This window comes from Streptococcus sp. 517s, assembly GCF_054445985.1.
On the sequence record NZ_CM136847.1, the window covers coordinates 1129397 to 1184934 of the forward strand.

65 protein-coding genes, 1 tRNA gene, 2 pseudogenes and 2 other annotated features (1 of these 70 cut by a window edge) are annotated in these 55538 nt (G+C 41.2%); of the genes and pseudogenes, 17 read left to right on the forward strand and 51 right to left on the reverse strand.

The window, feature by feature from the left end:
- Positions 1-40: 40 nt before the first annotated feature.
- From ACVX3R_RS05745 to ACVX3R_RS05785, 9 genes are all read right to left on the reverse strand, one after another.
- Positions 41-1027 carry a dihydroorotate dehydrogenase gene (locus ACVX3R_RS05745; RefSeq protein WP_458794524.1) on the reverse strand — a complete coding sequence of 329 codons (987 nt, stop codon included), beginning with the start codon at positions 1025-1027 and terminating at the stop codon, positions 41-43.
- Positions 990-1790, reverse strand: a complete 801-nt coding sequence (locus ACVX3R_RS05750) for a dihydroorotate dehydrogenase electron transfer subunit (protein WP_057488996.1) — start codon at positions 1788-1790, stop codon at positions 990-992. Before ACVX3R_RS05750 ends, ACVX3R_RS05745 begins: the two co-directional genes overlap by 38 nt.
- 246 nt (positions 1791-2036) lie before the next feature.
- Positions 2037-2417, reverse strand: a complete 381-nt coding sequence (gene gloA, locus ACVX3R_RS05755) for a lactoylglutathione lyase (RefSeq protein ID WP_000157147.1) — start codon at positions 2415-2417, stop codon at positions 2037-2039.
- 57 nt (positions 2418-2474) lie between these two features.
- Entirely contained in the window at positions 2475-2834 is a 360-nt protein-coding gene (gene rplT, locus ACVX3R_RS05760; RefSeq protein ID WP_000124830.1) for a 50S ribosomal protein L20, read from the reverse strand.
- A gap of 51 nt (positions 2835-2885) precedes the next feature.
- A complete protein-coding gene (rpmI, locus tag ACVX3R_RS05765; RefSeq protein ID WP_001125942.1) occupies positions 2886-3086 on the reverse strand; it encodes a 50S ribosomal protein L35 in 201 nt (66 codons plus the stop codon).
- A gap of 32 nt (positions 3087-3118) precedes the next feature.
- On the reverse strand, positions 3119-3649 hold the full coding sequence (infC, locus tag ACVX3R_RS05770; RefSeq protein ID WP_000848184.1) for a translation initiation factor IF-3: 531 nt from the start codon (positions 3647-3649) through the stop codon (positions 3119-3121).
- Positions 3650-3664: 15 nt separating this feature from the next.
- Positions 3665-3796 (reverse strand) — a sequence feature (ribosomal protein L20 leader region).
- 72 nt (positions 3797-3868) lie between these two features.
- Positions 3869-6109, reverse strand: a complete 2241-nt coding sequence (locus ACVX3R_RS05775; RefSeq protein WP_458794525.1) for a DNA internalization-related competence protein ComEC/Rec2 — start codon at positions 6107-6109, stop codon at positions 3869-3871.
- Complete coding sequence (locus ACVX3R_RS05780) at positions 6093-6743, reverse strand: helix-hairpin-helix domain-containing protein (RefSeq protein ID WP_458794526.1); 651 nt, start codon at positions 6741-6743, stop codon at positions 6093-6095. Before ACVX3R_RS05780 ends, ACVX3R_RS05775 begins: the two co-directional genes overlap by 17 nt.
- A 66-nt stretch (positions 6744-6809) precedes the next feature.
- Positions 6810-7379, reverse strand: coding sequence for a GNAT family N-acetyltransferase (locus ACVX3R_RS05785; protein WP_458794527.1), 570 nt, complete (start codon positions 7377-7379; stop codon positions 6810-6812).
- A gap of 176 nt (positions 7380-7555) precedes the next feature.
- On the opposite strand from ACVX3R_RS05785, the gene ald reads away from it, so the two are divergent.
- Complete coding sequence (gene ald / locus ACVX3R_RS05790; protein ID WP_458794528.1) at positions 7556-8671, forward strand: alanine dehydrogenase; 1116 nt, start codon at positions 7556-7558, stop codon at positions 8669-8671.
- 56 nt (positions 8672-8727) lie between these two features.
- Here ald and ACVX3R_RS05795 read toward each other — a convergent pair whose 3' ends face one another.
- From ACVX3R_RS05795 to ACVX3R_RS05875, 17 genes are all read right to left on the reverse strand, one after another.
- Positions 8728-9714 carry a PhoH family protein gene (locus tag ACVX3R_RS05795; RefSeq protein WP_000658168.1) on the reverse strand — a complete coding sequence of 329 codons (987 nt, stop codon included), beginning with the start codon at positions 9712-9714 and terminating at the stop codon, positions 8728-8730.
- Positions 9715-9794: 80 nt separating this feature from the next.
- Entirely contained in the window at positions 9795-10010 is a 216-nt protein-coding gene (locus ACVX3R_RS05800) for a YozE family protein (RefSeq protein WP_001232084.1), read from the reverse strand.
- On the reverse strand, positions 10007-10612 hold the full coding sequence (locus ACVX3R_RS05805) for a GrpB family protein (protein ID WP_458794529.1): 606 nt from the start codon (positions 10610-10612) through the stop codon (positions 10007-10009). Before ACVX3R_RS05805 ends, ACVX3R_RS05800 begins: the two co-directional genes overlap by 4 nt.
- Before the next feature lie 11 nt (positions 10613-10623).
- Positions 10624-11478, reverse strand: coding sequence for an RNA-binding virulence regulatory protein CvfB (gene cvfB, locus ACVX3R_RS05810; RefSeq protein WP_125388746.1), 855 nt, complete (start codon positions 11476-11478; stop codon positions 10624-10626).
- A gap of 59 nt (positions 11479-11537) precedes the next feature.
- Positions 11538-12095, reverse strand: coding sequence for a ribosome recycling factor (frr, locus tag ACVX3R_RS05815; protein WP_001262236.1), 558 nt, complete (start codon positions 12093-12095; stop codon positions 11538-11540).
- 7 nt (positions 12096-12102) lie between these two features.
- Complete coding sequence (pyrH, locus tag ACVX3R_RS05820; protein WP_000002996.1) at positions 12103-12840, reverse strand: UMP kinase; 738 nt, start codon at positions 12838-12840, stop codon at positions 12103-12105.
- Positions 12841-12923: 83 nt separating this feature from the next.
- Positions 12924-14258: a methylenetetrahydrofolate--tRNA-(uracil(54)-C(5))-methyltransferase (FADH(2)-oxidizing) TrmFO gene (gene trmFO / locus ACVX3R_RS05825; RefSeq protein WP_084936747.1), complete on the reverse strand. Its 1335-nt coding sequence runs from the start codon at positions 14256-14258 to the stop codon at positions 12924-12926.
- A gap of 239 nt (positions 14259-14497) precedes the next feature.
- Positions 14498-15367 carry a 16S rRNA (cytidine(1402)-2'-O)-methyltransferase gene (gene rsmI, locus ACVX3R_RS05830; protein WP_458794530.1) on the reverse strand — a complete coding sequence of 290 codons (870 nt, stop codon included), beginning with the start codon at positions 15365-15367 and terminating at the stop codon, positions 14498-14500.
- Between the two features lie 2 nt (positions 15368-15369).
- Positions 15370-15687 (reverse strand): DNA replication initiation control protein YabA, encoded by a 318-nt coding sequence (yabA, locus tag ACVX3R_RS05835; protein WP_458794531.1) that lies wholly within the window; start codon positions 15685-15687, stop codon positions 15370-15372.
- Between the two features lie 36 nt (positions 15688-15723).
- The gene (locus ACVX3R_RS05840) at positions 15724-16614 is read right to left on the reverse strand and encodes a DNA polymerase III subunit delta' (protein WP_458794532.1); all 891 of its coding nucleotides are present in this window, start codon (positions 16612-16614) and stop codon (positions 15724-15726) included.
- Positions 16611-17249 carry a dTMP kinase gene (tmk, locus tag ACVX3R_RS05845; protein ID WP_458794533.1) on the reverse strand — a complete coding sequence of 213 codons (639 nt, stop codon included), beginning with the start codon at positions 17247-17249 and terminating at the stop codon, positions 16611-16613. Before tmk ends, ACVX3R_RS05840 begins: the two co-directional genes overlap by 4 nt.
- A gap of 113 nt (positions 17250-17362) precedes the next feature.
- Entirely contained in the window at positions 17363-18160 is a 798-nt protein-coding gene (gene proC / locus ACVX3R_RS05850; protein WP_458794534.1) for a pyrroline-5-carboxylate reductase, read from the reverse strand.
- Between the two features lie 2 nt (positions 18161-18162).
- Entirely contained in the window at positions 18163-19425 is a 1263-nt protein-coding gene (locus tag ACVX3R_RS05855) for a glutamate-5-semialdehyde dehydrogenase (RefSeq protein WP_458794535.1), read from the reverse strand.
- Positions 19426-19434: 9 nt separating this feature from the next.
- Positions 19435-20544 (reverse strand): glutamate 5-kinase, encoded by a 1110-nt coding sequence (gene proB, locus ACVX3R_RS05860; protein WP_458794536.1) that lies wholly within the window; start codon positions 20542-20544, stop codon positions 19435-19437.
- 101 nt (positions 20545-20645) lie between these two features.
- Positions 20646-21545, reverse strand: a complete 900-nt coding sequence (locus tag ACVX3R_RS05865) for an RluA family pseudouridine synthase (protein WP_458794537.1) — start codon at positions 21543-21545, stop codon at positions 20646-20648.
- Complete coding sequence (lspA, locus tag ACVX3R_RS05870) at positions 21529-21996, reverse strand: signal peptidase II (RefSeq protein WP_458794538.1); 468 nt, start codon at positions 21994-21996, stop codon at positions 21529-21531. Before lspA ends, ACVX3R_RS05865 begins: the two co-directional genes overlap by 17 nt.
- A complete protein-coding gene (locus tag ACVX3R_RS05875; RefSeq protein ID WP_049479174.1) occupies positions 21993-22901 on the reverse strand; it encodes a LysR family transcriptional regulator in 909 nt (302 codons plus the stop codon). Before ACVX3R_RS05875 ends, lspA begins: the two co-directional genes overlap by 4 nt.
- Here ACVX3R_RS05875 and ACVX3R_RS05880 point away from each other — a divergent pair.
- Positions 22894-22989 (forward strand): annotated as a pseudogene (locus ACVX3R_RS05880) (AraC family transcriptional regulator); the annotation flags it as partial. The gene ACVX3R_RS05875 and the pseudogene ACVX3R_RS05880 sit on opposite strands and share 8 nt — an antisense overlap.
- Before the next feature lie 143 nt (positions 22990-23132).
- Here ACVX3R_RS05880 and rpmA read toward each other — a convergent pair.
- The 4 genes from rpmA to ACVX3R_RS05900 all read right to left on the reverse strand — a co-directional run bounded on the left by rpmA (position 23133) and on the right by ACVX3R_RS05900 (position 25022).
- Positions 23133-23426: a 50S ribosomal protein L27 gene (rpmA, locus tag ACVX3R_RS05885; protein WP_000916509.1), complete on the reverse strand. Its 294-nt coding sequence runs from the start codon at positions 23424-23426 to the stop codon at positions 23133-23135.
- Positions 23427-23442: 16 nt separating this feature from the next.
- Positions 23443-23787 (reverse strand): ribosomal-processing cysteine protease Prp, encoded by a 345-nt coding sequence (locus ACVX3R_RS05890; RefSeq protein ID WP_000613705.1) that lies wholly within the window; start codon positions 23785-23787, stop codon positions 23443-23445.
- Between the two features lie 15 nt (positions 23788-23802).
- A complete protein-coding gene (rplU, locus tag ACVX3R_RS05895; protein WP_000109141.1) occupies positions 23803-24117 on the reverse strand; it encodes a 50S ribosomal protein L21 in 315 nt (104 codons plus the stop codon).
- 34 nt (positions 24118-24151) lie between these two features.
- Positions 24152-24271, reverse strand: a sequence feature (ribosomal protein L21 leader region).
- A 64-nt stretch (positions 24272-24335) separates the two neighbouring features.
- Positions 24336-25022 (reverse strand): YoaK family protein, encoded by a 687-nt coding sequence (locus ACVX3R_RS05900; protein ID WP_458794539.1) that lies wholly within the window; start codon positions 25020-25022, stop codon positions 24336-24338.
- A 154-nt stretch (positions 25023-25176) separates the two neighbouring features.
- Between ACVX3R_RS05900 and ACVX3R_RS05905 the strand changes: the two genes are divergently transcribed.
- Positions 25177-26154: a Gfo/Idh/MocA family protein gene (locus tag ACVX3R_RS05905; protein WP_458794540.1), complete on the forward strand. Its 978-nt coding sequence runs from the start codon at positions 25177-25179 to the stop codon at positions 26152-26154.
- Positions 26151-27233: a DEAD/DEAH box helicase gene (locus ACVX3R_RS05910; RefSeq protein ID WP_444817306.1), complete on the forward strand. Its 1083-nt coding sequence runs from the start codon at positions 26151-26153 to the stop codon at positions 27231-27233. Before ACVX3R_RS05905 ends, ACVX3R_RS05910 begins: the two co-directional genes overlap by 4 nt.
- 24 nt (positions 27234-27257) lie before the next feature.
- On the opposite strand, the gene ACVX3R_RS05915 is transcribed toward ACVX3R_RS05910, so the two are convergent.
- Entirely contained in the window at positions 27258-27635 is a 378-nt protein-coding gene (locus ACVX3R_RS05915) for a YwiB family protein (RefSeq protein WP_458794541.1), read from the reverse strand.
- Between the two features lie 71 nt (positions 27636-27706).
- On the opposite strand from ACVX3R_RS05915, the gene ACVX3R_RS05920 reads away from it, so the two are divergent.
- Both ACVX3R_RS05920 and yidA read left to right on the forward strand, forming a co-directional pair.
- Complete coding sequence (locus tag ACVX3R_RS05920; protein ID WP_458794542.1) at positions 27707-29014, forward strand: HD domain-containing protein; 1308 nt, start codon at positions 27707-27709, stop codon at positions 29012-29014.
- A 9-nt stretch (positions 29015-29023) separates the two neighbouring features.
- Entirely contained in the window at positions 29024-29830 is an 807-nt protein-coding gene (gene yidA, locus ACVX3R_RS05925) for a sugar-phosphatase (RefSeq protein WP_458794543.1), read from the forward strand.
- 734 nt (positions 29831-30564) lie between these two features.
- Here the strand turns inward: yidA and ACVX3R_RS05930 are convergent.
- The 9 genes and pseudogenes from ACVX3R_RS05930 to ACVX3R_RS05970 all read right to left on the reverse strand — a co-directional run bounded on the left by ACVX3R_RS05930 (position 30565) and on the right by ACVX3R_RS05970 (position 33845).
- Positions 30565-31044: a hypothetical protein gene (locus ACVX3R_RS05930; protein WP_458794544.1), complete on the reverse strand. Its 480-nt coding sequence runs from the start codon at positions 31042-31044 to the stop codon at positions 30565-30567.
- Positions 31010-31525 (reverse strand): hypothetical protein, encoded by a 516-nt coding sequence (locus tag ACVX3R_RS05935; protein ID WP_458794545.1) that lies wholly within the window; start codon positions 31523-31525, stop codon positions 31010-31012. The genes ACVX3R_RS05930 and ACVX3R_RS05935 overlap by 35 nt, the downstream gene beginning before the upstream one ends.
- Before the next feature lie 53 nt (positions 31526-31578).
- Positions 31579-31733, reverse strand: a pseudogene (locus ACVX3R_RS05940) (type ISP restriction/modification enzyme); the annotation flags it as partial.
- An 11-nt stretch (positions 31734-31744) separates the two neighbouring features.
- Positions 31745-31816, reverse strand: a tRNA-Arg gene (locus ACVX3R_RS05945).
- A gap of 42 nt (positions 31817-31858) precedes the next feature.
- Positions 31859-32206 (reverse strand): 50S ribosomal protein L19, encoded by a 348-nt coding sequence (rplS, locus tag ACVX3R_RS05950; protein ID WP_001068669.1) that lies wholly within the window; start codon positions 32204-32206, stop codon positions 31859-31861.
- 118 nt (positions 32207-32324) lie between these two features.
- Positions 32325-32654 (reverse strand): fluoride efflux transporter CrcB, encoded by a 330-nt coding sequence (crcB, locus tag ACVX3R_RS05955; protein ID WP_125456954.1) that lies wholly within the window; start codon positions 32652-32654, stop codon positions 32325-32327.
- Entirely contained in the window at positions 32648-33022 is a 375-nt protein-coding gene (crcB, locus tag ACVX3R_RS05960) for a fluoride efflux transporter CrcB (protein WP_458794546.1), read from the reverse strand. The genes crcB (ACVX3R_RS05955) and crcB (ACVX3R_RS05960) overlap by 7 nt, the downstream gene beginning before the upstream one ends.
- The gene (locus tag ACVX3R_RS05965; RefSeq protein WP_458794547.1) at positions 33019-33285 is read right to left on the reverse strand and encodes a chorismate mutase; all 267 of its coding nucleotides are present in this window, start codon (positions 33283-33285) and stop codon (positions 33019-33021) included. The genes crcB (ACVX3R_RS05960) and ACVX3R_RS05965 overlap by 4 nt, the downstream gene beginning before the upstream one ends.
- 116 nt (positions 33286-33401) lie before the next feature.
- A complete protein-coding gene (locus ACVX3R_RS05970; protein WP_001162124.1) occupies positions 33402-33845 on the reverse strand; it encodes a flavodoxin in 444 nt (147 codons plus the stop codon).
- 102 nt (positions 33846-33947) lie between these two features.
- On the opposite strand from ACVX3R_RS05970, the gene ACVX3R_RS05975 reads away from it, so the two are divergent.
- Both ACVX3R_RS05975 and ACVX3R_RS05980 read left to right on the forward strand, forming a co-directional pair.
- Positions 33948-34883 (forward strand): DHH family phosphoesterase, encoded by a 936-nt coding sequence (locus tag ACVX3R_RS05975; protein WP_458794548.1) that lies wholly within the window; start codon positions 33948-33950, stop codon positions 34881-34883.
- A gap of 95 nt (positions 34884-34978) precedes the next feature.
- Entirely contained in the window at positions 34979-35221 is a 243-nt protein-coding gene (locus ACVX3R_RS05980) for a type B 50S ribosomal protein L31 (protein ID WP_000710762.1), read from the forward strand.
- 105 nt (positions 35222-35326) lie between these two features.
- On the opposite strand, the gene ACVX3R_RS05985 is transcribed toward ACVX3R_RS05980, so the two are convergent.
- Complete coding sequence (locus ACVX3R_RS05985) at positions 35327-36484, reverse strand: tyrosine-type recombinase/integrase (RefSeq protein ID WP_084972173.1); 1158 nt, start codon at positions 36482-36484, stop codon at positions 35327-35329.
- A 71-nt stretch (positions 36485-36555) separates the two neighbouring features.
- Positions 36556-37107 (reverse strand): helix-turn-helix domain-containing protein, encoded by a 552-nt coding sequence (locus tag ACVX3R_RS05990; RefSeq protein ID WP_084972172.1) that lies wholly within the window; start codon positions 37105-37107, stop codon positions 36556-36558.
- Between the two features lie 152 nt (positions 37108-37259).
- On the opposite strand from ACVX3R_RS05990, the gene ACVX3R_RS05995 reads away from it, so the two are divergent.
- From ACVX3R_RS05995 to ACVX3R_RS06025, 7 genes are all read left to right on the forward strand, one after another.
- On the forward strand, positions 37260-37538 hold the full coding sequence (locus tag ACVX3R_RS05995; protein WP_084972171.1) for a DNA-binding protein: 279 nt from the start codon (positions 37260-37262) through the stop codon (positions 37536-37538).
- Positions 37539-37546: 8 nt separating this feature from the next.
- Complete coding sequence (locus ACVX3R_RS06000) at positions 37547-37879, forward strand: replication initiator protein A (protein WP_458794549.1); 333 nt, start codon at positions 37547-37549, stop codon at positions 37877-37879.
- Positions 37880-37889: 10 nt separating this feature from the next.
- Positions 37890-38531: a thioredoxin domain-containing protein gene (locus tag ACVX3R_RS06005; protein WP_084972169.1), complete on the forward strand. Its 642-nt coding sequence runs from the start codon at positions 37890-37892 to the stop codon at positions 38529-38531.
- A gap of 292 nt (positions 38532-38823) precedes the next feature.
- The gene (locus ACVX3R_RS06010; protein ID WP_084972168.1) at positions 38824-39669 is read left to right on the forward strand and encodes a replication initiation protein; all 846 of its coding nucleotides are present in this window, start codon (positions 38824-38826) and stop codon (positions 39667-39669) included.
- A 282-nt stretch (positions 39670-39951) separates the two neighbouring features.
- Entirely contained in the window at positions 39952-41379 is a 1428-nt protein-coding gene (mobV, locus tag ACVX3R_RS06015) for a MobV family relaxase (RefSeq protein ID WP_458794550.1), read from the forward strand.
- A gap of 454 nt (positions 41380-41833) precedes the next feature.
- Positions 41834-42118, forward strand: a complete 285-nt coding sequence (relB, locus tag ACVX3R_RS06020; RefSeq protein ID WP_084972166.1) for a type II toxin-antitoxin system RelB/ParD family antitoxin — start codon at positions 41834-41836, stop codon at positions 42116-42118.
- Complete coding sequence (locus tag ACVX3R_RS06025) at positions 42108-42461, forward strand: type II toxin-antitoxin system RelE/ParE family toxin (protein WP_084972165.1); 354 nt, start codon at positions 42108-42110, stop codon at positions 42459-42461. Before relB ends, ACVX3R_RS06025 begins: the two co-directional genes overlap by 11 nt.
- Before the next feature lie 295 nt (positions 42462-42756).
- Here the strand turns inward: ACVX3R_RS06025 and ACVX3R_RS06030 are convergent, their stop codons facing one another.
- The 7 genes from ACVX3R_RS06030 to ACVX3R_RS06060 all read right to left on the reverse strand — a co-directional run bounded on the left by ACVX3R_RS06030 (position 42757) and on the right by ACVX3R_RS06060 (position 51912).
- Positions 42757-44091: an Nramp family divalent metal transporter gene (locus tag ACVX3R_RS06030; RefSeq protein WP_458794551.1), complete on the reverse strand. Its 1335-nt coding sequence runs from the start codon at positions 44089-44091 to the stop codon at positions 42757-42759.
- A 220-nt stretch (positions 44092-44311) separates the two neighbouring features.
- Positions 44312-47488 carry a carbamoyl-phosphate synthase large subunit gene (carB, locus tag ACVX3R_RS06035; protein ID WP_458794552.1) on the reverse strand — a complete coding sequence of 1059 codons (3177 nt, stop codon included), beginning with the start codon at positions 47486-47488 and terminating at the stop codon, positions 44312-44314.
- Positions 47489-47936: 448 nt separating this feature from the next.
- Positions 47937-49016, reverse strand: a complete 1080-nt coding sequence (locus ACVX3R_RS06040) for a carbamoyl phosphate synthase small subunit (protein ID WP_061417970.1) — start codon at positions 49014-49016, stop codon at positions 47937-47939.
- A 49-nt stretch (positions 49017-49065) separates the two neighbouring features.
- Positions 49066-49989, reverse strand: a complete 924-nt coding sequence (locus ACVX3R_RS06045) for an aspartate carbamoyltransferase catalytic subunit (protein ID WP_458794553.1) — start codon at positions 49987-49989, stop codon at positions 49066-49068.
- Positions 49990-50007: 18 nt separating this feature from the next.
- The gene (gene pyrR / locus ACVX3R_RS06050) at positions 50008-50529 is read right to left on the reverse strand and encodes a bifunctional pyr operon transcriptional regulator/uracil phosphoribosyltransferase PyrR (protein WP_000850018.1); all 522 of its coding nucleotides are present in this window, start codon (positions 50527-50529) and stop codon (positions 50008-50010) included.
- A 210-nt stretch (positions 50530-50739) separates the two neighbouring features.
- Positions 50740-51369 (reverse strand): endonuclease III, encoded by a 630-nt coding sequence (nth, locus tag ACVX3R_RS06055; protein WP_000244435.1) that lies wholly within the window; start codon positions 51367-51369, stop codon positions 50740-50742.
- The gene (locus tag ACVX3R_RS06060) at positions 51370-51912 is read right to left on the reverse strand and encodes a YceD family protein (RefSeq protein WP_458794554.1); all 543 of its coding nucleotides are present in this window, start codon (positions 51910-51912) and stop codon (positions 51370-51372) included.
- Between the two features lie 168 nt (positions 51913-52080).
- Between ACVX3R_RS06060 and ACVX3R_RS06065 the strand changes: the two genes are divergently transcribed.
- Positions 52081-52410 (forward strand): helicase BlpT, encoded by a 330-nt coding sequence (locus ACVX3R_RS06065; protein WP_125395414.1) that lies wholly within the window; start codon positions 52081-52083, stop codon positions 52408-52410.
- Positions 52411-52847: 437 nt separating this feature from the next.
- Positions 52848-54407, forward strand: a complete 1560-nt coding sequence (locus tag ACVX3R_RS06070) for an ATP-binding cassette domain-containing protein (RefSeq protein WP_458794555.1) — start codon at positions 52848-52850, stop codon at positions 54405-54407.
- 43 nt (positions 54408-54450) lie between these two features.
- Here the strand turns inward: ACVX3R_RS06070 and htpX are convergent, their stop codons facing one another.
- Positions 54451-55350 carry a zinc metalloprotease HtpX gene (gene htpX / locus ACVX3R_RS06075; protein ID WP_458794556.1) on the reverse strand — a complete coding sequence of 300 codons (900 nt, stop codon included), beginning with the start codon at positions 55348-55350 and terminating at the stop codon, positions 54451-54453.
- A 1-nt stretch (position 55351) separates the two neighbouring features.
- Positions 55352-55538, reverse strand: partial view of a LemA family protein gene (locus ACVX3R_RS06080; protein WP_458794557.1) — the final stretch only. It continues 374 nt past the right edge of the window; the window shows 187 of its 561 coding nt (coding positions 375-561); the start codon falls outside the window, past its right edge; its stop codon occupies positions 55352-55354.

Sequence of the window (55538 nt, forward strand, 5' to 3'; positions counted from 1 at the left end):
TGAAGATTCTATTTCTTGTTGACAATAAGGAAGACCTAGCTTATCTCAGACTGGCTTTGACTTCCTGACGGAGATCTTCCAAACTGCTAATGCCATATTTGTCCATGACTTTTGGTAAATTTTCGATGATATCAGGACAGGCATAAGGATTGGTAAAGTTGGCTGTTCCAACTCCGATGGCAGATGCGCCAGCCAGATACATTTCTAAAGCAGCTTCTGCCGAATCTACTCCCCCCATTCCAATGATAGGCAGGTCTGTTGTTTGGGCGACTTGACGGATGAGTTTGAGAGCTACTGGAAAGACTGCTGGACCTGACATTCCACCCGTTCCATTGGCCAAGATTGGTTTGCGAGTTTTGAGGTTAAAGCGCATACCGACTAGAGTATTAATCATGGTTAACCCACTTGCTCCTGCATCCTCTGCTGCCTTTGCGACGGTGACGATATCCGTCACGCTAGGGGTTAACTTAACATAAACTGGCACATCAGAGGCTTCCACAGCCGCTTTTACCACTTCATAAGCCAAGTCAGGATCTTGCCCAATCAAAAGTCCATGATTGCCGTGATCTACATTCGGACAGGAGATATTGAGCTCGATAGCTTTTACATTTGTAGCCTTGGAAATCCCCTGAGAAACGGCAGCGTACTCTTGTTTTGAAAAGCCAGCTACATTAGCGATGATGGGAAGCGTAGGATACTCTCTTTCCAGCCAAGGCAACTTTTCAGCTAAAACAGCTTCTAAACCTGGATTTTGCAAACCGATTGCATTGAGCATACCAGCAGGTGTTTCTGCCACCCTTGGAGTTGGATTGCCAAAACGTGGTTCTAGAGTCGTTGCCTTGATCATAATAGAGCCTAAAAGGTCTAAATCATAGTACTTGGCATACTCTTGGCCGAAACCAAAACAGCCTGAGGCTGGGATAATAGGATTTTTCAAATCCAAGCCTGGTAGAGAAACTTGTAAACGTTTGTTAGTCATAACCTTCTCCTTATAATACAACTGTTCCTGTGCGGAAAACAGGGCCATCTTCACAGACACGTTGGCTGACGGTCTCACTATCTGGCACTTTTAGAACGCAGGCATAGCAAGCTCCCATCCCACAAGCCATACGAGATTCTAGAGATAGATAGGCTCTTGGATGATCATAAAAGGTTTGATTGATATACTTCATCATTCCAGGCGCTCCACATGAGTAAACCGCATCAAATTGACTGTCTAAATCATTGATAACAACAGAAACATTTCCCTTGATGCCATAAGAACCATCATCTGTCGTTACAAAGACCTGACCATATTGGGCCAATTCGGTTTCGAGAATAACAGCATCCTTAGTCGCAAAACCGAGGACTGTCACTACTGTCACCCCACGCGCATGCAATTCCTTAGCCACCTCAAGCAAGGGCGGAACACCAATCCCCCCACCAACGAGGAGAACTTGGCTCTGATTGTCTAAATCAGACAAGTCAAAACCATTTCCCTGAGGCCCCATCACATCAAGAGTATCTCCCTGACTTAAGGTTGAAAAAATAGCTGTCCCAGCCCCCTCAATCCGATAAATGAGGTGACACTGCTTGTTTGCTTTGTCAATAGACGAAATTGAAATAGGGCGGCGTAAGAGATGGGCATCATCAGGTACACGCAGATGAAGAAATTGGCCGGCTCGCATGGCTTCAACCATCTCCCCTTCTAGGACTAATTCAAAGATTGCTGGCGCAATTTCCTCTTGTGCGACCACCTTCATGGTTTCCAAACGAATGGCACCCAAACGCTTCTTACATGTGGGATTCATGACTTTTCCTCCTTAAATTTAAGGGGACCAGATAAAGAAAAGGCCTTGCTAATGCAAGGCCTCAGTTGGGTTAGGCTAGAACTCATGCGCACACTTAAAAAGTCTCCACAGAGAGCCCACTATCCCTTTTATCTGACACCTTGTGAGTCTCTCTGGACTCCCCTTAAAGGTTAAATTTTTATTAGTATACTCTTTCAAAGAAAAAAAGTCAAGTAGAAAACGAACATTCTACTTGACTTCACTGGATTATTTTTCACGAATAACTTCGACCTTGTAGCCATCAGGATCCTTGACAAAGTAATAGTTTGGTTGAGTTCCTGGAAGTCCATTAGGGGCTGTAACCTCATAGCCTTTAGCACTATGTTCTTGATGTAGGGCCTCAAGGTCAGGTGTGCTGAGAGCGATATGGGCAAAGCCATCTCCCACCACGTAAGGACCGTGATCGTAGTTATAGGTCAACTCCAACTCGTAGTCATCACCATCAAGTCCTAGATAGACAATCGTGAAGGCATGATCTGGAAAATCTCTGCGACGCAATTCTTTAAATCCAAAAGCATCTTGATAAAATGCGATTGATTTTTCAAGGTTTTCTACTCGCAAACAAGTGTGTAACATTTTTGAAGCCATATATTCTCCTTTATTTTTAAAAAGACTGGGACAATCCTGTTCCAGTCTTATCAATTATTATTTACCAAGTTTTGCTTTAGCTGCATCTGCAAGAGCTGTGAAAGCTGCTGCATCGTTAACAGCCAAGTCAGCAAGCATTTTACGGTTAACTTCGATCTCAGCCAATTTCAAACCATGCATCAATTGTGAGTATGAAAGTCCGTTCAAACGAGCTGCCGCATTGATACGAGTGATCCACAATTTACGGAAGTCACGTTTTTTCTGACGACGGTCACGGTATGCATAGTAGTAAGAGTTCATTACTTGTTCTTTTGCAGTGCGGAACAAGATGTGTTTAGCTCCATAGTAACCTTTTGCTAATTTAAGAATACGTTTACGACGTTTGCGTGATACAACGCCACCTTTAACACGTGCCATGTTTTATTTCCTCCAAATATTTCCTAGAATTGTTTACTTACTGTTAGGCTATTATTTCAAGCGAGTAAGCATTGCTTTGATACGTTTGAAATCTCCTGAATGCACCATAGATGCTTTACGAAGATGACGACGTTGTTTCTTAGTTTTTCCGTGGAAACGGTGAGAAGTGTAAGCACGGAAACGTTTAAGTCCACCAGAACCTGTACGTTTGAAACGTTTAGCTGATGCGCGGTGTGTTTTTTGTTTTGGCATGATTTTTTCTCCTTTATTTAACTTTCTGACAATTATTTTTTGTCAGTTGCTGGCGCCAACTGCATGAACATTTGGCGTCCATCCATCTTAGCTCGTTGTTCGATGATGGCAATATCTTGTGTTGCTTCAGCAAACTCGGCTAAAACTTTTGCACCAATCTCTTTATGGGTAATCATACGACCCTTAAAGCGGATAGATACCTTAACTTTATTTCCTTTTTCAAGGAATTTACGTGCATTGCGAAGTTTTGTGTCAAAGTCTCCCTTGTCAATAGTTGGACTCAGACGAACTTCTTTCACAGTAACAACACTTTGTTTTTTACGTTGTTCTTTTTGCTTTTTCTGGTACTCAAATTTGAACTTACCGTAGTCCATAATTTTAGCAACAGGCGGTTTTGCTTGGGGTTGAATCAATACTAAGTCAACATTTGCACTATCAGCCAATGCTTGCGCTTCGCTGAGTGGCTTGATGCCTAGCTGTTCTCCCTCAAGACCGATCAAGCGAACTTCACGTACACGAATTTCATCATTGATGAATAAGTCTTGCTTTGCTATGGTTTTCACCTCTTTTTTATTATTAGAGAAAAACAAGAGCGGGCTCGTAATGATACAAGCCCGCACGTTATGATAGCGTTTCTTAGAAACTTTTCATCCGTAGGGCCAGGCAACTTGATGTCACAAGGCGAGAAGCTCTCACTTCTGCTTTTCTCAACTCTTACATGATACCAAGTTTTCTATCCCTTGTCAAGATAAAAAGTCAATTTTTAAAAAACTTTGTCTATTTTATCGAACCGTTTCAATTCGCCAACTATTCCATCCTTTAAAGCGAATAGCTCCTTGCTGGTCAGTTCGGTAAATCTTACTCTTGATACTTTCCAGTCGTGTCAAGGCTTCCTGATGGGGGAGTTTCGCACGATTGTTTTTTCCAACTGAAATGAGAGTAATTTCTGGTTTGAGTTTTTCTAGGAAAGCTGGATTGGATGAGGTTTTAGCACCATGTTGGCCTGCTTTCAAGACATCCACCTCTAGGTCTGGATAATGCTTCAGCAAGTCTTTCTCTCCCTTCTCTTTCAAGTTTCCAGTGAAGAGAAAGTGCTTATCCAGAAGTTTTCCATAAAGAAGGAGGGAATCACTATGACTTCCATCTCCAATCTGCCTTGGAGATAGAACTTCTAAGTAACCACCAAAAATCGGGAAATTCTCCCCCGCTTTCACACTGCGCACCTTGATTTGACTTGCTTCTAATTCTGCTACAAATTCTTTCTGTGTTAAACTTCCTTTTGATACTAAAATCTCCCCAACATGGAAAGCCTTGGTCACCTCTAGCAAATCACCAACATGTTCCTTGTCTGTGTTGGTCAAAATCAGCTGGTCAATCCTAGCTACTCCGCGACTTTTTAGATAGGGAATCACGGTTCGCTGGGCATTGCTGGTCATCGCCTTTTCTTGCCATTTTTCGATTTTCTTATCAGACTCTGCCTTGCCTCCCACGTCTATGAGAATGGTTTTACCTGTTACATCCCGTAGGAAAATACTTTCCCCTTGCCCTACATCCAGCATGGTAATTTCATTTTCCAGTGGATACTTGGTCAAGAAAAAGAGACCCACAATAAAGAGACTGAACCCTGCTAGTCTTTTGATGTTTTTTCTCATGTCATATACCAAGGCTAATGAAACTAAGAGAAGAATCAAAAGCCATGCATTGGGTTGACCAAAGACCAGAGGCCTGCTTGCCAGCTGCGATACCAAGCGAATGATGTCCTCCAACCACTCAAAGACAATGTTAAACTGAGTGACTGGGTAAACAAAAGACAGAATGAATAAGATGGACAAAAGTGGTAAGAATACCAAGTCAAACAGAAAAGAAAAGATAAAGGTCAAAAGAATAGACCAAGGCTGAAATTCTGAAAAATAGAAGGATAGAATGGGCAATATTCCCAAGGAAATGACCAGACTTTCTCTGGCAACAGCCTTGAGCCCCTCCCCTTCTTTGCTTGTCATGGTCAAGATAAAAGCGTAGGCACAGGACAAGCCCCCTCCTGCAGTTAGGAAAAAATTGGGCATGATGATAAAGAGTACAAGCACCGTCAAAGCAAAATTGTCCAAGCCCTTAACACCATGTTGGGCTAGTAACTTTTGAAAGAGACTGCGAATGACAGATGCTGAAAATCCTGTCAGACCTGCATAGATAAGGGAAAAGGGATAGGTCAGCCACTTCAACTTTTCTTGGGTCAAGCCCAATCGTAAGAGGAGTTTCTTAAAGGCATCCATAAAGAAGCCCACCTGCATACCCGACAAGGCAAAGAGATGGATAATTCCTAGACTAGAATAAAGTTCATTCATCTCCTCAAAGTCCGTATCCAGATGTCCTAACAGAAGACCTGTCATATAGTTGCGCATAGGGTCTGGAAAGTGCGTCTTGATCCAAACTACAGCCTTTCGACGTAAACTTGATAAATTTTCACCTATATCCCAACTGCTAACCTTTTTAAGTGACTGGATGCTCTTGATAGTAAGTGTTTGGTAAATCCCTTGAGTCTTTAGATAGACTTGGTAGTTAAATCCACCAAAATTTCTCTGCCCTTCTGGCTCCGAAAGTTTTCCTTCAAGTTCAATCTCGTGAAGATCTGTTAAGGCTTGAAATTGCTCTTTCTCCTCCTCAGACTGGAGTTTATAATAAACTTGGAAGGTGCGACCCTCAGCCTTGCCCCGAAAGTACAGACTATCACCATTGATCTTAATAGTGTCAGTCAAAATCCGTACCCTTTCAACAGAATCCACTAGGTTTTGACTAGCTTGTGTCTGTTGCCAAGTTTGAAACAGAAACCAAAATCCAAAAACTCCGCAGATTGCTAGAACTTTACCAGCGGATTTCCAAGGAAATTGGGAAAAGAGACAGACAAGCAAAAAAACAAAACCTAGCAATGCGAGATAGGACACTCCAAAAATGGCGTAGTAAAGCCAGAGTAACAAAAAGCTCAGATAGATTAGGGGGATAGGGAAATTCTTAATCCACTGTAACATAGTCTTTTAACTTTTCTATGGTCTTAGCGCCAATACCAGAGACTTTCTTTAATTCATCTACCGACTTGAACTTGCCATTTGCCTCACGATGATCGATAATATCCTGGGCTCGTTTTCCTCCCAAGCCTTTGACCTGCTTTAGTTCTTCCAGACTAGCTTTATTAAGGTTGACCTTCTTTTCTTTACTTGTTGAAGGAGTCGTTCCAGAGGCAGCCTGCTGACTAGCTGCTTCCTCTCCCTTACTTGGAACATAGACAAGAGCCTCGTCACTGACTTTCTGAGCGAGATTGAGCGATTTACTATCTGCTTCCTCTGTCAATCCACCCGCCTTCTGAACGGCATTATGAACTCGACTTCCTACTGGCAAATCATAAATCCCTGGCGATTTGACAGCACCTTTGACATCCACTGTGATCAGATCTTGTTCAGGAGATTCGTCCTTTTCTTCCTTCTTCACTTCTTTTTCAGATGATGAATCCTTTGAAATAGCTGCAACTTCAGCCTGCAAATTCTTTTCTTTGACGGGTGTTTGTGAAGTTGGCTTTAGTAGGAAAAATCCGCCCAAGGCCAAACCCAAACCAGCACAAATGACAATGATTTTATACTCTTTGATTTTCTCGATAATTGCTTCCATATTTTCTCCTCTCTTAAATTATTCGTAAGAGGAAGAAAAAACAGTCGAAAATTTCTTTTCAACTGCTTATTTATTTGCAAAATAGTCTTCCTTAGTCAAGACATAATGAACCCTTGTGACGATTCGTCCTGGTTCTTTATTATCCATTCTGGCATAGGGTTCTTCGTGGGAAAAACGCATACCTGATTTCTCCATGACCTTTCCTGATGCGGGATTATCCTTATCGTGAAGAGCGGTCAACTTGTTCATTCCAATCTTCTCAAAAGCCAGTTCAATCACGGCACGATTGGCTTCTGTCGTCAATCCTTGATTCCAATACTTTTGGTTGATAATATAACCAATAGCTGCCTTCTTAAGAACAGGATCAATCTTGTGCAAGTCAATGGTTCCAATAAACTTGCCGTTATTTTTTAATTCGATTCCCCAACGGCCCAAGGGATTAGCCAAATAAAACTGAGCAATGTTATTCTTAGTTTCTTCTAAGCTTTGATTTGTTGGAAAAGTGTAGCGTGTATTTTCTCTGTCTGAGGCATACTCAAACATAGCTTCTGCATCGTCCAAGGTTACAGGTCGGAGCAATAAACGCTCCGTTTCTATAGATGGATACTGGGCAAATTTCACAAATATTGATTCCATACTTTTTCCTCCATTAGAGCTTGATTCTCACTAGTCTAGCATAAATAAATTTGGATGACAAGTTTTTCTTGATTTTTGAAGCGGTTTCATATACAATAAAACCATCACATTTTTGATTTATGAACTGGAATGTGATAACCAAAACAAGACCGTCAATTGAAAGGTAGGTTATCTCTATGTTAATCGGAATCCCAAAAGAAATTAAAAATAATGAAAACCGTGTTGCCCTCACTCCTGCTGGCGTCCACAGTTTAGTCAGTCGTGGACATCGTGTCCTCATCGAAACAAATGCTGGTCTCGGCTCAGGATTTACTGATGCTGACTATCAAAAGCAAGGAGCTGAGATTGTCGCAACTGCTACTGAAGCCTGGGCTGCCGAGTTGGTCGTGAAAGTAAAAGAACCACTAGCTTCTGAATATGCTTATTTGCGCGACGATCTTCTCCTCTTCACCTACTTGCACATGGCCGCTGCTCCAGAATTAGCAGAGGCTATGTTAGCAGCAAAAACAACAGGAATTGCCTATGAAACTGTTCGTGACAATCAAGGACAACTACCACTCCTCGTTCCTATGAGTGAGGTTGCAGGTCGTATGGCTGTTCAAATCGGAGCTCACTTCCTTACTAAGCAAGCTGGTGGCTCTGGTGTTCTACTTGGTGGTGTACCAGGTGTTCCAAAAGGAAAAGTAACCATCATCGGTGGTGGTGTCGTCGGTACACATGCTGCCCGCATCGCCCTTGGTCTTGGTGCTCAAGTAACTATTTTAGATATCAGCGCTAAGCGTCTCTCAGTTCTAGAAGAAGTCTTTGGAAACCAAATCCAAACTCTTATGTCTAATTCATTCAACATCGAAGCAAGTGTGAGAGATGCTGATGTGGTGATTGGTGCGGTTCTCATCCCTGGTGCCAAAGCACCAAAATTGGTTACAGATGAGATGGTCAAACAAATGCGTCCAGGCTCTGTCATCGTTGACGTTGCTGTTGACCAAGGTGGTGTTATCGAGACAGCTGACCGTGTGACAACGCACGATGAGCCTGTCTATGAGAAACACGGTGTTCTCCACTATGCCGTTGCCAATATCCCTGGTGCGGTCGCCCGTACTTCAACCATCGCCCTAACCAATGTCACTCTTCCTTATATCGAAGCTCTGGCTGGCAAAGGATTCGCACATGCAATCTCTGAAGATGAGGGCTTGCGTCAAGGTGTGACCACTTATCAAGGTTACTTGACCAGCCTCCCAGTTGCTCAAGGCCTCGATAAAGATTATACGTCGTCTATCGACGAACTTGTTTAACAACAATCAGTCATTAAATCAGAAAAAAAGCAGTTCACATCTGAACTGCTTTTTTGCTATTCTGTTTCTTGGTTCTTTTCTTCAACCTTAACTGGAGCTGGTTCATAGGCTCGGATAATCTGAGCGACAACTGGATGACGAACCACATCCTTGGCTGAAAAATGAACAAAGTCGATTTGGTGAATGTTCTTGAGCTTTTCTTGAGCATCAATCAAACCTGACTTGACGTTACGTGGTAGGTCAATCTGACTGATATCTCCATTGACAATCATCTTAGAATTAAATCCTAAACGAGTCAGGAACATCTTCATCTGCATGATGGTCGTATTTTGTGCCTCATCTAAAATGACAAAGGCATCATCCAAGGTCCGACCACGCATATAGGCAAGGGGCGCGATTTCGATAATTTCACGCTCCATGAGACGGGTGGTCTGGTCTTTTCCTAAAATCTGATACAAGGCATCATAAACTGGTCGAAGATAAGGATCAACCTTCTCCTTAAGATCACCCGGAAGAAATCCAAGACTCTCACCAGCTTCCACTGCTGGTCGAGTGAGGATAATTCGCTTGACCTGCCCACGTTTAAGGGCAGTCACTGCCAAGGTCACTGCAAGAAAGGTCTTCCCTGTCCCTGCTGGTCCGATTCCAAAGGTCACATCATGCTGTTTCACACTGTCCACATAAAGTTTTTGACCCAAGGTTTTGACACGGATAGGCTTCCCAGTATTATCCTTGATGATTTCTTCTTCGTAAAGGGCGACAAACTTGTCGATTTCATCGTTTTTAACCATGCTAATCGCAGTCACCACATCTGGCGTCCCAACTGTCATCCCCCGATTCACCAAGACCATCAAAGCCTGGATAACCTGACGGGCTTCCTCACAGGCAGACTCTTCTCCGATAACCTGGACAATTTCCGTACGGGCATGAATCACTACATCGAGCTCTTCTTCCATCAAACGAAGATGGCGCTCATTGGAACCAAAAAGATGGAACAAGTCATCTGGATGACTTAGTTGAATGTCTATTGAATGTTCCTTCAAATAAAGAACCTCTCTAATCCGTTTATTTCTTTATATTATAGCAAAGAGAACAATAAAATACTAGCCTCATCTCATTGTCTCTAGTGTTCTAAGTATTCTTGCCAGATGGCGTCAAAGTCTCCTAGGTTGAAAGAGAAACTGGCATGTTCCTCCAAAAAGCGACTCACCTCATCAAAATCATCCGTGTGTTTTGGAAAAGCTGACTCCTCAAAAGCGAGATCTGCCAAGATGGCTTTTGGGCTATTACTTTTAGGATTGCGCTCGGTCATGAGCCAAGTGTAAAATGATTTTCTCAATTCTTTCTCCTATCAAGAGTTTTTTTATGACACTTTTCTGATTCTTGAAAATTACTGGACTTAGCCTCTGAAACGTAGTGGTTTATAAAATCTGTTTTCGCATCTGTATAGGCGTCTCGATTGTGTTCAAATTTTTTCCACAAACTTAGTTTTAATTCCTGATACGCTTGGGCAATATCTGGATGCTGGCAGAGATAATCTCTAAAATAAATCTCGTCATGATCTCCCGTCATTCGCAAATGTAAATGAAAAACTTTCTCAGAAAATCCCTGCTCTGTATAGCCTTTATTTAGCGAAATCCTGTTAGGACTTTCCGACATCACTAGCCAACCATTCTTTACCAATAAATCCCTAACTCTTGCTAAATCCTCTTTTCTACCTACTTCTAACAGAATATCAACGATATTTTTGGCCCAAATATTAGGGATAGCAGTGCTACCGATATGTTCTATTCTTTTAATAACATTTGCACCCAATATTTTTTTCAGACTTGTTTTTTCCGATTCATACCAGTCTTTCCACTCTGACTTGTGCTCTACTAGAAAAATAGGAAAAAGTTGCCAGAGTTCCTCTAAACTCATTTCTTCAAGTTTCTTTTTCATGTCTATAAGACCTAAATCAACTCTGTCCCAAACTGGTCTTGCTTGATTTTGCCAGCCTTCATCAAGCCACCGAGTGCTTTCTTGAACTGACCTTTAGAGATACCAAAGGTTGCCTTGATGTCCTCAGGAGACGACTTATCATTCAAGGTCATGAAACCGCCATTGCTTTCCAAGTAGGTCAAAATCATCTGGGCATCATTTTCCAACATTTCAAAGGAACGTGGTTTGAGAGAGAGGTTCAAAGTACGGTCTACTTCACGGAAACCGATGACACGCGCATCTAGCACTTGCCCCAAACGTGGCTCTGCGTAACGTTCACTTGGGTGAATGAAACCAAGCATGTTATTCTCTGGTAGGTAAACAAATGTTCCTGACAGCTTGAGACGGTAAACAATGGCTGGCCAGTTTTGATTCTGCATATTATTGTAGGCAGGACGAGCCAAACGTTGGAAGTCTTCTTGATAAGCCAAGAGTCCCCAGATACGGTCTTTCTTGTCCACTTCAAGGCGGATGTAGAGTTTGTCGCCCTTCTTAGGCCATAGTTCCTTGAGCTCAGGGAGGATATCGAGTGACACAACGATTTCCTTATCAGGTAGACCGGTATCGACAAAGACACCCAAGTCCTTACGAACTTCCGTTACCGTTCCCCAGCCAAATTGGTCCTGAGTGGCAGTCACTTCTAGAGTAGTCAAGCGGAGTTTCTGCTTCATATCCGTGTAGGCAAAACCTTTGACCGTATCACCTACCGAATGTTGACCTTCTTCCTTAGCAAGAGCATAGGTCTGACCATCCTTTTGCACAAAGTAAAAACGATCATTTTCATCGATGATGAGTCCAACGATAAAACTTGCAAGATTTGTATTCATATTTCCTTCTTTCGAATAAAACTCAGCCAGCAATGCCAACTGAGTTTTTCTGTTTATTTTTAGACTTCCAAGAGTTCTTTTTCTTTATTGGCAGTCATATCGTCGATGTGTTTCACAGCATCGTCTGTTACTTTTTGAATATCTTTTTCAAGAGTCTTCAATTCGTCTTCAGTGATTTCTTTTGCTTTTTCTTGCTTTTTAGCTTCGTCCATAGCGTCGCGACGGATATTGCGGACAGCCACTTTAGCATTCTCACCGACCTTCTTCACTTCTTTGGCAAGGTCACGACGAGTTTCTTCTGTAAGAGCTGGGATAACCAAGCGGATCACAGAACCATCATTAGCTGGTGTGATACCAAGGTCAGAAGCGTTCAAGGCACGTTCGATGTCTTTCAATGAAGACTTGTCAAATGGTGTTACCAACAAGACACGAGCCTCTGGAATAGTAATAGAAGCGATTTGGTTAAGAGGAGTTTCGACTCCATAGTATTCTACGTGGATACGGTCTAGCAAGCTTGCGTTGGCACGACCGGCACGGATACCACCAAATTCACGAGCAAGTGATTGGTGAGACTGGGTCATTCTCTCTTTAGCTTTTTCTACAATTGCGTTAGCCATAATTTTCTTATTCCTTTTCTTCGATATTGTTTGAAACTGTTGTTCCGATATTTTCACCAAATACGACACGTTTGATGTTGCCTGGTTGGTTCATGTTGAAGACAACCAAGTCAATGTCGTTGTCCATAGAGAGGGTTGAAGCTGTTGAGTCCATGATACGAAGACCTTTGTTGATAACGTCACGGTGGGTCAATTCTTCAAACTTAACGGCTGTCTTGTCTTTCTTAGGATCGGCATTGTAAACACCATCTACGCCATTTTTCGCCATAAGGATGGCATCCGCTTCGATTTCAGCTGCACGAAGGGCCGCTGTTGTATCGGTTGAGAAGTAAGGTGAACCAATACCAGCACCAAAGATAACAATACGTCCTTTTTCAAGGTGGCGAAGAGCACGTCCACGTACATAAGGTTCTGCCACTTGTTGCATCGCAATGGCTGTTTGCACACGCGTATCGACGCCAACTTGCTGCAATGAATCTGCCATCACAAGAGCATTCATCACGGTCCCAAGCATTCCAGTGTAATCTGCCTGAACACGGTCCATTCCTGCTTCTGCAGCAGGTTCACCACGCCAGAGATTTCCTCCACCAATAACAAGGGCAATTTCGATACCTAAGCTATGAACTTCTTGAATCTCTTTTGCGATTGTTTGAACTGTTTGGATATCAATCCCTACGCCACGTTCACCGGCAAGGGCTTCACCTGATAACTTGATTAAAATACGTTTATACTTGGGATTCGCCATTTTTACTCTCCTTTTTTTATCCTACCTATTTTATCACAATTTCTAAGATTTTTATAGTATCATGAGCAATTCTTTGAAAAAAATTAGACCGTTAAAAATTCCTCTAAGTCGGTAAGGGCACGCTCTGCAATTTTTTCATAACGAGCTTTTTTATCACGGATACGCTCGCCTTCCAACTCCTTGATAATCCCAAAATTGACATTCATTGGTTGGAAATGTTTGCTGTCTGCATGAGTGATGTAATGAGCCAGACTTCCAATCGCTGTGGTCTCTGGGAAGATAGCCTCACTTTCACCCTTGAAGAGTCGAGCGGCGTTAATACCTGCAACCAAGCCTGAAGCTGCTGACTCAACATAGCCTTCCACACCCGTCATTTGACCAGCAAAGAAAAGATTTGGTTGTTTCTTAGAACGGTAAGTCTGTTCAAGGAGATTTGGTGAATCCATGTAAGAATTGCGGTGCATGACCCCATAACGAACAAACTCAGCATTTTCAAGACCTGGAATCATTTGGAAGACACGCTTTTGCTCCCCCCATTTGAGGTGGGTCTGGAAACCAACGATATTGTAGAGACTACCAGCCGCATTATCCTGACGAAGCTGGACAACTGCATACGGTGTTTTGAACTCCCCGTCACGAGGGCCTGTGTAGTCGTCTGGATACTCCAGACCGACTGGTTTCATCGGACCATAAAGCATGGTTTTAATGCCACGCTTGGCCATGACTTCGATAGGCATACATCCTTCAAAGTATTTTTCTTTTTCAAAAGAATTGAGCGGTGCTTCTTCCGCATTGACCAAAGCTTCATGGAAATCCATGAACTCTTGCTTAGTCATAGGCGCATTGAGGTAGGCCGCCTCTCCCTTGTCATAACGAGACTTAAGATAGACCTTGCTCATATCAATGGTGTTGACGTCGATAATAGGCGCTGCCGCATCGTAGAAATAGAAACCATCGCCGTCATTAAGGGCATGAATCTTTTCAGCTAGTGCATCGCTGGTCAAAGGACCAGTAGCGACAACCGTAATAACATCCGTCGGCAATTCTGTAATTTCATCACGAACCACTTCAATCAAGGGGTGGTTGGCTACTTTTTCGGTCACCATTTGAGAGAAACCATCACGGTCCACCGCAAGGGCACCGCCTGCAGGAACACGTGTAGCTTCAGCAGATTCCAATATGACAGAACCCAAGCGGCGCATTTCTTCCTTGAGAAGACCGACAGCATTGGTCAAAGCATCCCCACGCAAGGAATTAGAACAAACTAACTCAGCAAAATTGTCTGTTTTGTGTTGAGGTGTAGGCTTTACACCACGCATTTCATAAAGTTTAACTGGAATACCACGTTCTGCGATTTGGTAGGCTGCTTCAGAACCTGCTAAACCTGCTCCGATAACATTGATATAAGATTGAGACACGACACTAATACCTCTTTGGGTGGAAACTAAGTCCAAATAAAAACAAGCTACTAGACTATTTGACACCCACAAATCTTTCTAATTTTTCTTCTACTAGTATAACAAAAAAAGGGAAGAAGGCAAACTTCCCTATTTATACTCAATGAAAATCAAAGAGCAAACTAGGAAACTAGCCGCAGGCTGTACTTGAGTACGGCAAGGCGACGTTGACGCGGTTTGAATTTGATTTTCGAAGAGTATTAGTCATTTTCTTCCCAGTCGTGGTAAGCAGCGTAGAGCTGGCTTTTATTCCACTGGTAAATCTTAGCGACTTCCTTAATGGCTTGATTTTTCTTCATGCCTTCTTGGATACGAGATTGGATTTCTGAAAACAAGTCCTCCTCGTCCTTTTCCTCCACATCCTGACTGGCACCTTCAACGATGAGAAGGCATTCGCCCTTGAGTGGCGTTTCAGCGATGCTTTCTAGTAGCTCTGAAATCTTTCCTCGTTGGTATTCTTCATAGATTTTGGTCAATTCTCTAACCAAGACGACCGAACGGTCACCGTAGACTTCTAGCATATTTTCCAGCGTATCCGCTACACGGTGGGGCGATTCATAGAAAATCTGAGTTTCTGGATAGTCTTTTTTCGAGTCGAAAAATTGCTTTTGCTGGCCTGATTTTCTCGGTAAGAAACCGTAAAAGATATGTGGCTGTGGTGCTAGGCCACTGGCAATCAAAGCAGAAATTCCTGCACTAGCACCTGGAACTGTGACAACTGCAATCTCTTCCTCAATAGCTGCCTTAACCAAATCATGCCCAGGGTCCGAGATACTAGGCAGACCAGCGTCAGAAACCTGAGCAATACTTTGTCCTGCTTTCAAGAAACCAATCAAATCAGGAATCTTTTCCTTGGCATTGTGCTCATGAAAACTAATCTGCTTAGTAGAAATGTCAAAATGCTTGAGCAAAAGCCCTGTATTGCGCGTGTCCTCAGCCGCAATCCAGTCCACTTCTTTTAGAGTCTGGATGGCACGAAAGGTCATGTCATCTAGATTGCCAATCGGCGTTGCCACTAGGTAAAGCTTCCCATAGGGAGACTGCCCCTTAAAACTTTTTTGAATCTGCATGCCTACTCCCTGTACAACAACTCGTCACAGAACATACATTCCTCGTCCTGCTCTCGGCGCTGTCCATAAAAATCATTACATACGTGAAACCCGTCTTTATAGATTCGACGGACGCTTTCACGAACATGCTTGGCCTTAACGGGTGTATCTGCTTCCACCTCGCCCAAGCGTTCGCGCAACTTACTATTTTCCAAGCGAAGAGCTGTATTTCCCTCTACCAGGCTCTTGAGATTTTTCTTGATGGCTTCTACATCGGCCAAGGTCACTAATAACTGTTGAGAAAAATCGTCCAGCGCATCAAATAATTCTTTTTTGTCCATAAACCAGCCCTTTCCTTTCTTAATCCTTCATTGAGTTTATATTTCTTTCAAGACTAGATATTCCATGGCATTTTGAAAGCTAACATTGGCTTGCCACATTTTTCTAGCTTCTAGCAAATCTTGTAAAATCTGTCGAATCCTTGCTTGCAAGAGATCCTGTCCACAGAGGACTTCGAGGATTCGCAAAACCTGATCTTGTTTTTCCTTGTCATCTGCCAAGCTAGCTAATTTATCAACTTGCAAATAACTTTCTTTTTTCTTAGCTACTAACCAAGTCAGCAGGTGTTCACTTTCATCGACCAAGATCCAAAAACTTGCCTGATTTGCCAACTTTTCTGCTTCAGCTTGTGATTGACAAAACTGGGCTAAGAGAGTCGCTTTTTTCTTGACCAGACCTGCTTGTTCTAATTGATGGATGAGCTTTTCTTCTTGCTTTTTAAAGTGGAAGATCTGAGTCCGACTACGGATGGTCGGCAAAATCTTTTCCTCATCGCTGGTTAAGAAGAAAATGTAAACTTCACTCTGAGGTTCTTCGATGACCTTAAGCAGAGAATTGGCTGCGTTGGGATGCATCTTTTCTGCTTGCTCGATGATAAAGACCTGTTGCTGGCTTTCAATCCCTGCTTGGGAAAACTGACCCACCAATTCTCGAATCCGTTCTGTCTTGATGACCTGATTGACTGGCTTAATCAAAGTGACATCTGGAAATTCTTCCTGTTCAATCAGCTTGCAGTTTCGGCATTTCTCACATGGTAAAACGCCTACTTTATCCCTACAAAAGAGGCTCTTAGCCAAAAACTGCGCCATTTCCAAGCTTCCAAAGAAACCTGAAAAAAGATAGGCGTGATTGAGCTGATTTTGTTCTAGGATACGGACAAAGCGGTCAAACTGGGCTGGTTGCCAAGACTTTAGTTGATCTTGTTTCATTTTGTCAAGCCCATTCTATCAAACAAGACAGCCTTGGTAGTTTCCACAACCTGCTCCAAAGGAAGACTGGCATCAATCTTGACAATGCGATTTCCTTCTTTTTCCAGAAGAGAAAGGTAGCCTTGACGGACTTTTTTATGTAAATCTAAGCCTTCCAAGTCCAAACGATTGACCTCACGATTGCTATTAGCAGCTATGCGAGCCAATCCTTCTTCCACCTCGATGTCAAAATATAGTGTCAAATCGGGTTTAAGGCCATCTGTCGCAAACTGATTGAGCCAGTCAATGGCGTCAATATCCAAGCCACGGCCAAATCCCTGATAAGCAACGGAACTATCGATGAAGCGGTCCATAATGACCAACTTACCAGCTTCAAGTGCTGGAAGAACTTTTTCCACCAAGTGCTGCCTGCGACTGGCGATATAGAGAAGGAGCTCTGTCTTCGCATCCATCTGAGTATGACTTGGATCCAAAATTACTTCCCGAATCTTCTCCCCAATCAAGACTCCGCCAGGTTCTCGGGTTGTCAGCACCTCTACCCCTTTTTCCTCTAAAATTGGGAGCAGAGCTTCTAAAACACTGGTCTTTCCTGCTCCCTCTGGTCCCTCAAGAGAGACTAAAAATCCTTTTGACATGTCTAACTCATTTCTTTTTTACTACTTCTATTCTATCAAAAAAATAGGGGTTTGTGACAATCTTTTTGTCTTCTTAGTCCATGCACCATAAAAGAGGCAGTCAAAGCCACCTCTTATTTACCTAATTCTTGTGTTCGTTTATAGGCTTGATGAACTGCCTCCATGACCGTTCCTCGAAAAGCATGCTCTTCTAAGCTCGCTACACCAGCGATAGTCGAACCTCCTGGGCTACAAACTTGATCTTTCAAAACTCCAGGATGTTGCTGACTTTCGAGAACCATTTGCCCAGCGCCTACTACTGTTTGGGCTGCCATTTTCAAGGCCCTTTCTCTTGGCAATCCTGTCCGAACACCTGCATCTGCCAAAGCCTCGATAAAGAGGTAGACAAAGGCAGGCCCACAACCAGCAAGCCCTGTCGCAGCATCGATTAAGCCATCCCCAAGTTCAACCAAGAGACCAGCCTTGGCTAAAAGCTGACAAAGGAGTTCCCTGTCCTCAGCACGACAGTTTGCTGACATGGCATAACTAATCACTCCTTGGCCGATAGCCACTGGTGTATTGGGCATGATGCGAATAATCCGGTGTTGACTTGGCAGAAGACTTACCAGTTTTTCCAAAGTCAATCCAGCCGCCATAGAAATCAAAAGAAGACTCTCTCGTTTTTCAAGGATGGTCTGGTATTGAGCAAGCAGTTCAGAAAACTGAGCAGGCTTTACTCCTAGAAAAATCACATCTGCTTCTGCAAAAATTTCTTCATTGCTGGAAGCCTGACCGCCGAAATTAGTGATGAAAGCATCTACTTTCGCTTGACTACGATTGGCAAGGAGAATCTGAGCACCCGTCTTGGCCTGCAAGACAGCCTTGGCCAAACTAGCTCCCATATTCCCCAAACCGATAAATCCAATCTTCATCCTTACTCCCTTATCTGTCCGTCACCAGTAACCACATACTTGTAGCTGGTCAACTCTTTCAAGCCCATTGGACCACGCGCATGCAGTTTCTGAGTAGAAATCCCCATTTCACATCCAAGACCAAATTGCCCACCATCAGTGAAACGCGTTGAGGCATTGACATAAACCGCTGCTGAGTCCACTTGATCTGTAAAGTAAGCTGCAGCTTCAGCATTTTCCGTCACAATGGCATCCGAATGATGGGTACTGTGGGTTTCAATATGCGCAACCGCTTCTTCTAGACTGCTCACAACCTTAATAGCTAGGACATAGTCTAAAAACTCGGTGTCAAAGTCTTGTGCCTCAGCTAATCGACCTGAAACAAACTGACTTGCTTTGCTATCCAAGCGGAATTGAATTGGCTCCAGTCCAGCTTCCTTACGCTCTGCAACCAGAACTTGTTCCAAGCGAGGAAGGAAGCTTGCTGCCTTGTCTTCATGAACCAGCAAAACCTCCATGGCATTGCAGACAGAAGGACGACTAGTTTTAGCATTGTTGATGATCGATAGAGCCTTGTCTTCGTCTGCATCCTTATCTACATAGACATGGACAATGCCTGTTCCTGTCTCGATAACAGGTACGATAGCATTTTCAACCACGGCATTAATCAAGCCAGCCCCTCCACGAGGAATGAGAAGGTCTAGATAGCCCTTGGCCTTCATCATAGCATAGCTACTTTCACGTCTGGTGTCTTCCACCAGTTGAATCACATTTGGATGAATGGTCGTTTTCTCAAAGCCCTTCTTCAAGGCTGTGACAATAGCATGAGCAGTTTGGTAGGCGTCCTTGCCACTACGAAGAACGACCGCATTGCCACTTTTGAGAGCCAAAGCAACCGCATCAGATGTCACATTTGGACGGCTTTCATAGATAATACCGATGACCCCCATAGCCACCCGTTTCTTGGTAATAACCAAGCCATTTTCAAGCTGACTCGTTTCTAAAACTTCACCGATTGGATCTGGTAAAGCAACCACTTCACGAATCCCTCTTGCCATTGCTTCAATACGTCCTGCATCCAAATAAAGACGATCCAACATAACATCTGAGATTTTTCCCTTGGCCGCTTCCATATCGAGGGCATTGGCCGCTAAAATCTCCTCAGTAGCAGCCACTAAGTGATCAGCCATAGCTAGCAAGGCTTGGTTTTTCACTGCTTCACTAGCAGTATTGATTGATTTCTTAACAGCCTGTACCTGTTCAAATTGTTCTTGTGTACTTACCATCGTTCACCTCTAAAATTCTGTAAAGAGCAACTGGATTTCAGGAGTGATTGAAATCCAGTCATCACGGTGAATCAAGACTCCCTTAGCTTTTTGGGAACGAAGCATATCTTCTAGGGCTGAGACGCCAAATTGGACACGTCCCTTTCCAAGAGATTGACCCGTTTCTTTATCTGCTACTGTTACAATATCGTGGTAAGAGAAGTGTCCTTCCACTTCTACCACACCCGATAAAAGGAGACTTCTCCCGTTTTTTGAAAGTGCCTCTGCAGCTCCACCATCTACCCAAATCGTTCCCTGACTTTGAGCATAGAAGGCCAGCCATTGTTTCTGGGTACGAAGTCCCTTCTCTTGCGCAACAAAGAAGGAACCATCCCTAGTTTCTTCAGCTGCCTCAATCAGTGCAGCTGATTTCAAGGAAGAGCAGATATAGACTGGTACACCCGACTCCGTCGCAATCGTAGCCGCCTTGATTTTTGTCAGCATACCCCCAGTACCGTTTGACGAACCTGCTCCACCAGCCATATCAATAATCTCATGATTGATGGTCTCAATTTTATCCAATCGCTTGGCTGTTGGATCTGAATTAGGATTGCCAGTATAGAGACCGTCCACATCCGTCAAGAGAACCAAGAGATCCGCCTGGACCATAGCTGCTACCTGGGCACTTAGAGTGTCATTATCCCCCACCTTGAGCTCATCAATGACGACACTGTCATTCTCGTTGATGATGGGAATTGCCCCACGATGAAGCAATACAGACAAGGCCTGGTGGGCGTTCTTATAGCGACGTTTATCTACAAAATCATCCTGTGTCAGCAAGATTTGTGCAGAAACGATCTGGCGCATGAGGAGATTGGTTGTGTATTCCTCCAACAAAAGTCCCTGACCAACTGCAGCCGAAGCTTGTTTATCTGCAATCTTGGTCGGACGCTTTTTAAAGCCCAAAGCTCCAAACCCTGCCGCTACTGCTCCAGATGACACCAAAATCAACTCATGCCCAGCTTCATGCAACATAGCTAATTGCTGGGTAATTGCCTTTACTTTACTTCTTGATAAACTCCCGTCTTCATTTGTCAAGGAGGAGGTCCCCACCTTAAAGACGATTCGTTTGTACTTCATATTCTCACTCCGATTCTTCATATTTATCCATTATAACATGAATACTTTAAAATAGAAAAGACTTGAAATGAAAAAGGTTGAGACAAGGCATCTCAACTCTTTTATCTATTCTCATTTTTTCGCAATCTTTCCAGCGTTTCTTTAAAAATTTCTGGAATATCTGCTGTGAACTCCAAGGTTTCACCTGTTCTCGGATGGGTAAAGCCTAGAGTCTTAGCATGGAGAAATTGTCCATGTCCTTTCAAGGTCTTGCGTGGACCATAGACCTCATCACCAGCGACTGGATGGCCAATATAAGCCATATGAACACGAATTTGGTGGGTACGCCCTGTTTCCAGTTGCAACTGCACTAAGCTATAATCACCAAAACGTTCCAAAACGTGGAAACGCGTCACAGCTGGCTTCCCTTTAGCAGTCACAGCCTGTTTCTTACGGTCTTTTTCGCTCCGACCAATCGGTGCTTCAATCACACCACGATCATTTGGCAGATTGCCATGAACAATCGCCCAGTATTTACGTAGAGACTTTTTGTTCTTTAGTTCTTGGGCAAGTGCTAAGTGGGCCTCATCATTTTTTGCAATCATGAGAAGTCCAGACGTGTCCTTGTCAATGCGGTGAACAATTCCTGGACGCAGAACCCCATTGATACCTGACAAGTCCTTGATATGGTACATGAGGGCATTGACCAAGGTTCCACTGGTATGACCTGCGCTGGGATGAACCACCGTCCCCTGAGGTTTGTTGACAACGGCTACGTCCTCATCTTGGTAGATAATTTCCAGAGGAAGGTCCTCGGCTACATACTCTAAAACCTCTGGCTCTGGCACATGGTAGGTGACGACATCCCCCTCTTGGACAGTGTATTTAGCTTTTTTGGCTTGCCCATTCACCAAAACTTGTCCAGCCTTGATTTGTTCATTAGCGAGACTACGTGACAATTCTGTCAGATCCGACAGAGCCTTGTCTAGACGTTGCCCACCGGTTTCAATTTTTATTTCCATTTACTTCCTCTTTAAGCATTGCAATCAATAGAATAATCACACCAACTGTCAAATAGCTGTCAGCAACATTGAAAATCGCAAAGTTGATAAAGTCTAGGTGAAACATATCCACCACAAATCCTTGACTGATTCTGTCAATAAAGTTTCCAAGACCTCCCGCGATTATCAAGGTCAGTCCAAAAACCATCCAGAGAGAATCCTCCATGTGTTTATGTAAATACCAAATGGCTCCTACCATGACGACCAGTGTAATAACAGCAAATAACCACTGCTGATCTTGTAGCATGGAGAAGGCTGCCCCTCTATTTTGCAGATAGGTCAAGCTAACGAGATTGGGTATCCACGAACGCACTTCACCCAGTGGAATCTGCTGGACAACATAGGCTTTAACCCACTGATCCAACCCAATCAAAAGCAGTATAATGACCGCCACTATTCCTCTTTTTTTCATGATTTCCTCTTTTGATCAAAATATTCTTGCATAACTTCTACGAAAAGAGTCCCAGCTTGGCTAAGCTCCACTTCTTCCCGTTTGACATAGACCATGCGGTTATCTAGATTATCCTTGAGACGAATGACTGTGATTCCATTGACACTGTCACTATCTAAAAATCCAGATCCAGTCGCATAAGCATCCGTCCGCTCCAAAATACCATTCAAAGTAGCACGGTCGGTCACATTGAACATCTGGGAGCTCGCGCTGGTGTCGACAAAGTTCTCTGAATAGTATAGGTACTCATCCTTTTCCTGAGTGAAACGAACTGTTGGTAAATCCGCTAGGTCCTCCATGACCAATTCCTCTTTCTGTGCTAAAGGATGCCCTTCACGAAGATAAATGTGAGTCTGGAAAGGAATTAGTTCAATAACTTCTAAACCAAGTTTTTCAACCCGTTGCATGATGCCCTTTTTATTTTGATTGTTGAGGTAGATAATCCCAATCTCACTGTGTCCTTGGGCCACTTCGTCTAAGATTTGAACTGTGGTAGACTCAAAAATACGAAAGTTCTTATAATCAGGATGGCGTTCTGAAAAAGCCGTAATCGTTGGTGGCAAGAAGTCATAGTGCTGACTGGCAATGGAAAATTCATCCTTTTCTTCCTCAGGATTGGCATACTGATTTTGAAAAACATCAAAGCCTTTGACCAACTCCTGCGCTTTTTCATAAAATTCCATACCACGACGGGTCAAAAACGTTCCCGAACTCGTCCGACGGAAAATCTTAAAGCCTAACTCTTTTTCCAAATCGCGCACAGAAATAGATAGACTTGGCTGACTAACATACATCTTTTCAGCAGCTTCACGGAAAGTACCACTATTGGCAATAGCCACAACATAGCGTAATTGTTGAATGTTCATCTTTTACCCCCAACTTCTCTATCTGTTCATTATACCATATTTCAGAATTTTTCCAAAAAAGAAAAAAGTGTCCATCGCAAGTTTAAATCTAACTATTCTCTATTAAATTCAAAATGGGTATCAAAACAAAAAAAGGCTCTCCGAAAACTCGGAAAACCTCATTTTATGCTACTTCTAGCTTCCTCGCCTTTTCATTTTAAGGCTCGGGATAAAAAGGTTCACTGGACCTTTTTATTTTGCGATTGGGTAAACAGAAACTTGTTTTTTATCGCGTCCTTTACGTTCAAAGCGTACTACGCCTTCAACTTTAGCGAACAAAGTATCGTCTCCACCACGTCCAACGTTTACACCTGGATAGATGTGCGTACCACGTTGACGGTAAAGGATTGATCCACCTGTTACAGTTTGTCCGTCAGCTGCTTTAGCTCCAAGACGTTTTGCTTGTGAATCGCGTCCGTTTGATGTAGAACCTCCACCTTTTTTGTGGGCGAAAAGTTGCAAGTTGTTAAGAGTCATTTTTAACATAATGTTTTCCTCCGTGTTAGTTTTCTGTGATAACTCTGGTTTGGACGAACTCAGAAGAGTTCTCCGATAAGTTTGCCATACCTAAGAAAAATGATTCGAAGAATAACTGCGTCATTTCTCTCTGGTGCGAAGGAAGATCCGCTGGTATTTCAACCTTTAGATAGCCACCTTCATCTTCGTTTAATTCTAGGATTGGTTCATAGCCTGCAAATTTCTCAATAGAATTGACAAAGTTAATGGCAAGCGTAGAAACCGATGCACACACGACATCTAAGCCGTATTCGCCACTTTCGGCGTGTCCAGTAATTTCCGCACTCCTCAGCTCGCCATCTTCGGCTCTCTCAAAGACTGCTTGTATCATGTGTTCTCCTTAAAATTAAGCGTTGATCGCGTTGATGACAACTTTTGTATATGGTTGACGGTGACCTTGTTTACGGTGGCTACCTTTTTTAGGTTTGTACTTGTAAGTAACAACTTTCTTTTGTTTTCCTTGTTTTTCAACAGTTCCAACTACAGTAGCTCCAGCAACAAGTGGAGTTCCGACAACAGTGTTTTCACCACCAACAAGAACAACTTCGTTAAAAGTAACTTCTTGACCAGCTTCAACGTTCAATTTTTCAACGTAAACTGCTTGACCAACTTCAACTTTAACTTGTTTTCCGCCAGTTTTGATAATTGCGTATGTGCTCATTATGCACCTCCTATGATTTTTAGGGTTTCCCCGTATTTTTGTGAAGACTCGCCTAGCATCGTGGGACGAACCACTTAAAAGAAGAGCTCTAAGTATAACAAAGTTTAAATTTAGTATACGACGAGCAACGATGTTCGTGCGGTTGCACAGGATTGTGCATAGTCAACTCTTCAAGTATAGCATATCTTCTTTTTTCTTACAAGTAAAATCAATCAAATTTAAGCTTTTTCTTTCCCTTTTTTCCTCCAAGAAGCAAAAAGCATACTGATGTAAAAGATGCTCATCATCAGGGGAACACCTAAAATTGTCTTCTCCTGATAATAAATCGTCAAATAGGCTGAAAAAACAACTCCAAAGACAAAACTGCTAAGCAAGCTAACAAAAATCAATCCCTCTCGTAGGAAAGGCGTATGCTTGGTCCGAAAATAATCTCCAAAAGCCAACATGGTTCGTTTGATATTCCCGGTCATAAAAGCATTATTATAGGCAATCCCTGATACTTCTCCAAAAGCAGTTGTCACCAGTCCCATACAGAAGGCCAATGGCGGTACGAGATAGATATTCTCTACAGTTTGCGGCACAAAGCCAATAATTAGGGACAGGACTGCAAGTGGAATTACGGACAAAATTGGCTTTTTAACAATTCTCAATTTTTCCTTATGAATAGTTAATAAAAGGACTCCCATCATAAAAGCTAGCAAGGTCATTACTTTGGCACTGGCATCTGACACATTGTGTTGAATGAGTCCTACTGATAGAAAAACCACATTTCCAGTCTGTCCTGCCACAAGGGTATTTCCTCGCACAATAAAGGTATAGGCATCTACATATCCTGCGCAAAAAGTCAAAAAAAGCGCTAGCCTCTTAGACTGACGTGATATTTTTCTTATTGGTAATAATCTCATTTTATCCCCTTCTCATTTCATCTACTTATCTAAATATTGTACCACTTTCTCCAAGAAATGCGTAGTCCATTTGAAAATTTTTACCATCTGTTGGATAGTCCTTCTTTTCTGTGTTATAATGAAGGAAGGATTTAAAATCGGAAAAGGAGTATCTATGCTTAAATTAGGTGTCATCGGAACAGGCGCTATCAGCCATCATTTCATAGAAGCAGCCCATGCTAGCGGAGAATACCAACTGGTCGCAGTCTATTCTAGAAAACGAGAAACTGCCGCAACCTTTGCTTCCCGCTATCAAAATGCCCAACTCTTCGATCAATTAGAAGACTTCTTTAAGTCTTCCTTTGATGTAGTCTATATCGCCAGTCCAAACTCCTTGCATTTTGTTCAAGCCAAGGCTGCCTTGTCTGCTGGTAAGCACGTCATTCTTGAAAAGCCAGCTGTCACTCAGCCACAAGAATGGCTGAATCTAATTCAAACAGCTGAGAAAAATCACTGTTTTATCTTTGAGGCTGCTCGTAATTACCACGAGGAAGCTTTTACTACTATCAAGATTTTTTTGGCAGACAAGCAAGTATTGGGAGCTGATTTCAACTATGCCAAGTATTCTTCCAAGATGCCTGACTTACTCGCTGGAAACACTCCAAATGTCTTTTCAGACCGTTTTGCTGGCGGAGCCCTTATGGACTTGGGGATTTATCCTCTCTACGCTGCTATTCGCCTCTTTGGAAAAGCTCAAGACGCGACTTATCAGGCTCAACAGCTTGACAATAGTATTGACCTAAATGGAGACGGTATCCTCTTCTACCCTGACTTTCAAGTTCATATCAAAGCTGGGAAAAACATCACTTCCAATCTTCCTTGTGAGATTTACACAGCAGATGGAACCTTGACCCTCAACACGATTGAACATATCCGCTCAGCTATTTTTACTAACCACCAAGGAAATCAAGTCCAGCTCCCTATCCAACAGGTTCCCCATACAATGACTGAGGAAGTTGCTGCATTTGCACACATGATCCAGCAACCAGACCAAAAACTTTACCAGACTTGGCTGGATGATGCAAGTTCTATTCATGAGCTACTCTATACCATGCGCCAGACTGCTGGCATTAGATTTGAGGCAGAAAAATGAAAACCAAACTACCCACTGAATGGCAAGAACTGAGCGACCAGCTCGGTTTCCAAGAATTTACCCCCATTCAAACTCAACTATTTGAACCCATCCTCGCTGGAGAAAACCTTCTGGGAGTGAGCCCAACAGGAACTGGTAAGACCCTCGCTTACCTCCTACCAAGTCTTCTCAGACTACAAAAGAAAAAAGCCCAGCAACTCTTGATTCTAGCACCAAATACAGAACTAGCTGGACAGATTTTTGACGTGTGTAAAACCTGGGCAGAAGCTATTGGTTTAACAGCTCAGCTCTTCTTATCAGGTTCAAGTCAGAAACGTCAGATTGAACGTCTTAAAAAAGGACCAGAAATTCTGATTGGAACACCTGGCCGTATCTTTGAGTTGATTAAATTGAAAAAAATCAAGATGATGAATGTGGAAACCATCATCCTGGATGAATTTGACCAATTGCTCGATGATTCTCAGATTCACTTTGTCGAGAAAATCACTCACTACGCACCTCGTGACCACCAACTCATCTACATGAGTGCAACGACCAAGTTTGACCAAGAAAAGATTGCACCAAACACACGCACCATTGATCTCTCTGATCAAAAACTGGACAACATCCAACATTTCTATATGCAGGTAGACCAACGTCACCGAGTGGATATGCTGCGAAAATTGGCTCATGTAGAGGATTTCCGCGGACTAGTTTTCTTTAATAGCCTATCAGATCTTGGAAGTGCGGAGGAAAAACTACAGTATCGCGATGTCTTGGCCGTTTCCCTCGCTAGCGATGTCAATGTTAAATTTCGAAAAGTCATCTTAGAAAAGTTTAAAGACAAGCAGCTAACCCTGCTCCTTGCAACTGACCTCTTAGCACGTGGGATTGATATCGATAGTCTAGAATGTGTCGTAAACTTTGATGTTCCTAGAGATATGGAAACCTATACCCACCGGGCAGGACGTACAGGTCGCATGGGTAAAGAGGGCTATGTTATCACTCTCGTCACTCATCCTGAAGAACTTAAAAAACTCAAGAAATTCGCAAGTGTACGTGAAATTGTCCTAAAAAATCAAGAACTCTATATCAAATAAGGTTGGCTTCCGCCAACCTTTTTCCTATCCCCAAGTAATTTCTAATTGATAGCTTGCAAAGTGGTGTCCCTCTTGGTTTTGCAGTTGATAGGCGAGCTCAATCTTTTGCCCATCCAGTTTGTAGTGACTCGTTTGAATGATAAACTCCTGCATCCCCATTGGTGTGGGAATATAGGCTAAACTATCACTAGCCTTTAGAAAACGCATAATGGTTTTCGGATTGGAAAAACGGGTCATCACCAGTTCTTCTTCATGAAACTTGAGAACCACTTTTTCCTTTTCCTCATTGTAGAAAAGCAGGTAGCTATAATCGCCCTTTTCACGCACTTCCACGTCATAGAGCTGGTCAATGACTTCCAACTGTTCATCAAACTGAATCGTATTGCGCATTCGAATCTTCACATCAGGTCCTCTTTCTTCTCTCTTGTCCTACTATTTTACCAAAAACTCTAGCTTTTTGCTATAATGGTCATATGAACGAAAAAGTATTCCGTGACCCAGTTCACAACTATATCCACGTCAATAATCAGATCATATACGACTTGATCAATACAAAAGAATTTCAACGTCTGCGTCGTATCAAACAGCTAGGGACTTCCAGCTATACCTTCCATGGTGGCGAGCACAGTCGCTTTTCCCACTGTTTGGGGGTCTATGAGATTGCACGACGCATCACAGAGATTTTTGAAGAAAAATATCCTGAAGAATGGGATCCTGCTGAGTCTCTCTTGACCATGACCGCTGCGCTCCTTCATGACCTTGGGCATGGTGCCTACTCGCATACTTTTGAACATCTCTTTGATACAGATCATGAGGCCATTACTCAGGAAATCATCCAAAGTCCTGAGACAGAGATTCACCAAGTTCTGTTACAAGTAGCGCCTGATTTCCCCAAAAAGGTGGCTAGTGTCATCGACCATACCTACCCTAACAAGCAGGTCGTACAGCTCATTTCCAGTCAGATCGATGCAGACCGTATGGACTATCTCTTGCGCGACTCCTATTTTACAGGAGCATCTTATGGTGAATTTGACCTGACTCGCATCCTCCGAGTCATTCGTCCAGTCGAAAACGGAATCGCCTTTCAGCGCAACGGCATGCACGCCATCGAAGACTATGTTCTCAGTCGCTACCAGATGTATATGCAGGTTTATTTCCACCCAGCAACACGTGCCATGGAAGTTCTCCTACAAAATCTCCTCAAACGCGCCAAGGAACTCTATCCTAAAGACAAGGACTTCTTTGCACGAACTTCCCCACACCTCCTTCCTTTCTTTGAAAAAAATGTGACCTTGTCTGACTATCTAGCTCTGGATGATGGCGTGATGAATACCTACTTCCAACTCTGGATGACCAGTCCTGACAAGATACTAGCCGACTTGTCGCAACGCTTTGTCAACCGCAAGGTCTTTAAATCCGTTACTTTTTCAGAAAAAGACCAAGACCAACTCGCAACCATGAGACAACTGGTTGAAGATATCGGTTTTGATCCAGACTACTATACTGCTATTCATAAGAACTTTGACCTACCTTATGATATCTATCGACCCGAATCTGAAAATCCAAGGACACAGATTGAGATTTTACAAAAAAATGGTGAACTGGCAGAACTATCTAGCCTGTCCCCTATCGTCCAATCCCTTGCTGGCAGCCGCCACGGAGACAATCGTTTCTATTTTCCAAAAGAAATGTTGGACCAAAACAGTATCTTCGCAAGCATTACCCAGCAATTTTTACACTTGATTGAGAACGATCATTTTAACCCAAATAAGAAGGAATAGAGGAAATTTATGAGTATTAAACTAATCGCCGTCGATATCGATGGTACCCTGGTTAACAGTAAAAAAGAAATCACTCCGGAAGTCTTTTCTGCCATCCAAGATGCCAAAGAAGCTGGCGTCAAGGTCGTCATTGCAACGGGCCGCCCTATCGCAGGCGTTGCCAAACTTCTGGACGACTTGCAGTTGAGAGATGAGGGAGACTATGTTGTAACCTTCAACGGTGCCCTTGTCCAAGAGACTGCTACTGGCCATGAGATTATCAGCGAATCCTTGACCTATGAGGATTATCTAGATATGGAATTCCTCAGTCGCAAGCTCGGTGTCCACATGCACGCTATTACTAAGGACGGTATCTACACAGCCAATCGCAATATCGGAAAATACACAGTTCACGAATCAACCCTCGTCAGCATGCCTATCTTCTACCGCACCCCTGAGGAAATGGCTGACAAGAAAATCGTCAAATGTATGTTCATCGATGACCCTGAGATTCTCGATGCTGCGATTAAAAAGATACCAGCAGAGTTTTACGAACGCTACTCCATCAACAAATCTGCTCCTTTCTACCTTGAACTCCTTAAAAAGAATGTAGACAAGGGATCAGCTATTACCCATCTAGCTGAAAAACTCAGATTGACCAAAGATGAAACCATGGCGATTGGTGACGAAGAGAATGACCGTGCCATGCTGGAAGTCGTTGGCAACCCCGTTGTTATGGAAAATGGAAATCCAGAACTCAAAAAAATTGCCAAATACATCACCAAAACAAATGACGAATCTGGCGTTGCCCATGCCATCCGTACGTGGGTATTGTAAAAAGGTAAGAATAGATAAAACCCGCTCAGCAGAGCGGGTTTTAGTACGAACACATCACAATGAGAGTAAATCAATAGATTGAATCGCTGTTGTACAGTTACTTAAATATTGAAAGTACAAAAATAGGTATTGCTTCCTTAATAGCTTATTCACCCTCTCCACTAAAATTAAATTCAAAAACTACACTTCTAAACCACCTTTCAATCTCCACTTAAATATAAAACTCTCATCAGCTTACAGTGCATCTAATTGAACAGAATAATCACTTAGAAAATCTCTTGCAAAATAATTTAATTTTGGTCTCAGAAATTGTGATACATTGTTAAAATTAATTACTTTTTTACTCTATATGATTTCTTCTTGTTACAGTATTGTCAACAAATAATATTTAGAAAAATGGTTACGATTCCCATTAAAGTTAGTTAATTAGATACTCTGACCAATATTTTATACTAAATCATTTCAAAGTTTAACTGTTAAACACTTAAATTAGTTGAATAATTTTCTTACTATATAATTAGCTAGTAACATAATAGAATATATAAAAAGAACGAAATAGAATAACAAACCTCTAATAATGAATATCACTGCAAGACTTACCAAAAATAAAAGAAATAAAAATACTAACATGATAAAAATTATTTTTACTATTTTTATTATTGTACTCCACTTGTTGTCATGATCTTTATATATCATTATTTCCTGAAGTTTTTTTCTATATAAGTTTGTTTACTCTATTCTATATCAGCAGCTAAAAATAGGATTTCAAAAATTTTACTTAACTTTTGAATATCACTTTCTGATACCGCAGTGTTATCAATAGATTCAATATCATTTAAACGCACCATAGAACCTTCCGAGATTTTATTAAAAATAAAAGTAAACTTTTTTTCACGAAAAATTATATTAGGAATCTCAAACCTATTGGTTACATTTGGAATATTCCATTCAAGTTTGCTCCGTTTTTCCATAAGATTTTTAGGAAAAAGGATTGTATATAAATTTTTTATTTTTATGATTCTTATATCTAAAAAACAGATATTTTCATCTTCAAATACTAAATTGTCAACGTTCAAATTTTCTAATGTAGATTCGTTGTTTCTATAATAAGATATAACATCTTCTATTATAAGTTTACCTTGATTGTTTAAAATGTGTTTTTTAATAAAATAGGGATTATCAAGAAATATAACAACAAAAAGAAATAATAACAAGAACAACTGATGCTAAAATCGTTAACACTTGATTTCGTTCTGCAGAATTACTTAAAAGTTGACCGATTTCTTTAAAATTATCGAAATTAAAATAAACTCTAATGCTATTAAAATTGGCAATCAGACTCTTTAATTCTTGACCTCCAAAGAAACCTATTATTAAAGCTATAAAGCTCTTTATATAAGACGATTTTTTATCTTCAGTTTTAATATATGCTTCTAAAGTTTCCGCATATATTCCTTCATTGTGTAATTCATATAGTAAATTTTCATATATCAATTTTAACTCTGGATAGTATTCTAAGTCATAAAACTTGAAAAAATATCCAGAATAATACTTACTTAAAATTTTATCAATACTTCTAAAATAAGGATTTTTCAGCTTATTCCTATTTTTAAAATAGGAATAGAAAATAGATAGAAATATTATAAGTTTTATTAGCAATATGACTGAATCTAAAACATCTTCATTGCTGTTCATAATTATCGTTCCTCCACTTCAAACTTAAGTGACCTATTGATTAAAACAATCGTTTAGATTTTATGTATTGATAATTTTCAATAACAAATTAAAAATAAATTTATCATCCTCACTATAGTCATTTGAATCATCAGTAATGCCTGATTTTATCTGTTTTAACTTGATATTGATTTATTATCAATTCAATAGCTAATCGTTTTGTTACAACTTATGCTTATATGCCCCCTGCCGGAATCGAACCTGCAACTACTCCTTAGGAGGGAGTTGTTATATCCATTGAACTAAGGGAGCTAGAGAAAAACTCTGCTGAATGAGCAGAGTTTTTTAGTCGAATTAACGACGGATTTCTTTGATACGAGCTGCCTTACCTTGAAGTGCACGCAAGTAGTACAATTTCGCACGACGTACTTTACCGTAACGAACAACTTCGATCTTTTCAACACGTGGAGTGTGGATTGGGAAGATACGCTCAACACCTACACCGTTTGAGATTTTACGAACTGTGTAGTTTTCTGAGATGCCAGCACCTTTACGTGCAATAACAACACCTTCAAAAATCTGGATACGTTCACGGTTTCCTTCGACAACTTTCGCGTGTACACGAACAGTGTCACCAGGACGGAATGATGGGATATCTGTACGAAGTTGACCTTCAGTCAAGCTTTGGATTAATGGATTCATTTTTTTCTCCTATCTTTGTCAATCTTGAGGAACCTTCCTCAGCGGATAAACTGTATTTTTGTGCGTCCATTACACACAAGATACAGTTTACCAAATTTCCACCTAAAAGTAAAGAAATTTATAGCAGAATTCCTAAAAAAATCGCTAGAAAACCGCCTATGTAGGTTAAGAATAAATAGCTATAAAATACCTTCTTATCGCTTAACAGTCTTTGCAGCTCGTCATTCAAGGTTGAAAAGGTCGTCAACCCACCACAAAAACCTGTCGCTAGGATGGCATAGACTTCCTTGGACTCCACATGATTGTAGAGTAGGCCAATCAAAAAACAGCCTAGAAGATTGGCTATGAGAGTTCCTAGTGGCAATTTAGAAGCTTGATTATAGCGGGAAAAGAAATAACGAACCAGGGCTCCGAACCCGCAGGCGATTGCAAGATAAACGATTACCATTTCTTCCTCCCTAGACAATAAGCCAATAGCAGGCCTCCTCCAATACTCAAAAGTAGGTAGAAGCCTAAACTAACATAACGCCCAGTATCGAGCAATTTCACAGCATCCAAGAGCAGGCTAGAAAAGGTTGTTAAACCTCCGCAAAAACCCGTCCCCAGCGCTAAAACCAAGCCTTTACTAGTTCCCTTATAGACCAGATAGCCTTTCACCAGATAGATCAGGCAGAAAACGCCCAGATAGTTGACAAGGAGGGTACCCAAAGGAAAGTCTGGACTGGCTGGTAACCAAGTAGAAACCAGATAGCGGACAAGGCCTCCCAACATGGCAGCCAGAAAAATTCCTAGCGGATAAAATTGTCCTTTTTTCATTTGATATTCTTATCCTGATAATCACGCGAATGTTTGAGAATGTCTGAAAAAGTCGCTACAATGATCTCCTGATAGCGCTTATCTTCCACTCGATTTCTAACCTTTTCAAAAATAACCGCTTCTCTCTTAGAATCTAAGATTGGCTTACCAGATGATTTTTTATAAGCGACAACCCCTTCAACTAAATGCATCCGTTCTTCTAGGAGCTTGACGATTTGGTCGTCGATTTGATCAATTTCTTGCCGAATAATATCTAAGTTCATACAGTCTCCTCCTTTATTTGAATTATTGTATCAAAAAGCCTCTAAATAGGCTAGTAAAATCCCAAAATAATTAATAAAAAACGCACTGACTTCTTCCAGTCAGCGCAGTTTGCTTCTTATCCTACTTTTGCAGCCAATTCTTCTGCGAATTGTTCCAAGCGTTCGATGTCTTCATCTTCGGCAGAAAGGTCCACTTTAACACACTCTGAACCTTTTTCTGCTCCTGTCGCTACAAAAACGCGATCAAAGTCATCGACAGCCTTACAGAATTCGTCATAGAAGGTATCGCCTGAGCCGACAACTCCGTAGATTTTGCCATTCAAGTTGAGATCTGCTAGGTCTTCGTAGAAGTCCATCATCTCATCAGGCAATTCTCCATCCCCGTAAGTATAAGTCGCAACGATTGCGATGTCCGCCTCCAAGAAGTCTGAAGCGTCAACAGTCGTACACTCATCCACATCGACATCCAAGCCCAAGTCACGTAATTTGTCTGCTACAATATCTGCAATTTCTTCGGTATTACCGGTCATACTGGCAAATACAATTTTTGCTAATGCCATATCGTCCTCCTCAATTTATCTTTCTCCATTATATCATATCTTTTTCATTTTAAAAATAAAAATTCTTGTGCTACAATGAAATGAGAAAGAATTGAGGTTATTATGGAAATTTGCCAGCAAATATTAGAGAAAATCAAAGAATACGACACGATTATCATTCATCGTCATATGAAACCAGATCCAGATGCCTTAGGGAGTCAGGTAGGTTTGAAAGCTCTTCTCACACACCATTTTCCAGAAAAAACCATCAAAGCCGTCGGTTTTAACGAACCAACTCTAACTTGGATGGCGGAAATGGATACTGTCCAAGACAGTGACTACCAAGGAGCTCTTGCTATTATTTGTGATACAGCGAATCGTCCTCGTATCGATGATAAACGCTACGAACAAGCTGCTTTCACTATCAAAATCGATCACCATCCAAATGATGATATTTATGGTGACCTATCTTGGGTAGATACAAGTTCAAGCAGTGCCAGTGAAATGATTGCCCTATTTGCTCAAGAAAATCAGCTGGCTTTGTCTAGCGAAGCAGCACGACTTCTCTATGCAGGAATTGTCGGGGACACAGGGCGTTTTCTCTACCCGTCAACTAGTGCCCGTACCTTTAGAATAGCTGGCCAGCTCCGAGAAATTGATTTTGACTTTGCTGGATTGTCTCGTCAAATGGATACCATGAGCTTCAAGATTGCAAAACTGCAAGGTTATGTTTATGATCACTTAGAAGTTGATGAGAATGGAGCTGCACGCGTTCTACTTACTCAAGACATCTTGGAAAAATATAAGGTTACGGATGCTGAAACAGCTGCAATTGTCGGAGCACCTGGCCGAATTGATACTGTTAAGGCTTGGGCTATCTTTGTTGAACAAGCTGATGGTCACTTCCGTGTGCGAATGCGCAGTAAAATCACCCCTATCAATGAAATTGCCAAAGAACACGACGGAGGAGGCCACCCTCTAGCAAGTGGTGCCAATTCCTATAGCTTAGAGGAAAACGAAATCATCTATCAAAAGTTAAAAAACTTGCTTAAAAACTAATAAAATACTTGCCAAACTTTTCAGAATCTGATAGACTAGTATGGTAACAATCTATGGCTCGCAAAGAGACCATGGCAGAAAGGAAATATTGCAAAATGAAAAAAGATATCCATCCAGAATATCGCCCAGTTGTCTTCATGGACACAACTACTGGTTACAAATTCCTTAGCGGTTCAACAAAACGCTCTAACGAAACTGTTGAGTTCGAAGGCGAAACTTACCCATTGATCCGTGTGGAAATTTCATCAGACTCACACCCATTCTACACTGGACGTCAAAAGTTCACTCAAGCAGATGGACGTGTGGATCGTTTCAACAAAAAATACGGTCTCAAATAATCAACCGCATTTATTGCTTAAAAACGTTGATACAAAGCCTTTTCCAAAAAGTTGGAATTGGCTTTTTTTTGTTTTTAGTACCGTTTTTGGTACCGTCTTGGAAAACTAACCTTTTGCACTATCCAGATAATCTACAAATTTTGTGATAGCTTTCTTCTCTCCTGCTACTGTAGAATGGCTATAAGTATCCAAGGTCATCTGACTACTTGCATGCCCTAACCTTTTGGCCGCATTGACAGGGTCAACCCCTACTTCAATCATCAAGGTAGCATGAGTATGTCTGAATCCATGAGGAGTTATCTTCTTCAAGTCATGTTTCCTAATAATGCGCTTTAGAACACTATTGATATAGTCCTGATATAAAGGCTCTATCTTTCCATCTCGGCCAACAAACGTAAACATGTAATCACTATCAATCAATGGGGTAACTGACAGTTGCCCCTTTTCTTTTCTGCTCTTTTGTTTCCACTCTTTCAAAATCGAGACTGTCTCAGTATCTAAAGGAATTTGCCGTATTGAAAACTTGTTTTTGGTGCTTTTCTCAACGGCTTTCCCCTTGATTCTACCTAGGTTTTTGCTGATAGAAAGTAATTGATTGTCAAAATCGATGTCAGACCACCTCAAAGAATACAGCTCCCCTTTCCTTAAACCACTATAGGCCAACAAACGAAATAAGGCATAGTTTTTATAAGGCTCTTCTGCCTTAATAATGGCTAAAAACTCATGCAACTCCTCAACGCTAAAGAAGTTATCTGACTTCTTCCGCTCTCTTTTTGGGAGTATCACTTGTTTCATTGGGTTGTCTGTAATCAATTTCATTTTCAAAGCAAAATCAAACACTTGACTAGTGTAAGATTTGACCTGTTTGATATTCCTAAAAGTCTGACCTTTTTCGGTAATAAAGTCCTGACATTGCCAAGGAGTAATTTTGGAAATTTTCACCTTTCCAAGAACTGGCAAGATATGAATTCTAAACAAATCATCTGTACGGACGCTTGTCGTCCTCTCTACTGTGTTTTGATAAGTTTTGAACCATTCCTCAAAAACTTCATCAAAACGTCTCTCAGAGACTCTCAGAAGTTCTGAGAGGTCTCCTGACGCTTTTTTGTGGTAAATCATAGCTTCATACTGTCTAGCTTCTCTACGGCTCTTAAAACCGCCTTTAAAGAAGTCTTTACGTTTGCCATCAATCACCCTGTAGATTCTGACCTTATAAAGATACCCTGATTTAGACTTTTTAGCCTTATATTTAATAATAGACATTCTAATTTCTCCTTTATTTTTTAAGGTTTCGGAGCTTATAAAATAAAGAAATCATGATTGTCTGTTATTTCTTATTCTTCTTGCAATCTCTTGTATTCGTCAGAATTTATCCATGCCTCCCAGACATAATGATAAGGAGAGTCTTCTGCACTTGATTTGTTAATCATGAAAGGAATAAGGCCTTGTTTTTCATCAGCTATAAATTCCTTAATAGCTTTAACCAAAACAGGGTTGAAGCCTTTTTTGCTTGCTAGAAAATCAATGTAGTCAGACAAGGATTCTGATTGATTGAGTTCTGCAAGTATAATAGCAAGATCTTCTCTAAAAGGTGTCCATTTAGTAATTTTATTTTCTATACTTGTACCTTTTGTCAACACTTTATAGAAATCTTTGATCATTTCTTTAGGTGCTCCTGGATCTTTTAGTACAGGATTATCATCAAGCCCTAGTAAGTAAGGGATAGATACTCCAAAGTATTCTGATAGAATTTGCGCATTTTTAGCATTTGGACTTCTACTCCCTTGATTGTAATTTCCGAGAGTAGAGTAGCCTATACCTGTAGCCTCACTTATTTCTTTAAGAGATAATTTACTGTTTTTAACAAGTGTTTGAAAGTTTGTCAAATAATAATCCTCCTTTTTGACATATTATAACACAAATTACACAAAAGAGAAAAAACTCTTGACACAAAACACGAAAGAGATTATAATTTAATTCAAGATACACATGTGTGTATTTGATTCGGAGCTTATAAAATTAAGAAAGGGGTCAGAATATGACAGAAAACTTTACCATCCACTTCCCAAAAGCAACCGAAAAGAAGTTGCTTGCCCGTTACGATACCATGCTTCAGAAAGCTATCGAAAAAGCTTTTGAAGATCAGGAACTTTATAAACCTATGCTACGAATGTCAGGTTTATGCCGTTGGTTGGACATCTCAACGACAACTTGCATAAAATGGCAACGCGAAGGCATGCCCCACATGGTCATTGACGGAGTGACCTTGTACGATAAACACAAAGTCGCTCAATGGCTACAACAATATGAAAGATAGGAAATACTATGACTTACATTTTTGAAGATAATTGTTACCATATCCCTAAAATTCTCTTTCAAGACACTTATTACCAAGATTTGAGTATCGATGCTATAGTAGTTTATACAATCCTGAAAGATAAACAAAAGGAGGTTACAAGTAAAGGATGGATTGATTCTGAAGGCAATATTTATCTGGCCTATCGTTTGTCTGAAATGCAAAAGATGTTCGGTGTAGGAAAAAAGAAAATGATTAATATCCTACGTATGTTGGAGGAGCACAATCTGATTGAACGAGAAAGAGAAGTTGTATTCTACGGATACAGCTTACCTTATCGGATTTATATCAACGAAATATGAGGTGATGAAAATGATAAAAATATTCTTTGGCAATGATCCTGGTATTCGAGCACAGTTAACCCAACAGCTAACTTCCTACTCTATTAATTTTCAAAGCTATGAAGAGGAACAACTTACTGAACAAGTCTTTCTGGAAATGTTGAAACAGACAAGTGATTTCTTTGATTTGCTAAATCCTAATCTAGTACACTACAAACTGGATAATCGGCTTAGTCTCAAACAATTTATCCATCGAATTTTATCTGATAAGGATAAATATTTAAGACTACCAATTGCGATTGTCAATGACCGAGTTTACTCTGGAGTATCAGTAGAGGATGTTCGCATGTTTATTCCTAAAGAACGTAGAAAAATTGAAAGACAGCACCTCTTCAGAAAGTTCGAAGAATTGGAGGCAGGAGCCCTATTCTGGAGAAACTTTGACTCATTCAGAAAACAGTCAGAATTACGTTGGTTTGAACTATATGATTTATTATTTGCTGATGAATCTGACGATTTAGGAGAGATCAAAAAAGCTAAAGACCGATTCTTTACATATAAGAATAACAAGCAAATTCCTCCTGAAGATATCATCGAAAAAATTCAAAAAATATTTTTGATTGAGAGAGTAGATTTTTTCAAAAAATCTATTTCAAGTTTGCAAAATTTCTAGTCCCAAAACAGTTATGAAAACGACTATGAAAATATTTTGAAAATGAGATTTTGAGACTAAATTTTTGAGCTTTCTCAAAATTTATAACGCGTGCGCTTCTAACAGCACGCTATGTTCCCATTTCGTGGGATTTTACTACACCCATTTTTTGGCAAGTTTGACCGTAGCAAAATGAAAATGGTCCGACGTAGTCGGCTTGGGGTTGCTCCCCCAAGAATGTCATTTTACGGAGGTCTTTACGCAGACAAAAAAGAGGCGCCGATAGGCGACCTCTAAAAGAAAGGAGGTTTATTTGGATTTAAAAGTTAGTTTAGATAATATTACTATAACTGCTGAAATACGCCACAGTAGTTTCAATAATTTTAAAAAATTAGTTAGCAACCATATTGCAATCATCACTCAAAAAGCTATGACAGATATGTTTCAAGCCTATACCAAGTCTGGGGGGCAAGTTATCCTCCATTTAGAGTATGATAAACTAAAAGGACAAGCTCGAAATGCTCGCCCTTTCCGAATGGAGTTTAATCCTAACAAACTCCGAACAGTTGATACTGAAATTCTTAATACGATTATACCATATCTAGAAGATATTTCAATCACTCGAGCTGACTTAGCTTTTGATTTTTTTAATCTTGATTGTAGTGAATTCATTTTAGAAAAGAAGGGACGGCCTACTGCAACAAAAGAATGGAGAGATAAAAATGGTAAGCTTGAAACAAAATATCTAGGAGCTTCAAGGTCAGAAAAACAAATTCGACTATACGATAAAAAAGTTGAACAACTGACGAACGGAAGTGAAGATGAACGACAAAACGCACAACAATATGAACATTGGTGGAGATTAGAATTTCAGTTACGAAGTCGCTCCGTTGAAAATATTTTTGAGGTTATTGACACTATTATTTTCAAACCGTTTTATTTTGAAAGTCTCGAAATTGAAACTCAACTTTATCTATTAGCTTTAACACGTGATAAAGGAATCTGGAATAAAGTTAGCAAAAACACTAGAAGTAAATACAAGAAAATTTTGGAAACCCATCAAACTTCCGATACTGATTATTTGCAATTGATGAAAAATCTGTTACATAAAGAACGACCCAAACTAGAAAAACAACTTGCTTTTTATGGGGGTCGTTAGGCATTCTTCGGAATGCCTTTCGCTCTTCGGAGCGAAACAAAAAGAGAAGTTTATGGCTCGAACTTCTCTTTTCATCGGACTGTTTCGACAGTCCGATTGCTCTCTTTCGAGAGAGCAAAACCGTCGGAGACCGCACACTTTTCCGGAGGTAAAGTATAGTGCGTTATACTTTACTTGGAAGTAGTGCCGTTCTCAGTAAAGAACACCGCATAAAGGCTTGCTTATGTGTGGCAATTTTTAGCCACACGCTCGGCGACCCTTTGAGCCGAGAAAGGATGAATTATGAGTTATGTTGTAGCCAGAATGACGAAGTACAAATCAGGTAATTTAGGTGGAGCTTACAGACACAATGAACGTATTTTTAAGCAACACAGTAACAAGGATATCGATATCGAACGCTCACATTTAAATTATGAATTGACAGATAGGGATCGCTCTATGTCGTACGAAAAGCAAATCAAAAACTATATAGACGAGAACAAAATTTCTAAACGAGCTATTCGAAAAGATGCCGTTCTATGCGATGAATGGATTATAACATCTGATAAAGATTTTTTTGCTAAACTTACTCCCGAAGAGACAAAACGATTTTTTGAAACTTCTAAAAATTATTTCGCTGAAAACTATGGTTTAGAAAATATTGCTTATGCTAGTGTTCACCTAGACGAAAACACACCACACATGCACATGGGAATTGTACCAATGAAGCAAGGAAAGTTATCGTCCAAATCAATTTTTAATCGTGAAGAGTTGAAAAAAATCCAAGATGAACTCCCAAAGTATTTATCTCAACATGGTTTTCATCTCCAACGAGGAGAACTTGATAGTACAAAAAAACATTTATCAACACAGGAATACAAGGACAAGCAAGAGGTTCTTCAAAAAATCGAAAAACAAATTGACGAAAAATTCGATAAAATGATAGAATTTAACAGCGAACTAAAGCAAATGAATAAAGCTTTGACAAATAAAGTTAACGATTTAAAAATGGTTGACGAAGAAAAAAATAAAATGCTATCTAACCTAGATCATGCTCTAAATGAAAAACAAGATACACTATCAAATCTTGAAAAAGAAATTAATATCAAAAAAGAAGATCTAGATATCGTAGACAGCATCATAGGTAGTAAAAGTGAAACAATTGACAGTATGAACCAAGATATAAAGACAAAACAAGGTACTATCAACGAACTCACCAAGCAACTTCGAGAGCACCTTCAAAAATATCAAAACTTCGACGGACTGAATATCAGTCAACTTGAGAATGGAACGATAGGTAAACAAACTCTCGATGGCAAAATTAAACTCTCCCCTGAAACACTCAATAATCTAATAAAATCTGTAATCCAACACTTCTACGAGAACCGCCAACTGTCACAAACTATCCAGCAACAAAACAAGGAATTGAATATGCTGAGAAATGTATCAAGTAATAAAAATCAGATATTAGACGAACTCCGAGAAACTAAAAATCAAAAACGAATTTTAGAAATTGAAAACAATAGCTTGAAAAATAAAATTTCACAACTTCGTGACCGTCTAAATATAGCCAGCAGAAAGCTTGGGGTATGGCGAAACCAGGCTCAAAACTACATGAAACAAAAGGAATTCCAAAACCTTACAAAACAACTAAATGCTTTCAAGCCTATTAAACTTGTTAATACTGTCAAAGTCATCAAAAAAATCTATGAACAAACCCTAGAACGCTGAATAACCTCTTTATGCCGAGAAAACTTTTGACAACAAGCTATGATGAATTAGACTAGTTGGGTCGTGTCGGCAGACTGAAAAGCTGCCGACCGATTACAACAGGAATAAAAAGTCATAGGTTACTTGTTGTCAAAAGGAAATTGGAATAAATCAATCAAGGAGAAGTCAAATATCATAAACACCTAAGTTAATAAAAATTATTGTTGACATTCTCTCTTATTTATCCTAAACTATGGATAAGGATAGGATGATGTCGGGTGACTGGTAACAGTTTGCTCAAAGGTACTTGTTTCAAGTACAGGTGAGGTACTGCCTTCAGCTTTAGGCTGTAAAGAACCCGTGCCACCACTGGTCCTGTTCGTTTCACTCTTGGATTATATTCAAGAGTTTTTTCTTGCCTAAAAAGTATAAAAGATATATACTAGCTATATAAGATATAGATTGGAGATATACCATGACTACATCACTTGCTAAGCAATACAATTTTAAAATAAATGAAGTAACAATGGAGCAAGCTAGATCCATTATCAAGGAAAAAGGAATGACCATGACTGAGGCTATTAGCCTTTTTGTAGAGCAAATAGTCCTGGAGCAAGATTTGCCTATTAAGACGGCCGAAGATCTACATAGAGAACAGTTGATTGAAGAATTACAAGCTCAATCTGAACGTGCCTTGAGAGAATACGAGGCAGGAGAAGGTACTTCCCTAGACAATATGAGGGTACGCTATGGCTTATAAAGTGATTGCTTCAAAAGAAGTCGAGGAAGCTATCGACAATATACACGACTATATAGCTACGGTGCTTCTATCTCCTCAATCTGCTAAAAATACTGTGGCTAAAATTTTAGACAGCTTAAAAAGTTTAGAAATTTTTCCTGAAGCAGGTTTTGACGCTGATGAGAAAATCGGAGTAAAGATTAACAGTAAGTATCCCACACGAGGAAAAATTATTGACCAATATGTTTTGCTTTACTTCATTGACCAAAATCGAAACACCGTTTTTTTATCTCACCTATTCCACACTAAAAGTGACTATGTCACTTTGCTACAAAAAGGCAATAAAAAAAGCTCAACTGATTGAGACAACTTTCATTATTTTATAAGCTCCGAAACCTTAATTTTTGGTACCTTTTTGGTACCGTCTTGGTTTAACAATACGGTATATATATAATATTTTACAGCTATATCCCTTTAGAAACGTTGATTTAATAAGGATTTAAACACTATAGAGTATATCTTTGTAAAATACGGTCTCAAATAATGATAAAAAGAACAGTTTCAGCTGTTCTTTTTTTGTACTTCTTTTTATAAATCAATCACTACTACTTTCTATTTGTCAAGCTTCAAGCTGACACTATGATTGATTTCAAACGAGGTTAAAAAATATCGAAAAGAAGCTTGATATTGAGAATGGTCAAGATGATTGAAACTGCGTAACCTAGGATGGTGTTCCACTTGGCATTAGTGAATTCTCCCATCAGTGACTTCTTAGAGGTCAGATAGATTAAGGGAAAGATTGAAAACGGAAGAGCGATTGACAGAAAGACCTGTGAATAGACCAATAACTGATCCAAGGTTTTTTCTTGATATCCAAACAAAACGGCGACTATAATCACAGGTAGCAAGGCAAAAATACGTGTACCGATACGGATAAGCCACTGAGGCAATCTTAGATGTAAGAAGCCTTCCATGACAATCTGTCCTGTCAAAGTGCCTGTAATAGTCGAATTTTGGCCGCTTGCTAGGAGGGCTAGAGCAAATAAAGTTGACAAGGTTGAGCTGGCTATTGCTCCTGCTATTGTCGAATCCTGTAAAGCATTGTACATTTGGGAGAAGGCCGAAATTTCAGATGCATGACCAAAAAAGAGAGAGGCACCTAAAATGAGAAGCAAGGAATTGACAATAAAGGCTAGAGACAACTGAAGATTTGAATCCCAGGTCATAAAGCGAACTGCTTTTCGAACATCCTTCTTATCTTTGTGATTGATTTTCCTTGTTTGGGATAGAGAGGAATGGAGATAGAGATTATGGGGCATGACTGTCGCACCTACAATCCCTAAAGCCAAGGTCAATTGACTTTCATGGCCTGGTAACGGTGTTTCAAATAAAGTTGAAGTTGGTAAATAACCACCAATAATCCCCTGGATACTTGGATTGGATAAGGCCACAAGATAGGTAAAGATGGCTAATATGGTTAAAATAAGGGTCGTAACAATGGCTTCAATTTTTTTGAAACCAAATTTCATCAATAAAAGTAACAAAAATACATCTAAAACGGTTAGAAGGATAGCAACCATAATCGGTATTTTAAACAAAAGATTTAAGGCAATCGCTGAGCCTAAAACCTCGGCTAAGTCGGTCGCCATTAAAGCTAATTCTAAAATCACCCATAAACTATAACGAAGCCACTTGGGAGCATGATGAGCTGTTGCCTGCGCTAGGTCCATCTTAGTTACGATACCGAGCTTCCCAGCCATCTGTTGTAACTGCATAGCAATGATGGAAGAAATCAAAATAACAAATAAGAGACTATATTTGTAGGAGGCACCACCAACCACGCTGGTGATCCAGTTTCCTGGATCCATGTAGCCAACTGCCACAAGTGCACCAGGTCCTAAGAATGCTTTTAGATTTTGCCAAAAATGATTGTTATTTGGAGTCTCAATAGATTGATTGATCTCAGAAAGAGAGACTTTTTCATAAGAGGACATAGGGATTTCCCACTTTCTAATCTGTCTTTACATATTTCTTAATAGAATATTTTTTGAAAGAATGATGAAAATAGTTTACCTATTTCCAATTCACCCTTATTATATCACATTTTGGAATGATTCCTAAGAAAAGAAATGATAGTTGAAATAAGCAATATCAGTATTGTAAAAGCCAGCGTTTTCTGACGCTGGCTTTAAAACTGTGAAAAATATTTCTCAACTAGATCGCTTCTGTGACAAAACTACGGCTTTCTAGCACCTTGAGCATGGCATCTGCTGTGTCTAGGGCTGTAAAGAGTGGCACACCGTGTTCAATAGCCGAACGGCGAATTTGCTCACCATCTTCGTCAGCAGTTCGTTTGGTTCCAACAGTATTGATGATCGCTTGGATTTTTCCTTTACGGACATAGCTTGGGATATCCTGTTCATCGTCACCAATCTTACCAACAGGTTGGGCTTGAAGTCCATGACTGGCAAAGAAGGTTGCTGTCCCTTCTGTCGCGAGGATACCGTAGCCGATATTTTGGAAACGACGAGCCAAGTCCAAGGCTTCATCTTTGGCATCATCAGCGATGGTAAATACAACGTTACCAAAGGTTGGCAAGTGCAGGTAAGAAGCTTCAAAGGCCTTATAGAGAGCTTTTTCCAAAGTAGTATCAGAACCCATAACTTCCCCTGTTGACTTCATTTCAGGACCGAGTAAGCTATCTACCTTAGCTAGTTTCGTAAAGGAGAAGACTGGTGCCTTGATATGAACGCGAGTGCTTTCTGGATAAAGTCCATCTTGGTAGCCAAGCTCTTCAAGACTTTGACCAAGAATGAGCTTAGTCGCTACCTGAGCCATAGGAATATTGGTTACCTTAGAAAGGAATGGAACCGTACGGCTAGCGCGTGGATTGACCTCAATAACATAGACTTTTTCATCCTTGATGACAAACTGGATGTTCATCATTCCAAGACAGTTAAGGCCAATTGCTAGACGTTTAGTATAGTCAGCGATGGTTTCCTGCACCTTTTGCGACAAGGTTTGTGGAGGATAAACGGCCATTGAGTCACCTGAGTGGACACCAGCACGTTCGATATGTTCCATAATACCAGGGATAAGGACATTTTCTCCATCTGAAATGGCATCGACTTCGCACTCTTGCCCAACGATGTAAGAGTCAACAAGAACTGGGTGGTCTGGACTAGCCTTAACAGCGGTACGCATGTAAGAACGGAGGTCTTCTTCGTTTTCAACGATTTCCATGGCACGTCCCCCCAAGACATAAGATGGGCGAACAAGGACTGGGAAACCAATCTTGCGAGCTGCAAGCACGGCTTCTTCTTCATTGGTAGCCGTTTGTCCTGGTGGCTGTGGAATATCCAAGTCTTTAAGGGCTTGCTCGAAGAGGTCACGGTCTTCTGCACGGTCTAGGTCAGCGACTTGCGTACCAAGGATGGTCACACCTGCTTTTGCCAATGGCTCCGCAAGGTTGATAGCTGTTTGACCACCAAACTGAACGATAACGCCTTTTGGTTGCTCCAAGTCGATAACATTCATAACATCTTCGAAAGTCAACGGTTCAAAGTAGAGCTTGTCAGATACCGAGAAGTCTGTTGAAACAGTCTCTGGGTTTGAGTTCATGATGATGGCTTCATAGCCAGCTGCTTGGATAGCCTTAACTGAGTGAACTGTTGCGTAGTCAAACTCAACTCCTTGTCCGATACGGATTGGACCTGAACCTAGTACTAGGACGGATTCCTTGTCAGATCTGATAGATTCATTTTCCCAGCCATAGGTAGAATAGAAATATGGCGTTTCAGAGTCGAACTCTGCCGCACAGGTATCGACCATCTTGTAAACTGGAACAATCTTGTTTTCCAAACGAAGTTGACGAACTTGGTCAGCTGTCGTTTCCCAGAGTTCAGCAATCTTACGGTCTGAGAAGCCATTTAGTTTAGCTGTTTTCAAAACTTCTAGATCTTGTGGATGAGCACCCAATTCTTGCTCGATTTCAAAGATATGCAATAGTTTATCAAGATAGAAGATATCAATCTTAGTCAATTCAGCAATTTCTTCTGGTGTGTAACCACGGCGAATAGCTTCTGATACGTAGAAGAGACGATCATCTTGAGCCTTGACAACTTTTTCAATCAAGGCATCATCAGAAACAGAAGCAAGCTCCGGCATTTCATTGTGGTGAACCCCAATTTCAAGTGAACGACATGCCTTGAGAAGTGACTCTTCGATGTTACGACCAATGGCCATGACTTCTCCAGTTGCCTTCATCTGAGTACCAAGGCGACGCTCACCTTTTTCAAACTTGTCAAATGGGAAACGTGGAATCTTAGCAACGACGTAGTCAAGGGCTGGCTCAAACATAGCATAAGTTGAACCTGTAACTGGGTTGATAACCTCATCCAGGGTTAAACCAACAGCAATCTTGGCAGCCAATTTGGCAATCGGATAACCCGTCGCCTTAGAAGCAAGGGCTGACGAACGCGATACACGAGGGTTTACTTCGATAACATAGTACTTGAAGCTGTGGGGATCGAGTGCTAGCTGAACGTTACATCCGCCTTCAATCTTGAGGGCGCGGATAATGCTCAAGCTCGCGTCACGTAGCATTTGGTTTTCATAGTCTGACATGGTTTGCGCAGGAGCAAATACGATGGAATCCCCTGTATGAATCCCAACGGGGTCAAAATTTTCCATGTTACAAACCACAAGGGCATTGTCAGCCGAGTCACGCATGACTTCGTATTCGATTTCCTTGAAACCTGCAATCGAACGCTCAATCAAACATTGGGTAACAGGTGACAGTTTCAAGCCATTTTCAGCGATTTCACGTAGTTCTTCCTCATTGGCACACATACCACCACCAGTACCACCAAGGGTAAAGGCTGGACGAACGATAACTGGGTATCCGATTGACGCCGCAAAGGCAACAGCTTCTTCCACTGTGTTGACAATTTCAGATTCAGGGATTGGCTGCTCAAGCTCTTCCATCAATTGTTTAAAGAGGTCACGGTCCTCTGCTTGGTCGATGGCAGACAATTTAGTACCTAGAAGCTCTACTCCAAGCTCATCTAGGATGCCATTTTTAGACAATTCCATGGCCATATTGAGCCCTGTTTGACCTCCAAGAGTTGGAAGCAAAGCATCTGGGCGTTCCTTACGGAGAATACGTGTCACAAACTCAAGTGTAATCGGTTCGATGTAGACCTTATCCGCAATCTCCTTATCCGTCATAATGGTTGCAGGGTTTGAGTTCACCAAGACAACCTCATAACCTTCCTCTTTCAAAGACAAGCAGGCCTGGGTCCCCGCGTAGTCAAACTCAGCAGCCTGACCAATAATAATCGGACCAGAACCAATCACCATAATTTTTTGAATATCAGTACGTTTAGGCATTTATAAGATATTAAGGGCGTCAAGCGGACAAAGCTAAAATAGGAGTTATGACGAAGAACTATCAGTTCTAGGAATAACTATCTTTTTAGCACCGTCCGTAGCCCGTATTCAGTTCAGCAAATACGGACCACCCTTCTCCTTTCTATTCGTCGCCTCACAGAGCGACATTAAATAAATTCTCCGACGATTTTTTAGAGAAACGATATTTTTTCGGTAAAAAATCTAGTGCAGGGAGTTTTTAGTTCGCCCAATAGCGACTAAAAGAAACGACCTGCCTTTCTATTCGGCAACTCTCAGGTTGCCATTAAATAAGATGCAAAGGACGAATAGAAAGCGATTGAATTTTAGGAAACAAGGAAGGATTGACAATCCAAGTTGGTTTCTCTAAATCCCGAGCTTTCCGTCCGTGTTCAGTTACATAAATTCTCTAACGAGCTTTTACTCGTTCTTAGTTTGCTTGTTTAAAAGCTTCCATCATCTCGATAAACTCGTCAAATAGGTAGCTTGCGTCGTGTGGACCAGGAGCTGCGTCTGGGTGGAATTGCACGGAAAAACCTGGTTGGTATCTGTGGCGAACTCCTTCAACTGATTTGTCATTAATTTCTTCGTGGGTAATGATCAAGTGCTCTGGCAAGTCCTCACGGCTGACTGCGTAACCATGGTTTTGGCTGGTAAAGTCTACACGTCCTGTTGCAATCTCACGTACCGCGTGGTTAAATCCCCGGTGACCAAATTTCATCTTGTAGGTCTTAGCTCCGTTTGCCATGGCAAAAAGTTGGTGTCCCATACAAATTCCGAAGATTGGAATTTTCCCTTGCACACCACGAATCATGTCCAGTGCTTCTGGAACGTCTTCTGGGTTACCTGGACCATTTGACAACATAACTCCGTCAGGATTGAGGTGGAGAATTTCTTCTGCTGTTGTTGAATACGGAACAACCGTCACGTTACAGTTACGCTTAGAAAGTTCACGTAGGATTGAGTGCTTGAGTCCAAAATCCACTAGCACCACGCTCAAACCAACTCCAGGAGCTGGATAGGAAGTTTTAGTAGAAACCTGTTTGATATTGTCTGTCGGCAAGACTGTTGCTTGGAGCTGGGCTGTGATATGGTCCATGGTATCGCCAACATGTGTAAGGGTTGCACGCATAGTACCATGCTTGCGGATAATTTTTGTCAGAGCACGGGTGTCAATTCCTGAAATACCAGGGATTTTCTTGGCTTTCAAAAATTCATCCAAGGTCATTTGGTTGCGCCAGTTACTTGCTCTACGCGCTTCTTCGAAAACGACAACTCCCTTACAAGTCGGAATGATGGATTCATAATCATCACGGTTAATTCCATAATTTCCCACCAAAGGATAGGTAAAGGTCAAGATTTGTCCATTATAAGACTGGTCTGTAATGGATTCTTGGTAGCCGGTCATCCCTGTATTAAAGACGATTTCGCCTGTTACATCTATATCTGCTCCGAAGGCCTTACCTTCAAAAACTGTGCCATCTTCTAATACTAGAAGTCTTTTTGTCATATTTTCACCTCTCGTGGACGCTCACTGGCGTCTTTTAACGTCTTGTGTTTTAGTTGGCGTTTCTACTCGCCAATACGGATTCTAAAATTGCCATTCGAACAAAGACACCGTTGGTCATTTGTTGGACAATGCGTGATTTTGGCGCTTCAACCAAGTGGTCAGCAATTTCCACATCTCGATTCACTGGAGCCGGATGCATAATGATTGCTGTTTCTTTTAAGCGATTATAGCGTTCTTGGTTCAAGCCGTGTTGAGCATGGTAGTCTTCTTTTGAAAAAACGGCTCCACTATCATGGCGTTCATGTTGAACTCGGAGTAACATCAAAACATCCACCTGATCAACAATCTCATCAATAGTTACAAACTGTCCATAGTCCGCAAACTCTTGACTTCTCCATTCCTCAGGTCCTGCAAAGAAAAGTTCAGCGCCCAAGCGTTTCAAAATCTGCATATTGGATTTGGCAACGCGTGAGTGGTCCAAGTCGCCTGCAATAGCAATCTTGAGACCCTCAAAGTGGCCAAATTCCTCATAAATGGTCATCAAATCAAGCAAGCTCTGGCTAGGGTGTTGTCCCGAACCATCCCCACCATTGATAATGGAAGTCGTAATGGTTGGACTAGCAATCAGTTCTTTATAATAATCGACCTCTGGGTGGCGAATCACGCAGACATCTACACCAAGCGCAGACAAGGTTAAGATGGTATCATAGAGTGTCTCACCCTTATTTACTGAGCTGGTCTTCACATCAAAGTCAAGTCGCTCCAGCCCTAGCTTAATCTCTGCCACTTCAAAGGACTTATGCGTTCGTGTAGAATCCTCAAAAAAAAGATTTGAAACAATCGGATGGTCTTCATAAGGAAGCTGGGCTCCATTTTTAAACTCAATTCCTCGCTTAATCAATTTCATCACTTGATTAACAGTGAGGTCTTCCATAGAAACCACATGGTTCAATGCTTGTTGATTTTCTGACATAGCTACTCCTTCAGCTTCCTAGGCTTCTTCAGTAATCAGAACTCTGTCTTGGCCATCAAGTTCTGTCATCTCTACGATGATTTCTTCAGAACGGCTGGTTGGGATATTTTTCCCAACGTAATCTGGACGGATTGGCAATTCTCTATGTCCACGATCGACTAGAACTGCCAAACTCACGCGCGCAGGACGACCATGGCCGACAATATTATCAATAGCGGCACGGATAGTACGGCCTGTATAGAGTACATCATCCACTAAAATAACCTCACGGTCTGTCACATCAACAGAAATTAAAGAAGTATCTTCTCCGCTTTTAACATCGTCACGGAAAGGCTTGGTGTCCAATTCCACAACAGGAACTGTGATGTTTTCCAACTGCTCCAAGCGTTCTTTGATACGATGAGCGATGAAAACACCACGCGTTTTTATCCCAGCTAGGATAATTTTATTCAAGTCTTTATTGCGCTCAATAATCTCATAAGTAATTCGCGTAATCGCTCGTTTAACAGTCAATTCGTCTACAACTTCTTTTGTCTTCATGACAAACCTCCAAAAAGAAAAGTCTCCTTCTACAAGGAGACTTGAAATGTATAGCCAAGCGAGCCCTACTGTATACAGTATAGACTTCACCCTTCTACTTTATCGCGCTCCTTGCCTGCCTCACGGGACAGGTTTAAAGGACTATTTAGTTATCATTTACTATAGCACAAAGCACCCTTAAAATCAAGCAAAAACTTTTTCAGAGTCCCCTTAAACATTACTAAAATCATACAGTTGGGGATAGTGATCGCATTCTGGATTTTTGGGATGACAGATAGCTCGTCCAAAGTAAATCATGGCCTGGTGGGCTGCTAACCACTCTTCTGGTGGTAGAACGTCCATGACACGTTTTTCTACTTCAAGTGGCGTAGCTGATTTTTTAACGATATCGTGATGCTTGCAGATACGTTCAACATGGGTGTCCACTGCAAAAGCAGGAATTCCAAAGCCCACACTCAATACTACATTTGCTGTTTTACGACCAACACCAGCTAGACTTTCTAATTCCTCTCGAGTCTGAGGCACTTGACCATCAAAATCGTCTAGTAACTGTTGGGCACATTTTTTAAGGAATTTAGCCTTATTTCGATACAGTCCCAGGCGAGAAATGTGTGAAGCAATTTCACTCTCTGTCGCTACAGACATGGCTTGCGGCGTTGGAAAAGCAGCAAAGAGACCTGGCGTGGCCTTGTTTACCGCTGCATCTGTCGTCTGGGCTGACAACATCACTGCAACCAAGAGTTCAAAATGATTAGTAAAATCAAGACTAGGCTTGGCATCTGGAAAGAGGGCAATAATTTCCTCAATGACATGACGGGCACGTTTCTTGGATAAAACCATCTACTCGTCTCCATCAAATAGTCCTTGCAAGCCAGCAAATGGACTGTTTTCTTCTTTCTTGACTGCTTGTTGAGCTTGATATTCTTCCTCTGTCATGATTTGCCAGTCATTTCCGGACACAAAACCTTGACCCGCCTCTTCTTCTGCCGTCAAGACCTTGATTGGAATATTGAGCAAGATATTATCGGAAACGCTCTCGGAAAGGTCGATTTCCCCATTTTCGATAGGCAAGACCAAGTCATCATCAAGAACTTCCTGGTCTAGTTGATTGGTTGCTCCTTCCATAAAGACCTCTGTCACTGGATATGACTCAGCCAATTCAACTGGCTCCATACTGCGGCTGGAAGCAAGAACAATGGTATAAGATAGCTGATAATCTAAGAAATACAGACGGTCTTCGTACTGCACCTTCCCCACTGCAAGGATATCTTTGACATCTAAAATCTCTTGATTCCGTTTACGCAAGTCTGCTGCCAGGTCTAAAGCTTGTTCAAAGTGTAGGCCTTCAGGCTGCTTACGAATTTCTTGAATATTTAACTTCATATTTCCTCCATAAAGATGTACTCACTTGATTATACCATGAAAAGGCTATAAGTCAGCTTTCCAAACTTTGATATTAAAACCTCATTTTTTAATATATTTACTATGACAAACTTTCCTATTAGTGCTATACTATAGGCAAGAATACACCAGAGCAAGGAGGATGCTCATATGGAAGATAAAGCACTCATCACTGAAGCTTACCAACTCCTTTCCGAGTTAAATAAAAGCTACCAAAGCTGTAAACAAGGAACTGCCGATGATCTTCGACTGCAAGAGCTGCTGAACACCACTCTTAAGGAACTAAAAAAAGCAGAAAAGCTGGACAACAGTATCTTAATCGACCTTGAGAAATTTTACCAACGTACCAGTCTTCTGATTGGACTAGGGAGCCTAAAACTAAACGATCAAGCTCGTGCTGCTTGGCGCAACTATGACAAGTTCCACTACGAACATGTCAAACACGTGCTAACTCTCTATGGACCTGTTTTCGGATTCTGATACTCTTCGAAAATCTCTTCAAACCACCGTCAGCTTTGCCTTGCCGTACTCAAGTACAGCCTTCGGGTCGCTTCCTAGTTTGCTCTTTGATTTTCATTAAGTATAAAAACTAGAATTTCCTGTTTTTTATTGACAAAATTTCCTGAAAGGTATAGGATAGAGGTACTAATACTCGGAGGTATGGGAGACATGAACAACTAATCTATCAAATAAAGAATCTTTATTTAGTAGATCTTGTTTTTGTCTCTTTTTGTGTGCTCTTTTTATACTAGATTTTCTAGTATCTTGTCCTCATTGAAAATCAAAAAACTAGAAAGCTATGCTCCTCTTGGGTTGGGTTAGGCAGCTCCAAGCTAGTTTGACGAGTTTTTCAACGAGGATAATAGAGTTTTGGACAGTTACTTTGGGCTCTACTAGATAAAGTAGAGCTTTTTGTTATGCACTATCGACATTCTAGAAAGGGCAACAATATGATAAAAATCAATCATCTAACTATCACGCAAAACAAAGATCTACGAGACCTTGTATCTGACCTAACCATGACTATCCAAGACGGGGAAAAAGTTGCTATTATTGGTGAAGAAGGAAATGGTAAATCGACTTTACTACGAACTCTAATGGGGGAAGCATTACCTGATTTTACTATCAAGGGCGACATCCAGTCTGATCTTCAATCACTGGCCTATATTCCTCAAAAACTCCCCGAGTTCCTGAAAAATAGGACTCTACACGACTATTTCTTTTTGGATTCTGCTGATTTAGACTACAGCATTCTTTATCGTTTGGCGGAGGAGTTGCACTTTGATAGCGACCGTTTTGCTAGCGACCAAGAAATTGGCAGTCTATCAGGGGGCGAAGCTTTGAAAATTCAGCTCATTCACGAGTTAGCAAAACCTCTTGAGATTCTATTTTTAGATGAACCTTCAAATGACCTAGACCTTGAGACGGTTGATTGGCTAAAAGGTCAGATTCAAAAGCTTAGGCAAACAGTTATTTTTATTTCGCACGATGAAGACTTTCTCTCTCAAACGGCAGATACTATTGTCCACTTGCGACTGGTCAAGCATCGGAAAGAAGCGGAAACGCTTGTAGAGCATTTAGACTATGATCGCTACAGTGAGCAGAGAAAGGCTAGTTTTGCTAGACAAAGCCAGCAAGCTGCTAACGACCAGAGAGCCTATGATAAAAGCATGGAAAAGCATCGTCGAGTTAAACAAAATGTAGAAACTGCCTTGCGTAACACTAAAAACGATGTTGTTGGGCGCCTATTAGCTAAAAAAATGAAAAATGTTCTCTCTCAAGAAAAACGCTTTGAAAAGGAAGCCCAGTCCATGACCCAAAAGCCACTTGAAGAAGAACAAATCCAACTTTTCTTCTCAGATATCCAACCATTACCGGCTTCTAAAGTCTTAATCCAACTGGAAAAAGAAAATTTGTCCATTGGCCAGCGCACTTTAGTTCAGGAGCTACAACTGACTGTCCGTAGCCAAGATAAAATCGGTATCATCGGGCCAAATGGTGTTGGGAAATCAACTCTGTTAGCCAAGTTTCAACAACTGCTCAGCGCCAAAAGAGAAATATCGCTTGGTTTTATGCCACAAGATTACCATAAAAAACTACAATTGGATCTATCTCCAGTAGCCTATCTCAGCCAAACTGGACAAAAAGAAGAACTACAAAAAATCCAATCTCACCTTGCTAGCCTCAATTTCAGTTATCCAGAGATGCACCACCAGATTCACTCTTTATCTGGTGGTCAACAAGGCAAACTCCTTCTTTTGGAATTAGTCCTGCGCAAACCAAACTTTCTCCTTCTCGATGAACCCACACGAAACTTTTCTCCTACTTCTCAACCCGAAATCAGAAAACTCTTTACCTCTTATCCCGGCGGTCTGATCACTGTTTCGCATGATAGACGTTTCTTAAAAGAGGTCTGTACGAGTATCTATCGTTTGACAGAACATGGTTTGGAAGTTGTTGATTTACAAGATTTATAATTTTTGAACATAGCAAAAATCCAGAGACGATCTCTGGATTTTTTTACATTTGTTTCAAGCGTTCGATTCGTTCTGAGATAGGCGGGTGGGTATAAAAGAGTTTTTGAAGTCCGCCACCTTTCTTAGGATCATTGATGTACAAAGCGCTACTGGCATCATCAACATGGTGATGCATTGGCTCGCTATTCTCCAACTTGCGCAGTGCATTGATCATCCCTTGAGGATTGCGAGTCAGCTCCACACTGGATGCATCCGCTAGAAATTCCCTCTGACGGGAAATGGCTAGTTGCACCAAGGTTGCAGCGAGAGGTGCTAGAACAATGGCTAAGAGAGAGATAACAAGCATGATAATCTCTAGACCATTTCCGTCACGATCATTATCACTCCGTCTTCGACCTGCGCCACCCCACCACATCATCCGTCCTGCCATACTAGACAGAAGGGTAATGGCACTGGCAAGGGCGACAGCAATGGTCGAAATGCGGATATCGTAGTTTCGGATATGACTGACCTCATGCCCCATAACAGCTTCCAGTTCCTCGCGATTCATGATAGCTAGAAGGCCTGAAGTGGCTGCGACAGCTGCATTCTGCGGATTCGAACCTGTTGCAAAGGCATTGAAAGAAGAATCCTCAATGATGAAAACACGCGGCATGGGAATCTGAGCGACCATGGCCATATCTTCCACTACATGGTAGAGGTCTGGTGCTGTTTGTTCATCAACCTCACGCGCCCCATTCATAGACATGACAATCTCTGTCGATTGAAAGATCATGGTCAGAGCGTAGATAAGACCAATAATCAGGGCAATAATCATGCCCCCAAGACCTGAACGCATAAAGAGATAGCCAACAGCATAACCAACCAAGGCTAAGAGTAGGAAGAAAACCAGCAATAAAATCCAGGTTTTTCGTTTATTGCTCGCAATTTGATCAAACAACATCTTAGTCACCTAAACCACTAAAGTCAACTTTAGGAACTGCCTTTTCCTCTTCAGGTGTCTGAAGGAAGTCTGCAGCTTTAAAGCCAAATAGTCCTGCGATGATGTTGCTTGGGAAGCTTTCAAGTTTTACATTGTAGTTGCTGACAACACTGTTGTAGAGTTGGCGAGAGTAAGAAATTTTATTCTCT

Bases quoted from the DNA above. Each gene is read 5' to 3' on its own strand.
- rplS (WP_001068669.1), bottom strand. From the start codon at position 32,206: ATGAATCCATTAATCCAAAGCTTGACTGAAGGTCAACTTCGTACAGAT.
- ACVX3R_RS06025 (WP_084972165.1), top strand. From the start codon at position 42,108: ATGGCTTATAAAGTGATTGCTTCAAAAGAAGTCGAGGAAGCTATCGAC.
- cvfB (WP_125388746.1), bottom strand. From the start codon at position 11,478: ATGAATACAAATCTTGCAAGTTTTATCGTTGGACTCATCATCGATGAA.
- yidA (WP_458794543.1), top strand. From the start codon at position 29,024: ATGAGTATTAAACTAATCGCCGTCGATATCGATGGTACCCTGGTTAAC.
- htpX (WP_458794556.1), bottom strand. From the start codon at position 55,350: ATGTTGTTTGATCAAATTGCGAGCAATAAACGAAAAACCTGGATTTTA.
- proC (WP_458794534.1), bottom strand. From the start codon at position 18,160: ATGAAGATTGGATTTATCGGTTTGGGGAATATGGGAGCTAGTTTGGCC.
- ald (WP_458794528.1), top strand. From the start codon at position 7,556: ATGTTAATCGGAATCCCAAAAGAAATTAAAAATAATGAAAACCGTGTT.
- ACVX3R_RS06000 (WP_458794549.1), top strand. From the start codon at position 37,547: ATGACTTACATTTTTGAAGATAATTGTTACCATATCCCTAAAATTCTC.
- ACVX3R_RS05985 (WP_084972173.1), bottom strand. From the start codon at position 36,484: ATGTCTATTATTAAATATAAGGCTAAAAAGTCTAAATCAGGGTATCTT.
- ACVX3R_RS06005 (WP_084972169.1), top strand. From the start codon at position 37,890: ATGATAAAAATATTCTTTGGCAATGATCCTGGTATTCGAGCACAGTTA.
- rplT (WP_000124830.1), bottom strand. From the start codon at position 2,834: ATGGCACGTGTTAAAGGTGGCGTTGTATCACGCAAACGTCGTAAACGT.
- ACVX3R_RS06070 (WP_458794555.1), top strand. From the start codon at position 52,848: ATGCACTATCGACATTCTAGAAAGGGCAACAATATGATAAAAATCAAT.
- gloA (WP_000157147.1), bottom strand. From the start codon at position 2,417: ATGGCTTCAAAAATGTTACACACTTGTTTGCGAGTAGAAAACCTTGAA.
- frr (WP_001262236.1), bottom strand. From the start codon at position 12,095: ATGGCTAACGCAATTGTAGAAAAAGCTAAAGAGAGAATGACCCAGTCT.
- ACVX3R_RS05780 (WP_458794526.1), bottom strand. From the start codon at position 6,743: ATGGAAGCAATTATCGAGAAAATCAAAGAGTATAAAATCATTGTCATT.
- crcB (WP_458794546.1), bottom strand. From the start codon at position 33,022: ATGAAAAAAGGACAATTTTATCCGCTAGGAATTTTTCTGGCTGCCATG.
- rpmA (WP_000916509.1), bottom strand. From the start codon at position 23,426: ATGTTAAAAATGACTCTTAACAACTTGCAACTTTTCGCCCACAAAAAA.
- ACVX3R_RS05970 (WP_001162124.1), bottom strand. From the start codon at position 33,845: ATGGCATTAGCAAAAATTGTATTTGCCAGTATGACCGGTAATACCGAA.
- ACVX3R_RS06045 (WP_458794553.1), bottom strand. From the start codon at position 49,989: ATGTCAGAAAATCAACAAGCATTGAACCATGTGGTTTCTATGGAAGAC.
- mobV (WP_458794550.1), top strand. From the start codon at position 39,952: ATGAGTTATGTTGTAGCCAGAATGACGAAGTACAAATCAGGTAATTTA.
- ACVX3R_RS05745 (WP_458794524.1), bottom strand. From the start codon at position 1,027: ATGGCCCTGTTTTCCGCACAGGAACAGTTGTATTATAAGGAGAAGGTT.
- ACVX3R_RS05785 (WP_458794527.1), bottom strand. From the start codon at position 7,379: ATGGAATCAATATTTGTGAAATTTGCCCAGTATCCATCTATAGAAACG.
- ACVX3R_RS06040 (WP_061417970.1), bottom strand. From the start codon at position 49,016: ATGACAAAAAGACTTCTAGTATTAGAAGATGGCACAGTTTTTGAAGGT.
- ACVX3R_RS05750 (WP_057488996.1), bottom strand. From the start codon at position 1,790: ATGAATCCCACATGTAAGAAGCGTTTGGGTGCCATTCGTTTGGAAACC.
- ACVX3R_RS05775 (WP_458794525.1), bottom strand. From the start codon at position 6,109: ATGTTACAGTGGATTAAGAATTTCCCTATCCCCCTAATCTATCTGAGC.
- rsmI (WP_458794530.1), bottom strand. From the start codon at position 15,367: ATGCAGATTCAAAAAAGTTTTAAGGGGCAGTCTCCCTATGGGAAGCTT.
- ACVX3R_RS05805 (WP_458794529.1), bottom strand. From the start codon at position 10,612: ATGAAAAAGAAACTTGAAGAAATGAGTTTAGAGGAACTCTGGCAACTT.
- pyrH (WP_000002996.1), bottom strand. From the start codon at position 12,840: ATGGCGAATCCCAAGTATAAACGTATTTTAATCAAGTTATCAGGTGAA.
- tmk (WP_458794533.1), bottom strand. From the start codon at position 17,249: ATGTCAAAAGGATTTTTAGTCTCTCTTGAGGGACCAGAGGGAGCAGGA.
- lspA (WP_458794538.1), bottom strand. From the start codon at position 21,996: ATGAAAAAAAGAGGAATAGTGGCGGTCATTATACTGCTTTTGATTGGG.
- rplU (WP_000109141.1), bottom strand. From the start codon at position 24,117: ATGAGCACATACGCAATTATCAAAACTGGCGGAAAACAAGTTAAAGTT.
- ACVX3R_RS05875 (WP_049479174.1), bottom strand. From the start codon at position 22,901: ATGAACATTCAACAATTACGCTATGTTGTGGCTATTGCCAATAGTGGT.
- rpmI (WP_001125942.1), bottom strand. From the start codon at position 3,086: ATGCCAAAACAAAAAACACACCGCGCATCAGCTAAACGTTTCAAACGT.
- ACVX3R_RS05840 (WP_458794532.1), bottom strand. From the start codon at position 16,614: ATGAAACAAGATCAACTAAAGTCTTGGCAACCAGCCCAGTTTGACCGC.
- ACVX3R_RS06065 (WP_125395414.1), top strand. From the start codon at position 52,081: ATGGAAGATAAAGCACTCATCACTGAAGCTTACCAACTCCTTTCCGAG.
- proB (WP_458794536.1), bottom strand. From the start codon at position 20,544: ATGAAGTACAAACGAATCGTCTTTAAGGTGGGGACCTCCTCCTTGACA.
- ACVX3R_RS05890 (WP_000613705.1), bottom strand. From the start codon at position 23,787: ATGATACAAGCAGTCTTTGAGAGAGCCGAAGATGGCGAGCTGAGGAGT.
- ACVX3R_RS06060 (WP_458794554.1), bottom strand. From the start codon at position 51,912: ATGAAGTTAAATATTCAAGAAATTCGTAAGCAGCCTGAAGGCCTACAC.
- relB (WP_084972166.1), top strand. From the start codon at position 41,834: ATGACTACATCACTTGCTAAGCAATACAATTTTAAAATAAATGAAGTA.
- ACVX3R_RS05905 (WP_458794540.1), top strand. From the start codon at position 25,177: ATGCTTAAATTAGGTGTCATCGGAACAGGCGCTATCAGCCATCATTTC.
- ACVX3R_RS05995 (WP_084972171.1), top strand. From the start codon at position 37,260: ATGACAGAAAACTTTACCATCCACTTCCCAAAAGCAACCGAAAAGAAG.
- ACVX3R_RS05980 (WP_000710762.1), top strand. From the start codon at position 34,979: ATGAAAAAAGATATCCATCCAGAATATCGCCCAGTTGTCTTCATGGAC.
- ACVX3R_RS05865 (WP_458794537.1), bottom strand. From the start codon at position 21,545: ATGGAAATAAAAATTGAAACCGGTGGGCAACGTCTAGACAAGGCTCTG.
- carB (WP_458794552.1), bottom strand. From the start codon at position 47,488: ATGCCTAAACGTACTGATATTCAAAAAATTATGGTGATTGGTTCTGGT.
- yabA (WP_458794531.1), bottom strand. From the start codon at position 15,687: ATGGACAAAAAAGAATTATTTGATGCGCTGGACGATTTTTCTCAACAG.
- ACVX3R_RS05975 (WP_458794548.1), top strand. From the start codon at position 33,948: ATGGAAATTTGCCAGCAAATATTAGAGAAAATCAAAGAATACGACACG.
- ACVX3R_RS05935 (WP_458794545.1), bottom strand. From the start codon at position 31,525: ATGAACAGCAATGAAGATGTTTTAGATTCAGTCATATTGCTAATAAAA.
- pyrR (WP_000850018.1), bottom strand. From the start codon at position 50,529: ATGAAGACAAAAGAAGTTGTAGACGAATTGACTGTTAAACGAGCGATT.
- ACVX3R_RS05855 (WP_458794535.1), bottom strand. From the start codon at position 19,425: ATGGTAAGTACACAAGAACAATTTGAACAGGTACAGGCTGTTAAGAAA.
- nth (WP_000244435.1), bottom strand. From the start codon at position 51,369: ATGGTTTTATCCAAGAAACGTGCCCGTCATGTCATTGAGGAAATTATT.
- ACVX3R_RS06030 (WP_458794551.1), bottom strand. From the start codon at position 44,091: ATGTCCTCTTATGAAAAAGTCTCTCTTTCTGAGATCAATCAATCTATT.
- ACVX3R_RS05965 (WP_458794547.1), bottom strand. From the start codon at position 33,285: ATGAACTTAGATATTATTCGGCAAGAAATTGATCAAATCGACGACCAA.
- ACVX3R_RS05900 (WP_458794539.1), bottom strand. From the start codon at position 25,022: ATGAGATTATTACCAATAAGAAAAATATCACGTCAGTCTAAGAGGCTA.
- ACVX3R_RS05910 (WP_444817306.1), top strand. From the start codon at position 26,151: ATGAAAACCAAACTACCCACTGAATGGCAAGAACTGAGCGACCAGCTC.
- crcB (WP_125456954.1), bottom strand. From the start codon at position 32,654: ATGGTAATCGTTTATCTTGCAATCGCCTGCGGGTTCGGAGCCCTGGTT.
- ACVX3R_RS05920 (WP_458794542.1), top strand. From the start codon at position 27,707: ATGAACGAAAAAGTATTCCGTGACCCAGTTCACAACTATATCCACGTC.